Annotated in this window: 35 protein-coding genes (1 of these 35 only partly in view); 14 read left to right on the top strand and 21 right to left on the bottom strand. The window is 59.7% G+C overall.

Features of this window, described 5'->3' with window-relative positions; all coding sequences use genetic code 11:
* Window positions 1-119 precede the first annotated feature (119 nt).
* Complete coding sequence (locus KQI84_04620) at window positions 120-314, top strand: helix-turn-helix domain-containing protein (GenBank protein MCB2154146.1); 195 nt, start codon at window positions 120-122, stop codon at window positions 312-314.
* An 852-nt stretch (window positions 315-1,166) separates the two neighbouring features.
* Here KQI84_04620 and KQI84_04615 read toward each other — a convergent pair.
* On the bottom strand, window positions 1,167-7,250 hold the full coding sequence (locus tag KQI84_04615) for an RHS repeat-associated core domain-containing protein (GenBank protein MCB2154145.1): 6,084 nt from the start codon (window positions 7,248-7,250) through the stop codon (window positions 1,167-1,169).
* 926 nt (window positions 7,251-8,176) lie between these two features.
* On the opposite strand from KQI84_04615, the gene KQI84_04610 reads away from it, so the two are divergent.
* Window positions 8,177-12,859, top strand: coding sequence for a protein kinase (locus KQI84_04610; protein MCB2154144.1), 4,683 nt, complete (start codon window positions 8,177-8,179; stop codon window positions 12,857-12,859).
* A gap of 170 nt (window positions 12,860-13,029) precedes the next feature.
* Here KQI84_04610 and KQI84_04605 read toward each other — a convergent pair whose 3' ends face one another.
* The 3 genes from KQI84_04605 to KQI84_04595 form a co-directional block, all read right to left on the bottom strand.
* A complete protein-coding gene (locus KQI84_04605) occupies window positions 13,030-14,121 on the bottom strand; it encodes an ADP-ribosylglycohydrolase family protein (GenBank protein MCB2154143.1) in 1,092 nt (363 codons plus the stop codon).
* A gap of 162 nt (window positions 14,122-14,283) precedes the next feature.
* Window positions 14,284-15,726 (bottom strand): response regulator, encoded by a 1,443-nt coding sequence (locus tag KQI84_04600; protein ID MCB2154142.1) that lies wholly within the window; start codon window positions 15,724-15,726, stop codon window positions 14,284-14,286.
* A gap of 112 nt (window positions 15,727-15,838) precedes the next feature.
* Complete coding sequence (locus tag KQI84_04595; protein ID MCB2154141.1) at window positions 15,839-16,576, bottom strand: thrombospondin type 3 repeat-containing protein; 738 nt, start codon at window positions 16,574-16,576, stop codon at window positions 15,839-15,841.
* A gap of 243 nt (window positions 16,577-16,819) precedes the next feature.
* Between KQI84_04595 and KQI84_04590 the strand changes: the two genes are divergently transcribed.
* Genes KQI84_04590 through KQI84_04580 form a run of 3 tightly spaced genes read left to right on the top strand, consistent with a single transcriptional unit; the run spans window position 16,820 to window position 21,905 of the window.
* On the top strand, window positions 16,820-17,311 hold the full coding sequence (locus KQI84_04590) for a MarR family winged helix-turn-helix transcriptional regulator (GenBank protein ID MCB2154140.1): 492 nt from the start codon (window positions 16,820-16,822) through the stop codon (window positions 17,309-17,311).
* Complete coding sequence (locus KQI84_04585; GenBank protein MCB2154139.1) at window positions 17,308-18,666, top strand: biotin/lipoyl-binding protein; 1,359 nt, start codon at window positions 17,308-17,310, stop codon at window positions 18,664-18,666. Before KQI84_04590 ends, KQI84_04585 begins: the two co-directional genes overlap by 4 nt.
* On the top strand, window positions 18,663-21,905 hold the full coding sequence (locus tag KQI84_04580; GenBank protein MCB2154138.1) for an efflux RND transporter permease subunit: 3,243 nt from the start codon (window positions 18,663-18,665) through the stop codon (window positions 21,903-21,905). The genes KQI84_04585 and KQI84_04580 overlap by 4 nt, the downstream gene beginning before the upstream one ends.
* 134 nt (window positions 21,906-22,039) lie before the next feature.
* Here the strand turns inward: KQI84_04580 and KQI84_04575 are convergent, their stop codons facing one another.
* Both KQI84_04575 and KQI84_04570 read right to left on the bottom strand, forming a co-directional pair.
* A complete protein-coding gene (locus KQI84_04575; GenBank protein MCB2154137.1) occupies window positions 22,040-22,516 on the bottom strand; it encodes a DUF4149 domain-containing protein in 477 nt (158 codons plus the stop codon).
* 93 nt (window positions 22,517-22,609) lie between these two features.
* Window positions 22,610-23,917 (bottom strand): DUF4912 domain-containing protein, encoded by a 1,308-nt coding sequence (locus KQI84_04570; protein ID MCB2154136.1) that lies wholly within the window; start codon window positions 23,915-23,917, stop codon window positions 22,610-22,612.
* Window positions 23,918-24,487: 570 nt separating this feature from the next.
* On the opposite strand from KQI84_04570, the gene KQI84_04565 reads away from it, so the two are divergent.
* Together KQI84_04565 and KQI84_04560 are read left to right on the top strand one after the other, a co-directional pair.
* Window positions 24,488-25,966, top strand: coding sequence for a pyridoxal-phosphate dependent enzyme (locus KQI84_04565; GenBank protein ID MCB2154135.1), 1,479 nt, complete (start codon window positions 24,488-24,490; stop codon window positions 25,964-25,966).
* A gap of 468 nt (window positions 25,967-26,434) precedes the next feature.
* Complete coding sequence (locus KQI84_04560; GenBank protein ID MCB2154134.1) at window positions 26,435-27,202, top strand: glycosyltransferase; 768 nt, start codon at window positions 26,435-26,437, stop codon at window positions 27,200-27,202.
* A 22-nt stretch (window positions 27,203-27,224) separates the two neighbouring features.
* On the opposite strand, the gene KQI84_04555 is transcribed toward KQI84_04560, so the two are convergent.
* The 4 genes from KQI84_04555 to KQI84_04540 are packed head-to-tail and all read right to left on the bottom strand — an operon-like array spanning window position 27,225 to window position 30,267.
* The gene (locus KQI84_04555) at window positions 27,225-27,527 is read right to left on the bottom strand and encodes a hypothetical protein (GenBank protein MCB2154133.1); all 303 of its coding nucleotides are present in this window, start codon (window positions 27,525-27,527) and stop codon (window positions 27,225-27,227) included.
* 14 nt (window positions 27,528-27,541) lie between these two features.
* Window positions 27,542-27,835 (bottom strand): hypothetical protein, encoded by a 294-nt coding sequence (locus tag KQI84_04550; protein MCB2154132.1) that lies wholly within the window; start codon window positions 27,833-27,835, stop codon window positions 27,542-27,544.
* Complete coding sequence (locus KQI84_04545) at window positions 27,832-28,164, bottom strand: hypothetical protein (protein ID MCB2154131.1); 333 nt, start codon at window positions 28,162-28,164, stop codon at window positions 27,832-27,834. Before KQI84_04545 ends, KQI84_04550 begins: the two co-directional genes overlap by 4 nt.
* Before the next feature lie 57 nt (window positions 28,165-28,221).
* Window positions 28,222-30,267: a chloride channel protein gene (locus KQI84_04540; GenBank protein MCB2154130.1), complete on the bottom strand. Its 2,046-nt coding sequence runs from the start codon at window positions 30,265-30,267 to the stop codon at window positions 28,222-28,224.
* Between the two features lie 182 nt (window positions 30,268-30,449).
* Here KQI84_04540 and KQI84_04535 point away from each other — a divergent pair, with 182 nt between their 5' ends.
* A complete protein-coding gene (locus KQI84_04535; protein MCB2154129.1) occupies window positions 30,450-30,827 on the top strand; it encodes a hypothetical protein in 378 nt (125 codons plus the stop codon).
* 208 nt (window positions 30,828-31,035) lie between these two features.
* A complete protein-coding gene (locus KQI84_04530; protein MCB2154128.1) occupies window positions 31,036-31,458 on the top strand; it encodes a ferritin-like domain-containing protein in 423 nt (140 codons plus the stop codon).
* A gap of 75 nt (window positions 31,459-31,533) precedes the next feature.
* Here the strand turns inward: KQI84_04530 and KQI84_04525 are convergent, their stop codons facing one another.
* The 4 genes from KQI84_04525 to KQI84_04510 form a co-directional block, all read right to left on the bottom strand.
* Window positions 31,534-31,683, bottom strand: a complete 150-nt coding sequence (locus KQI84_04525; GenBank protein MCB2154127.1) for a hypothetical protein — start codon at window positions 31,681-31,683, stop codon at window positions 31,534-31,536.
* A 12-nt stretch (window positions 31,684-31,695) separates the two neighbouring features.
* Entirely contained in the window at window positions 31,696-33,105 is a 1,410-nt protein-coding gene (locus tag KQI84_04520) for an aspartate ammonia-lyase (protein ID MCB2154126.1), read from the bottom strand.
* 167 nt (window positions 33,106-33,272) lie between these two features.
* Window positions 33,273-34,298 (bottom strand): tryptophan--tRNA ligase, encoded by a 1,026-nt coding sequence (trpS, locus tag KQI84_04515; GenBank protein MCB2154125.1) that lies wholly within the window; start codon window positions 34,296-34,298, stop codon window positions 33,273-33,275.
* A 20-nt stretch (window positions 34,299-34,318) separates the two neighbouring features.
* A complete protein-coding gene (locus KQI84_04510; GenBank protein ID MCB2154124.1) occupies window positions 34,319-35,035 on the bottom strand; it encodes a site-2 protease family protein in 717 nt (238 codons plus the stop codon).
* A 177-nt stretch (window positions 35,036-35,212) separates the two neighbouring features.
* Here KQI84_04510 and KQI84_04505 point away from each other — a divergent pair, with 177 nt between their 5' ends.
* Together KQI84_04505 and KQI84_04500 are read left to right on the top strand one after the other, a co-directional pair.
* Window positions 35,213-36,148, top strand: coding sequence for an ABC transporter ATP-binding protein (locus tag KQI84_04505; GenBank protein ID MCB2154123.1), 936 nt, complete (start codon window positions 35,213-35,215; stop codon window positions 36,146-36,148).
* Between the two features lie 66 nt (window positions 36,149-36,214).
* Window positions 36,215-36,517 (top strand): hypothetical protein, encoded by a 303-nt coding sequence (locus tag KQI84_04500; protein ID MCB2154122.1) that lies wholly within the window; start codon window positions 36,215-36,217, stop codon window positions 36,515-36,517.
* Window positions 36,518-36,561: 44 nt separating this feature from the next.
* On the opposite strand, the gene KQI84_04495 is transcribed toward KQI84_04500, so the two are convergent.
* From KQI84_04495 to KQI84_04475, 5 genes are all read right to left on the bottom strand, one after another.
* Window positions 36,562-37,500, bottom strand: a complete 939-nt coding sequence (locus KQI84_04495) for a hypothetical protein (protein MCB2154121.1) — start codon at window positions 37,498-37,500, stop codon at window positions 36,562-36,564.
* A gap of 15 nt (window positions 37,501-37,515) precedes the next feature.
* Entirely contained in the window at window positions 37,516-38,151 is a 636-nt protein-coding gene (gene grpE / locus KQI84_04490; protein ID MCB2154120.1) for a nucleotide exchange factor GrpE, read from the bottom strand.
* A gap of 62 nt (window positions 38,152-38,213) precedes the next feature.
* Window positions 38,214-39,539 carry an HlyD family efflux transporter periplasmic adaptor subunit gene (locus KQI84_04485; protein ID MCB2154119.1) on the bottom strand — a complete coding sequence of 442 codons (1,326 nt, stop codon included), beginning with the start codon at window positions 39,537-39,539 and terminating at the stop codon, window positions 38,214-38,216.
* A gap of 5 nt (window positions 39,540-39,544) precedes the next feature.
* Window positions 39,545-43,906: a polysaccharide biosynthesis protein gene (locus KQI84_04480; protein ID MCB2154118.1), complete on the bottom strand. Its 4,362-nt coding sequence runs from the start codon at window positions 43,904-43,906 to the stop codon at window positions 39,545-39,547.
* 110 nt (window positions 43,907-44,016) lie between these two features.
* The gene (locus KQI84_04475) at window positions 44,017-44,700 is read right to left on the bottom strand and encodes a class I SAM-dependent methyltransferase (GenBank protein MCB2154117.1); all 684 of its coding nucleotides are present in this window, start codon (window positions 44,698-44,700) and stop codon (window positions 44,017-44,019) included.
* A gap of 676 nt (window positions 44,701-45,376) precedes the next feature.
* Here KQI84_04475 and KQI84_04470 point away from each other — a divergent pair.
* Both KQI84_04470 and KQI84_04465 read left to right on the top strand, forming a co-directional pair.
* Window positions 45,377-47,506, top strand: a complete 2,130-nt coding sequence (locus KQI84_04470; protein MCB2154116.1) for a serine/threonine protein kinase — start codon at window positions 45,377-45,379, stop codon at window positions 47,504-47,506.
* Between the two features lie 2 nt (window positions 47,507-47,508).
* Window positions 47,509-48,693: a hypothetical protein gene (locus KQI84_04465; protein ID MCB2154115.1), complete on the top strand. Its 1,185-nt coding sequence runs from the start codon at window positions 47,509-47,511 to the stop codon at window positions 48,691-48,693.
* A 7-nt stretch (window positions 48,694-48,700) separates the two neighbouring features.
* Here the strand turns inward: KQI84_04465 and bshC are convergent, their stop codons facing one another.
* Both bshC and KQI84_04455 read right to left on the bottom strand, forming a co-directional pair.
* Entirely contained in the window at window positions 48,701-50,368 is a 1,668-nt protein-coding gene (gene bshC, locus KQI84_04460; GenBank protein MCB2154114.1) for a bacillithiol biosynthesis cysteine-adding enzyme BshC, read from the bottom strand.
* Window positions 50,316-51,497 (bottom strand): DUF4340 domain-containing protein, encoded by a 1,182-nt coding sequence (locus KQI84_04455; GenBank protein ID MCB2154113.1) that lies wholly within the window; start codon window positions 51,495-51,497, stop codon window positions 50,316-50,318. The genes bshC and KQI84_04455 overlap by 53 nt, the downstream gene beginning before the upstream one ends.
* A 168-nt stretch (window positions 51,498-51,665) precedes the next feature.
* Between KQI84_04455 and KQI84_04450 the strand changes: the two genes are divergently transcribed.
* Window positions 51,666-52,620: the 5' portion of a DegT/DnrJ/EryC1/StrS family aminotransferase gene (locus KQI84_04450; GenBank protein MCB2154112.1), read on the top strand. The gene runs 185 nt beyond the window's last position; 955 of the gene's 1,140 nt are visible here — the first part of the coding sequence; its start codon is at window positions 51,666-51,668; its stop codon lies beyond the right edge, outside the window.

Genomic DNA, 52,620 nt, shown 5'->3' with positions numbered 1-52,620 from the left:
GCGCTCTCCACCGGCGCAAGCACTTCCAAGCGTGTGCCTCACAGGACGGTTACACAAGCTCTTCAGAGGGTGCCACAAGACCCTGCGGAGGGGGCGGCTCGTCAGAGAAGCATGAATCGTTGGTTGCGCTTGGCGAAGCTCTGCGGGCGCGTCGGGTCGAGCTGGGGATGACCCAGTATGAGTTGGCGAGGCGCTGTGGGATGCACCGGACCTATGTCGCTGCCGTTGAACGGGGGGAGCGGAATATCTCTATCCTGACGCTCCTGCGGATCACAGACGCATTGGAGAGTACTCCGGGTGATGTCCTTGCCTAGCGGGTAGAGTGTGCTGATGCATTCTGTTCCGGTGCGCCGAGACCTTCCTCCCCATGGCCGAAAAGCGCCAGCCGTACCGATGCCAACCCCCTTCAAGACCTGAAAGGTTTCTTTCTACGCCTGCTAAGCCACAGCATCAAACTCCTCGAAGAACTCCTGCCCGATCGTCAACAGTCTCCTTGATTGAGCCGGGACGACCCTCCGCCCAATCGCAATTGACCATTCGACTCTCTACGCATTCCTTCTTCGCCTATGGGATGAGCAACTTCCAGACGTGGGCAATGCAGGACGGCTATTCACTCACGAATCCGCGGAAGCGGTGTTTAAGCGGCACCGAGTATGTCTCCCGCTGCTGCCCCTTGGCCCGTGAAGATACTTGGGTAGACTAAGGTACCTCCACGCTGTCCTGAGACATGTGGAACGGCACAGTGGTCAAGGTGACTACGCGGCCATCGGGATCGTCGGACATGTCAAGTGCGAAAACTAACTCGCACGGATCGGACGATACAACTGAATCACCTCGCACCCATAGAATGGGCTCTTTGTTCTGAGTGAGTGGAATTACAATTCCATCGCCTGCCCTCACAGCCAGGGGTTCTGCCAGAGTAAATCTTCTCACCTCGATTTCTCCGCAGAGGAGCCTGCCACTGTGAATGTAATCAATCTCATTCTCATAATGGCTCCAGCCAGTCGGGGTCGTATGCTTGACTCTCCACTCAACGGCAGGACCGTATTCCGCCGAACTGAACGGCCTATATATCTCTAGTGGAGCACATCCGACTGCTGCGAGGCCGAGCGAAGTAATTAGCATGGCCTGAAGGAAGCGATGAGTTCGAGAAGTCCTCAGGATTCTCATACAGAACTCCCTCCTGTCTCGGAATCAATGAACCCCAGATTGAGACTGGGTTGCTTCTTTCTCCACGGCGGGGTCTCGGATCCCCATTCAATCATGACTTCTCTGGCTCTCCGATTCGCATCTTGCTCGAGCCATGTGCTGTTAGTACCATTCAGAGCATTGAGAAAGAACCCCGGGACCCCCGCCGGCAAGTACAGAGGCCCCAATTCCCTGCTCTGGGGGACGTGCGAATGCTCATGGACTTGAGTAGGGATTTCGCACCAACGTGCATCACCATATCCCCTCCGGATGTAACTATCTCGGGCAATCTCATCCTCGTACCAGATAAAGGGAGGCAGAGTGATGGCGCCGCCGCTCAAGGGAAGTCCCCCTCCAACTATCTCGATCGTCCCATCATAATCGATAATGTCGACCTTCGCCAATTCCCCATCTCCCAAAGCGAGATTGTAGAGGTTCCCGGCTGATAGGACGAGTCCAGCATAGATGGTCCCAAGCGCAGCCTGGGGGGCACCCCACGTATAGTCTCTCTCCCATTCCGAGAAGGATTCGAGTCCCCACGGATCTCGCCGCATCACCGGATTCCCGCGAACATACACATACTGATTCAGCCCCCCGCCGTATCCGATCGGGTCCCGACTCACAAACCGTCCCAACTGCGGGGCGTACCAGCGGTGGCGGTAATTGTAGAGCCGTGCCGCAGCGTCCCACTCCCGGCCCGTGTATAGCATCCGCCAGCCGACGCTGGATTGCGAGGCAAATCCTTCTCCGGCGGAAGGCTCGGGGCCGAAGCGGGGTTCGAGTTCAGTCTGAGTCGTCAGCGTTCCAGTGAGATCGTAGCCCGCGCCGGAGGTCACTTGCACCCATTGGTCGTTCGAGACAGCATGAACCATCGGCTCACCGTACGGGGAGTACTCGTAGCGCTCGACCGGCTCCAGCGCGAGGAACGGCGTTGTGATCCCGACCGGTGGCCGGACGAGTCTGGTCAGGGGAATGATGCCGCCGGAGAGGACTGAATCCTCGACGACGCGGTACATGGCGACCGGCGATCCGAGGTGATCTCGAATCACGACATAGTCTTCGGGACCTTCGGCGCCAATACGCGATCCGCCAACGGCACTGTCGAGGCCTCCTTCGTGGTAGTACAGCCAGCGCACTGCGGCCGGAACGGTTGGCGTTTCTCCTGTGCCGGGATCCAACTCCGCAGCCAGGTTCCAGCCGTTGTAGATGAACTCGGTGCGATTGAGAACCGTGATTTCGGGTATGGAGAGCGCGACAATACCCTCAGATTGTGCCACAAGCTCTTCAGATGGTGCCACAGCACCCTCAGGAGGGGGCGGCTCGGGCAGAGCCATACGAATTGTCTTCTCGGCGATTCGGCGTCCCGTTGCATCGTACATCCAGCGGTGGATCGCAGGGTCCCCGTTGTCTCGATTGGAGACGGCTGACAGAAACTCTTGCGATAATCCATGGTAGAATTCAGCGCCCGTGGCGGGAACTTGACCAGCGGCCCCGAGCAGATTGTACGAGTACCCGGCATTGGAAATCTGATCGAATGATGGCTCGTCGATCGTAAAGCTTGTATTCAGAGGCAGATACGAACTCGATCCAGTCCACCCGGCATCAGGCGATGCTGGGGCTTCTGAGATCTGTTCCAGATTGCCCTCTGTTCCGTACGTGTAGGTCCAGGTGCGTTTGATCCTATAGGTGGCCTGTGCGGGATCAGTGTATTGCTGGCCATAGCCTGTGCGGTAGTATGTGCGTGTTTCGCTGAGCAAGTGTCCGAATGTGTCGTATTCGAACTCGCGGAACATGCCGTTGATTCGCTCGTCTTCCGCGGTTGTCCCTGGAACCGAATCCGGGAACGTCTCAGTCAGGATGGCACGTCCGTTGGTCGCGTCCCAACCGACGGATGGACCGCCCTGCTGATTGACCGTGCTGATCATCCCCATGCTGTCGTAGGTGTATTCAAACGTGTAGAGGGGGACCTTCACTGTCGTGACAACCAGCCGATCTGAGACGAGCTTCCAAGAGAAATGCTCGACTTTCACGGGACGCCCCGCGCCATCATATTCCGTTTCAGTATTCAGAAGGCCATCCAGATCGCCAGTGACGCTGAAGGTCGGGGAACCTGCAAAGGCTGTCGTGTTGTACTTCTCCAGATGATGCGACTTCCCAGTGGTCTGACCGGCGGCGTTGTAGTGGTACTCTGTATCGCGACCGAATTCAGAGAGGTTCAAGACCGTGGGATCGCTAGGATAGAAGCCAATCTTCTCGAGACGCCCGGCATCATCATAATCGTGCGTTTGGAACAGCAATGTGTCCTCGCCTGCCATCGTCGCTGGCAAATTCGGGCGACGGATGATCTCTGTCGAGAGACGCTCATAGACATCGTAGAAGTAGGCCACAGTCCCAATCTTGCGGGGAGCAGTTGGAGAGCCCCAATCGGAGAGGAGATACGTGCCGACAGCCTCCAGAATGGGATTCGCGGTATTGTAAGTCTGTGCACTTGTCGGGGGCTCGATTCCTGCTGAAACCTTGCGATTCGTCTCAACTCTTGCATCATTGTAGTAGTAGTGCATCCGAACGGCACCTTGCGGTCCGCAGATGATGCGAGGCAGCAGACCGAACTGAGGAACGGTCTCGAATAGCGTCTCGATCAGCTCGACCGTCGATTCTGAATAGCTGGCTCCAAAACGCGTCACAGAGTTCATGGCGCTGTTCAGTCCCAGATTGCTTATCAAGGCCGTCGGAATCACCTCGGGCGTCACGACGCTGCCGGATTGGCAGGACTGAGGCATCGGGGTGAGCGAAATCGTAGAGCCATCCCGACGCTGGATCCAATGCGGCGATCCCAGGGTCGTCGGATGAACGACCGTGTCGACGACATTTGCGGGTGCCTGATAGGCCAACTGTTCCCGATCCTTCACTGCGCGAACAAGACGATCGGTGCGATCCTCGAAGACCGCCTCTTCATACGGGGTGTGGAGCAGTGGATCCGCGCCTGTCTGCGTCTCGCCGACTCCCCACGATTCAAGATTTCCATAGTCATCGTATTCCGCCTCGACGCCGAGTGTTCCCTGAGTCACAGTGCTCGTGAGTCCTTTCCTGAGAACCGACGAAACGCTCTTCAAGAAACCCATGTCGTCGTACTTGTACCGGGTTTCGCTGAGGAAATTCGCTGCGGGTTGGTCACTCGTGCGTACCTCGCGAATTCGTCCACGGCCATCTGCATCAAACTCCGTCAGGGTCGAAACGGCTGGCTGATCAGGGCTCAAGATCACCGTCAGTATGTTATCAAGCTGATCCAGGCCTTCGTAGCTGAAATTCGACGAGAATTGGGAAACATCAGGAATTATGGGGGAGTTCACAGAAACGATACGACCGAGGGAGTCATACGTTGTGACGGGTGATTTGTAGTAAACAGTGCTCTCCGCCTGGTTTGAAACCTGATAGGACTCCAAGCGACCGAGAGTGTCCCACGTCAGACGAATCCTCAGCGAGAAGTCGGTCGTGTTGTAGCCCATGATGTCGATGTCGTAGTAATCTGGAAGGATTGGAGTCCAGTAGTGCGTCTCCAACACGGCCCTGGTCTCTCCCATCTGGCTGACGGTGTATCTATTGGCATGGACTTCTGGTATTTCCGTTGAATCGATGACGACTTCGGTGGTCGAGGCGCCGATAGCGGGACCGCTCAAGAGCTGCTCAGGAGAGGTATCTATCTCGTAAGCCAGTGGGTAAGGCGCGGTGCCTTCCAGGTATGCTGTCCATTCGGTGATCGTGTCGGCATAGCTCTTTGGTACGTAGAGACTCCCCCAGTCTACATCGGCCTTCTGCCCAGTCCAGGTTTCGAACTGGGAGGTACCGATATACGGAAGGGTTCCCGTCACGTAGAGAGAACTCGGGGCAATCCGCCCCAGGGATGGGGAAACGAATTCCGGGTAGAATGTATCAGTCGCGACATCAGTGAGCATCCCACTCACAGTTTGTGTGAGACGGGGCTGATTGTCGGGGCCGCCCTCTGCATAGAGATAGCGTGTCACGAAGATCCTCGGGCGATCTTGCGCGGCCGAGATCGGGGGATTCACGTTGATCGTATCGGTGATATTGAGCGGCTCCGGGTCCACCACGGTGTACATGGCCTCAAGCCTGTCAGGATCATAATCACTGTAATCCAGGTATGTCGCGACCCCGACGGAGTCAGCCCATCCCGCCGCAGAGTCCCTCAGGACAACCTTGCAGAACATTCTGTTGTAGTTCGTATCGTAGTAGCGAATCTCGTTGAGTACGCCATTCTGCTGGCTTACCCGGACTTCAAGCAACTGATTCGGTTCCTCGCCAACAACTTGCCGATCTGCAGACCAGTAGTCCCGTGCATTTCCGGAGTTGGGACCGATCCAGGATTCCGTGTATTCCAGGCCGACACGAGTATCCAATGGACGATCCGTCGTGTCGATATCCTCAAGTTCAAACGACCATCCCATCTCAGACTGAGTCACATCCACATCTTCTTGCAGAGTCGTTTCGTTGTAGATGTAGCTGTAATCCAGCTCGGTCCTGTGGCTCAGGCCGGCGCCATAGGTGTAGTGAATTGACGAACGAAGAAGCCACTGGCCGTTGACGTAGTCTTCACGATAGACGTCATTGACGGGGATGTTTTCCGTGAAGAGCGGAGAGGAGCCGCCACCATTGTAGACCACTCGAGAGATCGGCAGGCCACTCTCATCATGCACCGTGATTCTGTCCACGTACTTGGCTCCGACAGGGCCCATCGGATCCACACCGGCATATTCGTAGTCCAAGTAGGGCCGTGAGTGGTCATTTGGATTGTCGCCAGCGTAATAGACCTGATCGATGTCGCCATTGCTATCGCGCTGAATCACGATGCCCTCAAGAACCGACGGCTCAGTTCCGGAAACCGGCGGAGAGAGCAGTTGGATGCTCGAAAGCCGTCCCCAATCGTCGAAGAGATAGCGGATATTCCCATTGGTTTGATAGGCGCCGCTCCCGACGCCATGGTACGGATTTGTCGAATCGTTGCGACTCTCGAAATTGTCCCAGTAGGGAACAAGGTCCCCGACTACGATACCTTCGCCTGAAGTGCTTACTGCCAGGAGCCCGGCATCCTCGTTGAATATGGAACACTCAACGTCATCGACTGTCTCCGTCCCAGTCTGCATCCCCAGGTTCTTGTTTCCTTGAAGACGGAAGTACTTCCAGCCTGCGGATTCGCCATAGCCAGGTGCTGGCTGGCGCAGAGCGAATGTGGACTCACCACGAAAACACGCACGATTGTAACCATCGTTGTCCTCATCGGGATCGTGCCAGAAGAGCGTTCCGGGAGCGTATAGCGTCGTTTCATAGAAGTCACCCCACCCTGCACCGAGACCCTCGCCACCAAGGCGAATGGGTACCATGTGCACTGGATCCTCGTCGGAGCGGATGTAGATCGGGTTCACATTATTGTCGCAGTCCTCCCCGACGAAGTATGTGCCGCACCATGAATCTGTCAAATCGTAGACACCTTGTGTGGGGCCTCCCACCTGATTGAGCGGCATTCCCATGTACTGGCAGAACGTGTACGAGTTGTAGACTTGGTTTATCGGGTCATATACGGTCGTGACGTGCGATTGGCAATAGGTGCTGGGGTCAAAACCGGCACCGAAGTCCGTTTCTGCCTCCATGCCTGCAGCAGAAGCGAATTCCGGATACATCCAGTTGGCGCTCTTCCGGAAGGGCATCTCTTTGATCGGTCCTGCCGAATATCTGCGAGAAACAATCAATGGAAGCAGCCCCGCGTCCACGTAGAGGTCCACTTCGTCATGATACATCGTACCAGTCACCGGATTGATCGGCTGCCCGATGTTGCAGGCGCCTGGCGAATCGCAGCGCTGAGTGAGATCCCAGAAGTGTTCGAGATTCCATGCACAGCCCATCTCTCGATAGCCGCCGCCGTGCGAATCATCCACGCCCCCGAGTGCGATTTCATTTGAGACGGTGTTGTATGGATCGAATGCATCATTCAGATTACTTACACCGCTGCCGGATCGAATGACTTCGTATGCGTATGCTTCATCCGTCATGCATGACCACTTAGGCCCGGTCGCCTCCCCCCGTTGCACTAAGGCGGTTAGAAACCCTAAAGACAAGCACACCAACGCGGCAGTGGTAAGTTGCTTCTTCATCGATCCCCTCCTGGAACGGCGCAGATTGCAGATGTAAACTGGACGAAATTGAGCGGTTGTTTATATTGAATGCTTGGAACAGCAGTAGATTTTGCTACGGGATGACGCAAGCGGAGAGTCGAGCCTGGGCCCAATTGGCATAAGTTGTGAATTATCAGTTGTTTGAGAAGATTGTTGGACAAGTGCCTATACTTCAAGCGTTGCCTGTATTCCGACTGTAACATGACAGACTTCAATGTCCCGCGCAGCCGTAAGCAGATTTCGATGATCTCTCGATCGTTTCTGAGATATTGGTTCTCTTTCTCTCGTCAGATGGGAGTCGGGGAGAATCTTGAATCGAGCATCTCAGGCCCGCATGTTCATCCCGCGACATTTTCCTGCAGAAATCTCCGTAGGAGGTTCATGGCATCAGGATCCGCCTCCCCTCTGAACGGTACCATTCTCTTGTCCGGAATATGTCCGGACTGCGGTGGGGAATGAGCAGAACTCGTGGGGCTCTGTGGGGTGAACCCAAGTGTCATTCCCGGATAAATGGGGCCCTCTGTGGCGCGTGGATCACTGCGTTTCGCCAATTGGGGGAATTCCAAATCCTGGGGTCGCAGGTTCGAGTCCTGCTGGGCGCGCCACTCAAGATTTACTCCTAGCAGTCTGATGCCGGTGATCGCAGGGGATTGGAACCATCCTGTGCTCGCCGCTTCTTCTTCGCCTACTAGCCCAATGTCTTCGTCGCAACCTCGCTTCGCCTTTCTGCGTGACAGATCGGAGCGGTTCGATGATGACTGTACGAGCCCCCGCAGGGGCGATTTGATGAAGGGGAAGAGCGTATGTCTCGTGAAGCCTTCGACATGTCCCAACTGCCCGAGGATGCGCTGACATCCTATGTTCCTCGCGCAACCGATCCAGACAGCACAGATTCAGATGCGATGACCGCTTCTCTCCTCGCATCCGTCTGGACGCTTGCGCCTGCCACAGCGATGCCTGCGGGCAGCGCCTTGCCCAGTGACGTCCCCCCTGGGGCAGTCCCACACCAGGGCCCTGCAGCGCCGGTCTACGAGCTCGAGTGCGTCATCGGGCGAGGTGGCATGGGAACGGTCTGGCGTGCAGAACAGCGCAGCCTCTCGCGGCCTGTCGCCATCAAGAGGATCACACCGCCCCCCGGGAGCTTGAAGGCAACCCCGATACAGCAGGACCTCTTCCGTCAAGAGGCTCTTGTGGCCGCGCGTCTGGAGCACCCCAACATCGTTCCGGTCCATGACTTCGGACTCGACGAAAATGGCGATGCCCTCATGGCGATGAAGCTCGTGACGGGAAAGCCTTGGCACAAAGTACTCGAAGACGATTTCGAGACGATGCCGGTGCCCGAGTTCCTCGCAAGGCACCTTCCCATTCTCGGCGATGTTGCGCAGGCGGTCGCTTTCGCCCACAATCACGGAATCGTCCACCGCGACCTCAAACCCTCCCAGGTCATGGTTGGAGATTTTGGTGAGACCCAACTCATGGACTGGGGGCTGGCACTCATCGCCCCTGATAACGCCTCTGAGCAGGAGGCGGGCAGGATCGCAAACCTTCACCTGTCTGGCCGCGATTCGGCCACGAACCCAGGCGGCACTCCGGCTCTGATGGCACCCGAGCAAACCGTGTCTGGGGCTCAGGGAATCGGACCTTGGACCGACGTTTATCTCCTGGGAGGCACGCTGTACTACCTTCTGACCGGCACTTATCCCCACCAGGCGGCGTCAGCGGCCAAGGCCTTTGCCAAGGCCGCCCGGGGTGAAATCGTGCCTCCTGAGATTCGGTGCCCGGAACGCCACCATCCACCGGAACTCGTGGAACTCTGTCTTCAGGCACTCAGCTACGAAAGAGAGAAGCGTGTTTCCTCAGCGAGGGAATTCGCCCGGCGCCTGGAAGACTACTTCTCGGGCGCATCGAAACGCCGTGAATCCCAACACCTCTGCGTCACGGCAAGAGAACGACTGGAGGAAGCCAACGGGTCCTACACAAGCCTCAGCCTTGCCCTGGCCGACCTCGGACGCGCCAGGGGTCTGTGGGATGACAACCCTGAGATCCCGCCCCTCTTACAGCGCGCCCTCTCCAACTACACCCAGGCTGCATTGGAAAACGGGGACCTTGTTCTCGCCCGTTTGTATGCGGAACGCATTGCTTCATCACCGGCAGCAGACAAACTTCTCTCGCGCGTCACCGCGGCAGAGAAGCATGCCATCTCTCAGGCAAGGCAGCGCCGCCTGGCGGTCCGTACATCCATCGGCGCATTGGCAGCCATCCTTCTGGGGGGAACGATTTTCTCCCTCCTTCTGTTCCAGGCGAATCGCTCCCTTGCGGACCAGCGCGACCTCCTCGTGCATGCACGAGGCGAGTCGGAGTCTCTCATTCAGTACATGATTTCGGATCTTCGCGCACGCATCGCTCCACTCGATCCAGAGCTGACCGCCCTCCAGGATCTCGCTGCACGCGCCACCGAGCATTATGCGGGGCTGGATATCTCCCTTCTGGCGACCGATGAACTTGAACAGGTTCACGATGGTATGCTCGATCTGGCGCTCGTCCTGCTCACGCAGAGCGCCCTGGACGACGCTCTCTCTGTGGCGGAGCAATCCCTGGAGCTCGCACGGCAGGAGGAGAACAACCAACCCGACGATCCGACGTGGCGCGGACGAGAAGCCAGAAGTCTGCTGATTCTCTCGCGCATTCATCTTGCCAAGGGCGCCGTCGATGCCTGCTGGAGCAATCTGAAGGCGAGCCTCGAAATATACGAGGCTCTCTCCAAACAGGAACCCGCAAATCTGACATGGACAGAAGGGCTCTACCGAACCTGGCGCCTTGCAGCTCAGGTCTCTCTCGACCATGGAGATGACTGGACCGGTATCACCCAGATTCACAACGCCGTTGAGCAGGTGGAGAAGCTGGTGGATGCTTCACCCGAAGACCAAGAACTCCAGAGGGAGTACGCCACGACGCTCTCCCTCGAGGGCTCCCTCCACGTGAGCCTGGATCAGGAGGAGGACGCACGCTCGGCCTATGACGACGCGAACGCGGTCCTGCAGGGGCTTGCCGAAACGCATCCGGAAAGCCCCGAGATTTGGGGCGCATTGGGTGATAACTCTTCGCAACGCAGTTGGTTCGAATGGGACGTAGCCGGTCCCCGCGTCGCGATGGATTTCGCAGAGGACGCTGCCGACCAGTACACCCACGCCCTGAATCTGGATCCATCCAATCTGCCGATTCGGGCCGAACTCGTTGGTGTCTACAGCAAGCTCTGCCGGATGCACACCCGTGTCGACGAGCTGGAAGAGGCAGTCGCCTCAGGAGAGACCGCACTTCAGTTGGCGGAGGAACTTCTGCAGCGCAGCCATGACAACGCTTCCTTCAACGAAAGGTATGCCGAGACTCTCACCAGTCTCAGCCTCGCCCTTGAAGAGAATGGCGATTGGGATCGCGCGGAAGACTTGCGTGAGAAGAGGATCGAAGTCGCAAAATTCCTGCTCGACCAGGATCGATCTGTGACCGATTGGGAGGAGTTGCTCGACCACGCCTACATCGAGCTCGCTCAGCATTTCTACGATCGCGAGATTACGGATCGCGTCGACGAATTCGATGCGCACCGTGCGCGCATCGCGGAGTGGAAGAGGAGAGCAGAGCTTTGGCCGGATGATCCTCGCAGCCGCTCTCGATTGTCGGACGCTTGCCAGAGACTTGGATTCTTGCTCCTCGATTGGGGAGAGATCGATGAAGGGACCAGGTACCTCGACGAATCAGTTTCCGCGTGGGATGGCTTCCAGGGGCAACTGAGCCCCTACGATCAGGTGCGCACGGGCCCAATCCGCGCGCGAAGAATGTGCGCGTGGACTTGGGAGAAGGTGGGTCGCCGAGACAAGAGCGATCCGCTCTGGGATCAATTGGACGTCGACCTCCAGCGGCACTTGGAAGAGGATGGTGAGAATTCTGCCTGGTGGATTGCCGAATACGATGTCCACGATGACCGGAGCGAACTGGCCTTTGAGCGGGGTGAGGATGAGACCGCATTCGATCATGGGAATCGAGCGCTGGCCGCTGCGGCGAAGCTCGTGGAGCTGACGAATTCCGTGCAATGGAAGGCCCTCCTCGCAGGAGAACAGCGACAGCTCGCAAAACGCTATCGTCTCGCGGGGCGAATGGAGGAGGCCCTCGAGCATCTGGAGGAAAGCTACGTCACGTACGACAAGCTCATCGAGGAGAACCCCGAGTTCACCGATTTCCGCCGTGGGCTGGTTGAAAGCTATACCGAGGAACTCCTGGTACGGATGGGGCAGGGAGACTTCGATCGAGTCCAGGAACTGATGGTCCTCTCAAGGGAGGTGCAAAGCACAATCCAGGTCGCCCCCGGGGAAGAAGAACTCGCCGCCTACAACACAGACCGCCTGACAGCCTTGATTCAAGGCGGGGTGGTCCTGGTGAACCAGGGCAACCTGGAAGGTGCGGGCAAAATCTTCGATGACCTGGTCCAGGAAATCCGTCCCCACGCCATCGGAGCCCGCCGCGCCGCGTCGGCCACGACATACCTGAAGGTTGCTGCCATGCGAGCCGGTGGCGTTCACCTTCTGATGGGTCAGACCGAACGTGCCGATGAGACTCTCGGGCTGCTCGACTCCCTATTGAACGACTATGGGGATGATGATCTGGCCCTCTACGAGTCCCTCATCCTGGCAGTCTACGTGCGGCGCACAATTGCGAAATGGCAGCTATCGAGGCTGGAACTGGATCAGGTTGTCCGAAGAGGGAAAGAAATCGAACAACTGCTGGAGGAATCCTCGTTTGCCGCAGCGGGCGATCCGGTTCTCGAACGCCCTCTGGCAGAGATCGCGGTCGACCGGGCTCATGCTCTCTTGCTCCAGGGAAGACTGGATGAGACTGGATCGCTGATCCGGGAAGCCACGGATCGCATCGATGCCGTCCTCGAGCGGTTCCCCGAATCGGCAAACCTGATTCGTCCGCGAGCCCAACTTCTCGCCCTCGATGCCCAGCGGTTGATCAGGCAGGGAGAAACGGACGAGGCAATCGCTGTGGCGCGCCGTGCCCTCGACGATCGCCACGGGATGGAGTCATTGCCAGGGGCCTCCACCCTGTGGCGGTCCGATCTGGCTGAAATCGGCACCGTGCTGGCCGAAGCGCTCCTTGTTTCCGGCGACTTGCAGGAAGCTCTCAAAGAAGCCTCCAAGGCCGCAGAGTTAGCACGAACCAATCTTGAGGAATACCCCTTCCTCGAACCGGCAGAAACCGCCTTGGCCGGCGCCCTCGAACTCACCGGACGAATCCAGTCGCAACTAGGCGATTCCGAAGCGGCGACGGCGACATGGAAAGAAGCTCTCGCATCGCTTCCCCCGCTCGATACCGACCGCCTTTCACTGCGCGATCCGCTTCGACTTCGCCTGCTCCGCCACCTCGGGAAGGATGGAGAAGCAGATACACTCGCGGAGCGTCTTCAGGATAGAGCAATCAGTGTCGAAGAGTGAGAACGAGGAAGCCGCCCTTTCACTGCTTGGAGTGCTGAAGCCATGCTTCAGCCTTCAGTCGTGGCAAGCCATGCTTGCCACGCAGCGCGGCATCGCACTCCAAATGGGTGCTTGTACCAGCAGAAACGAGGCGCTGAATAAGAATCTTCTTTGTGTCAGGGAGGACAAACTCAGATAACGCGCGGCGGTTCTTTTTGCGGGTCGCGGCGGCCGGCCTGAAAGTCGCGCTCTTCTTCCTGCATGGCGCGATCCAGCAGCAGTTCGCTGTCGGAGACGATGCGGGCGCGATCCTTTAACGGAGCCAGCCAGTAATTGGGGATCTGAGCCAAGCCGTGTCGTGCGCCCATCAGTGCACCGACGACGGCGCCCTGCGTATCCGAGTCCCCGCCCAGGCGGACGGCGCGGCTGACGCCCTCCTCGTAGCTGTCGGAGTTGAACAGCATCCACAACGCCATCTGCATCGTGTGTACGGCAAATCCGGTCGTACGCAGATCGGAGATGCGCATCTTCGCGATGCTCTTCAGCGCATTCACCGTCACCTCGGGCTCGTTGTCGTACGGCGCGAAGGGAGAGAAATTTGAGAATTCGTGCAAGGTTTCGGAACTATAGTTCAGCGCCATCTCCTTGAAGGTTGGAGACTGGCGGGTTGCCTCGGCAAACATAATGGCCTGGTCGAGCAGATTCGACGAGAAGCGCCTGTGCAGGCACTGCGCCATGACGAAGCACAACACGAGCGCCGACTCGACGGCTCGCGGATCGAAGTGTGTAATCTGGCTCGCCTTGATGACGTTCTGGACCATCTTCTCCAGGTCGTTCCAGAAGAAGAGGCCAACCATCAGGCAGCGACAGAGCGCCCCGTTGCCGGCCGCGACGCCGCTACTGCGATACCAGATATCGCGAGCGACAGTTTCCCACTTTTCGGGGTCGCGAGAGAGCCGCGCCAGGACTTCATCGGTGTGCGCCCCGAGACCTTTGGGCTTCGTGCGCCACCAGTCGATCAGGCCGCCTGTCAGGTCTGAACCGTCGAACCCACGGGTCGTGACCAGGGACTCGGCGGCGCGGAGGGCCTGCGCGGCATCGTCGGTCCATTCGCCCGGCGCCAGCTTCCAGCGTCCACCGCCCTCCATCCGAGTCGGCTTGTCGCCGAGGCTCATTTGGATGTACGTCGCCGTGCGCAACTCGAAGGGGGCACCGACGGCCTCGCCGACCACCAGTCCGAGCACGGTGCCGAGGAATCGATCGCGAATCTGTTCTGCCAGCACTTGCTACCCCTTCGCCCGCGGCGCGATAGTTGTTCGTTCTCTGAGCAGAGTGGCTTTAGACAGAAGCAGGTCTGCTCACACCTGCAACGAAAAAACGACTGTCTGCATCCTCAATAGACCGCTGCAATCCTGCCGACGGCCCTTCCCGACCCACCATTTATGCTACATATAGTATTCTTGGGCCTCTTTCGGCCCGACGTCCACCTCTTTTGGAGGCTGGTAGTCTTTCAATTCTCCGGCCATGAACGCTGCCAGGGAGGCCGCGCGGCGCTCGTAGGCTCGTTTCTCCTTTTCGCGACGCTCGACTTCCAGTTCTTCGCGCGCTTTCCGAAGAACTTCATCCACATAAACGCCATAGGACAATTTCTTCTCACGCACCTCGAAGTTCGGCTTCTGAGTGATCGCTTTGACGACTTTGTGAACCATGTCGCCTTTGGTTACAGCCGGAATGATCGGATTTCGAGTCATTCGCTGTGCGGCGCGCAATTGCGATTCCGGCTCATTCCGATGGGAGATGAAGACGACTTCCGTATGGGCCAGGCGCGCATTGCCCTGGAGCAGCGAGGCAATCTGCACGCCGCTGTATGTCTTGCCCTGAATCCGCATGATTACGATGTCGGGCTGGAAGCGTGCGATGATCTCGACGGCCTCGACCGGATCCTCCAACGGAAGGTACTCGGCGATACCCTTCAGCCCCTCGGAGAAATGCGCGAGTTCCGGCCGCTCGTCGATCATGCACAGCGTTCGGGGTCGCTGCCCCGATGACGCACTCTTCTTCAGGGCCTCCGCCGGGATCGGCCGGGGAGGACGAAGCCGGGGCGCGGGCTCTGGCTTCTTGGGCTCCTTCGCCTTTGGAGTGGGAATCGGTTCCTCGCGCGGCGGCATCACCCGCGGCGGGGGAGAGGCGGGTCGCTCCGCATCGAGCAGCGGCTTGATCTTCTTTGTGGGGGCGACGTCTTCCAGTTCCTCACCCGAAGACGGCTGAATCCTTCGCTCCTTCTCGGCGCTGCCGGCGCCGAAGACCCGGCGTTTCTTCGATTCTTCGGTCTTTGGCTTTGGCGGCTCGGGCGATGGAGTCGGCTCACGGCGCTTCTCCTCCTCGTGCCGTGCGCGTTCTTCCTTCAGGCGATCCTGAGCGCCCGCGCCGATGGTGATCGGTCGAGAAGCTCGCAGCGGCGTCGAGTCGATCCGTTTCAGCTCCCGCATGTTGAACGTCTTGAGCCTCGGGACGCGGCGGTGGTCGGTGAAGAAGCTGCGAATCTCCTCGACCAGTTCCTGGGTCTCGAAGGGCTTCTCTACGAAGCCCTCGGTGTTCATGTCCGAGGCTTGCTCGCGGACATCGTCGGTCGTCATTCCGGTCAGGAAAAAAACCGGGGTATCGCTGAACTGGCTGTGTCGCCGGATGGCTTTCAGCGTCGCGAACCCGTCCATCACCGGCATACGGACATCCAGCAGGATCAGATCGGGTTCATAGCGCTCGATCTTCTCGAGGGCGTCCAGGCCGCTTTTTGCCTGGACCATCTCGAAATCGAGCTGCAGCAGCCCGCAGATCACGAACCGAATGTCTGGATCGTCGTCGACAACCATGATGCGGTACTTCGACATGAAACGCGCTCACCTGCGGAATCGGCCCGGGCGCGTGCTCTCTCCCGGGCGGTGCTCAGTTCTCGGAACGCATTGATGAAACCCTGAAATCGCGAGAGCCTGCAAGCGTTGATTAGCGCACCAGCGTCCCAGCCGCATTGCGCAGCAGTTTCATGGCGCGATTCATGACGCCGGGCTCTTTCTGGGGCAGCGGGGTGGGGGTGGTTTCCGGACGACGTCGATTTGCCGGAGCAGTCTCATCGCGGGACCAGCGTGGATCCTGAGCCCGAGCGTCTGTTCTCACAGAACTCGGCTCGGCGCCGGCCCGAATGGTCAGACCTGTGTAGTTGACCCCCAGGCGACCGCCCGTGCCGGGAATCAGCTCGTTGGCGGCGTCGGCAGGCAGCGCATCGAAGGCATTCCGGATGCCGTCGCCGTCGATATCCTCATCGCAGACGTCGCCGATCCCATCTCCATCTGTATCGGCCTGATCGGGATTCGCTCTCCGGAGACAATTGTCCAACCCATTCTCAACTCCGTCGCCGTCGATGTCGTGATCGACCACGTCGCCCTTGCCGTCTCCATCCAGATCTTCCTGACCGGGATTCGGAACGTATGGCGCGTTGTCTTCCCAGTTCGGGACATTGTCGCCGTCGATGTCGTTGTCACAGGCATCGCCCGTGCCGTCGAGGTCGAAATCTTCCTGGTCCGGATTGAAGATTTCGGGGCAATTATCAAGGCTATCGACGACCGTATCGGCGTCGCGATCCTGTTTCACTCGCTCAAGCATATCCACCGTTTCGGGCTCGCCGAGGGAAGCGGCGGCCCAAAAGACCAGCAGAATCAGTAATGGTAATCTTTTCAACAACATAGCTAGGACGCTTCTACTTCTCTTCGTGGTCCACTGCAACTGCCAAAGCCGCCCGCCGCACGGCCTTGGCTCGCCCGTTTGTCTCTCACGTTCTTATACGCAATGTGGGGGGTGTTATTCACGCCAATTCTGAGTTTTTGCGATAAATCGCAAAACAAATTATTAGGATACCTAATTGTTCGCTTGACGAGGCCTGCCTGATGTCCGAAAGCTGCCCGCGAAAGCGATCGCGAGGAGCGAAAGATGGCTCGAAAGAAACCACAGGATGAATTGCTCGGAAAGGCACGCGTCGTGCAAGTCAGCACGCAGCGAATTCGCACGTTCTTGCTGCGCGGCTCGCACATGGATCGCGCCTGGAAGGGGCTCCCCAAAGAACCCACATTCGGGCAAATCCGGGCCATGCTCGCGCTGCACACCGTGGGCCCTTGCACGTTGAAAGTCTTCGCCGAGGCCATCGGTGTGAGCGGACCGACCGCCTCGGAGAAAGTCGAGCGGCTCGTCGAAAAGGGGCTCGTGAAGCGCTGGCGGAATCCGGACAACCGCCGCGAAGTCCTGATCGAGCTGGGAGATGAAGGGCGGAAGCGAATCGCGGAGCACGAGAAGATCGTGCTCGGACACATCTGCCAATTGCTGGAAGCGATTGGGCCGGAGGATGCGAACTTGATGGTAGAATTGACCGAACGGATTGCTGCGGCGATCGATCGACTTCCTTCTCGCGGAGGTAAGAAGGCATGAGTAGCGAAGAACCCCGCACGAACGGGACGCAGCATCCCGTGGAGGAAGTGCCCCATCACCCCCTCTGGGCTCGAATGGGGCTTGTCGTCATCGTCCTGATTTTCGGGATTGGGGCGATGGCCGGTCTTTCGGCTCTGCGACAGGAGCCGGAGTCGAGTCAGCCGCCGGAGCATCGTCTCGCCGCCAAGGCCTTCCAGGCCATGCCGCAGAATGTACAAACAGAGATTTCCGGATTTGGAACGGCCCGGCCGATCCGGACCGTTGCAATCAGTGCCGAAGTCTCCGGCAGGATCGAAAGCGTGCATCCGAATTTGGACGTCGGCAATGTCATCCCGGCGGGCGAAGAGCTCTTCACGATCGATCCGCACGACTACAAGCAGGCGCTCGAACAGGCAGAAGCGGAAGTCGAACGGCTTGAGGCCGAGTTGGATCGCCTGGGCCGGGCGCAGGTGAATGACGAGCGCCAACTCAAGATCGCCAACGAAATGGAAGAGTTCTCTCGCAACGAATACGATCGAATCAAGGATCTCGTTGCGCAGGGCGGCGTGGAGAGCAAATCGCGCCTGGATACCGCCGCGCTTTCGTTGAACCGGCAAATTCAGGAAGTTGTGCGGCTGGAGAATTCCCTGGCGATGTATCCGTTCCAGGAACGGCAGACGAAGGCACAGCTTCGGCGCGCCGTCGCGCAGAAGGAAAACGCCGCGCGAAACCTTGAACGCAGCCACGTCACCGTGCCGTTCAACGCGCGCATCGTCAGCCAGTCGATCGAGAAGGACCAGTACGTGATGCCTGGACAGCAGGCGCTTGTGCTGGCGGACGACTCGGCTCTTGAGATACCCGCATCCCTCGACAGCCGCGACGTCAGCGGCTGGCTCGGGCTGGAGATTGCGCCGGACGATGCGCACTGGTTCGGCGACGTCCCGGATCGCGAAGTGGAAGTCCGCTGGAACGATGATGCCCGAGGCGAGGTCCACACCGGACGCCTGGCGCGCGTTGAGAAGTTCAATCCGCAGACTCGGACGTTCACCGTTGTCGTGCGAGTGGATAAACGTAGCGACGCGGAGTTGGCCTTCCCGCTGGCGGACGGAATGTTCTGTTCGCTCACCATCCCCGGAATCGAAGTCAAGAACGTGTACGTGGTGCCGCGCGAAGTCGTCGACTACGACGGCACTTTATTGCTCGCCAACGATGGTCACCTGGAAACGCACAAGGTGCATGTGTTGCGCTATCAGGGCGATTATGCGCTGGTGGACAAAGGCCTGAAAGAAGGCGATATTGTCCTCACAACACGTCCGCCGCGCGTGATCGACGGATTGGCCGTGGACGTTGAACTGCAAGAGGCGCCTGCTCTATGAGAAAGATCATCAGCCTCTTCGTCACGAACTCGGTCTTCGCGAACGCGTTGCTCTTCCTGATTATGGCCTCCGGCATTTTCTCGGTGGTGACGATGCGCCGCGAGATCCTGCCGAACTTCGCCGTCGATACGATCCAGGTCAGCGTCCCCTATCCCAGCGCCGGCCCGGAAGAAGTTGAGGAAGGCATCTGCCTGAAGATCGAAGATGCGATCGAGGGCCTCGACGGCATTAAGGAATACAACACGATCGCCTCCGAAGGGATGGGCTCCGCGACCATCGAGGTCAAAGAGGGCGAAGACGTTCAAACTGTAAAGGATCGCGTGGCGGATCGCATCAATGCGATCAATACATTCCCCGAAGAGGCCGAAAAGCCGACGGTTTCCGAGGTGCTGGTCGAGCGCACGACGTTGCTGATTTCAATCGCCAGCGACGAGATGACCGAGCGGCAGTTGAAGGAGCTTGCAGAGGAGATCAAAGACGAACTCGTCGCCTTACCGGAGATCTCGCAGGCCAACGTGGGTGGCACCCGGCCGTATGAGATCTCGATCGAGGTTTCCGAGGAACAACTCCGCAAGTACGGCATCACCTTTGCCGATATCGATCGAGCCGTTGCGTCTGCCAGCATGAATCTGCCCGGTGGCGACTTGCGGGGCGAGAAGGAACGCGTGAAGGTCCGTACGCTTGGGCGGCGCTACACCGGTAAGGAATACGCTGACATTGTCGTGCTCGCACAGCCGGATGGTACGGTGATTCGACTCGGGCAGATCGCCGACATCAAGGACGCGTTCACCGAGGACGAAGTCGTCACGCGCTTCAATGGTCGGCGTGCCGTTTCGGTTTTCGTCGTAAATGGTGAGGATGAAGACGCAATTCTGATCGCCGAGGCCGCGCAGAAGTACGTCGCGCAGAAACAGAAAGAACTGCCCCCGTCCGTCACGATGACCATTTGGGGCGATAGCTCGAATTTCATCCGAGATCGTATCGATCTGCTCGTCCGCAATGGTCGCATCGGCCTCGTTCTCGTGTTCATTCTTCTATGGCTCTTCCTCGATCTGCGACTGGCGTTCTGGGTGTCGATGGGCATTCCAATCTCATTCGCGGGCGGCATCGCCGTCATGTATGGATTGGATGTGACCATCAACATGATCAGCCTGTTCGCGCTCATCATGGTATTGGGTATTGTCGTGGATGATGCGATCGTTGTGGGTGAGGCGATCTACGTCCAACGAAGAAATGGCGTGGGACCACTGCGTTCTGCTGTCGATGGCACCGTCGAGGTCTTCTGGCCCGTTGTCGCAGCGGTTATCACGACGATCGTTGCATTCATTCCGCTGCTCTTCATCAAGGGCGTCATGGGCAACTTCATCGGTGTGATTCCCACGGTGGTGATCGCGACGCTCTCCGTTTCCCTGGTCGAGGCATTGATCATTTTGCCCGCTCACCTGAATCATCTGCCCGACATGTCCCGTGGCGCGGAGAAGACGTTGCATGGCGTTCGGGCTATCCCTGTGCGCATTCGGAAGTTCTTCTCCGATGGCATCGAGTGGGTAATCCTGCATGTCTATCGTCCCTCGATGAAGCACGTTCTGTCGTGGCGCTACCTGTCGTTGGCCGGCGCGATTGCAACACTCTTCCTGACCGTCGGACTCGTACGGGGCGGTTTCATCAAGTTCATCTTCTTCCCGCAAATCGACTCCGACTTCATCACGGCGAACGTGGAGTTCCCAGAAGGCACACCGCTGGACGTGACGGGCGACGCAGTTCTTCGCCTCGAAGAAGCACTGAAGCGTGTCGACGAGCGCTTCGATACCGAGACGGGCGATTCGCTGATACTGGCGATGGAGTCGTCGATTGGTTCCAGCCGAGGTTTTGAGTTTGAGAACATCCGCACGGACGGCTCGCACAAAGGGGAGATCCGCGTGGAACTGCTCGGTTCCGAACAGCGTGGCATCTTCTTTCAAGACATTACGCGCGCCTGGGAGGAAGAAGTCGGTCCGATCACCGGGGCCACATCCCTGACGATCAAGGGCATGAACGGCGGACCGGGCGGAAAGCCTATCGAAATCTGGTTGCTTGGCGACGACATGGAGACGCTGCAGGCTGCGTCGGAAGCGCTGAAGAACAAGCTTGAGCAGATCGCCGGCGTTTATCAGATCGAGGACGATTTCCGCCCCGGCAAACGAGAGCTTCGTGCCCGTCTGAAGCCAGAGGCGCACACGCTCGGACTGACGACAGCATCGCTGGCAAGCCAATTGCGCTCCGGCTACTACGGCGCGGAGAGCGTTCGCGTTCAGCGCGGGCGTGACGAAGTGAAGGTCTACGTGCGCTATCCTGGCGATGAGCGCCGCAATCTTGGAGATGTCGATCAGATTCGCATCCGGACGCCATCGGGCGATGAAGTTCCGATTGCTTCGGTTGCAGACTTGAGCGTCGAGCCAGGCTACACGACCATTCGACGCAAGGATGGTGAGCGTCGTATCACCGTTTCGACGGAGGTCGACACGGCGCAGGTTACTCCCGGTGACGTGTTGGATCGTGTGCGGCGGGAGTACTTGAGCCAACTACCGAAGAACTTCCCAGGTGTCAGCGCCAGCCTCGAAGGCCAGCGCCGCGAGCAGGCGGAGTCCTTCGGCAGTCTGAAGCTTGGCGGCCCGCTGACGATTCTGGCGATCTACCTGATTCTCGCGACGATCTTCCGTTCGTATTTGCAACCATTGATCATTCTGTTCACCATTCCGTTTGGGATCATCGGCGCCGTGTTCGGCCATATGGCCTTGGGCTACGACCTGACCATCATGAGCGTCTTCGGTATGGTGGCGCTTGCCGGAGTTGTTGTGAACGATGCGATTATCTTGATCGAGGCAATCAACCATCGACTGTCGGAAGGGGTCCCATTCTTCACGGCGTTGCTGGATGGTGGTTGCCGGCGATTCCGTCCGATTATTCTGACCTCGACGACGACGGTTGGTGGACTGATGCCGCTGCTGCTCGAGCGCAGCATGCAGGCACAGTTCCTCATTCCTATGGGTCTGACGATCGCCGCGGGCGTGATGTTCGCCACGTTCCTGACGCTCGGCGTGATTCCGTGTTTGCTGTTTATCCTGAACGACATGCGGCGGTTCTGGGTCTATCTGAACACAGGCCGTTGGCCCGAATGCGAAGATGTCGAACCCGCCGCCGGCCGCAAGGCGATTGAAGAGGAACTCCACGAAGGCGAGATCACCGCGCATACGGTGTAGTTCTCTTCGCTCTCTGGCAATTCAAAGAACGGCGCGCCTCTGATTGGGGCGCGCCGTTTCAACTCACACCAGGTGGGCATGTGCCTCTGGGGCTTGAGCACGGAAGCTCAAGTCACCTCGCGATCAGTCTTACGTCATCTGCTCTTCAACGATTCAATCACAAAGGCCGCCATTGCCGTGGCGAGAACTCCCAGTCCACGCAGCATGGAGATGGCGTGGAGAGCTCCGAACCGGCCGCGTTCTGCATCCGGCGCAGCGGAAACGGAGCCGAACTGGGCAGCCAATTCACTCCGAAGATTATGAATGGCCGGCGTGATCAAGGCCATCTCGACAATCGTCAGAATCAGGGCCACAACCAGGAAGGCGAAAATCAACTTCGCCGCCCGGGGCCACGGCTTCCCCCGACGAATCAGGATTTCCAGTACAATCAGTACAATCGCCGAAATCAGAACGACCCAATCGAGAATACCAAGCATCTGGCCCGCTATGGTTCCCGCCATGGAAGAACCGATTTCCTCCGCGTGCGCAAAGACGCTGGTTGTGCCGATGAAGAATACGCCGATCAGGCAACCGACCAGGCAACCGAGGATCAAACGCCAGAGTGTTCTCATGCCGATTCCTTCCCGCGGGAGTTCCGCTTAACGACACTGGCCTCCGTTGCCGGAGGCCAGTGCCGCAATGAGGATTTGGTTCGGGGATAGTCTTTAGACGGTCTTGCGGTTTACGATCGGGCAGACGTTGCGCGTTTCGATCTCGTCGGCGCTGGTGGCTTCGACCGGGAATTCAATCGTGCCATCGGGCAGCGCCATCCGGATGCGGAACGTTCCGTCGCTGCTCAACTGAATCGGGCGGCCCATCAGCTTGACCTTCGCATCCGGCTCGGTTGCGCCGTAGACGATGACGTCCACGCCGACTTCCAGCCAGAAGTCGCGGCCACGCTGGCCAACGCGGTGGACGACGCCTTCGGAGTAGTTCTCGCTCGACCCGATGCCCATGGCAGCAAGCTGGCCGCTGAAGCTCGAATCGCCGACGTTTTCCATCAGCTTCTTCTGCAGCACGTGGACGAACTCTTCGCTGCCCATGTGCGTGGTGATTTCGGTGCCGCCGGACAGCTTCAGAATCTGGCGGTAGACGTCGCCACTCTGCGGCGCCCAAACGGAATCTTCTTCCTCCGAGATGCGCGGTTCTGGAATGTCCACGCCCTGCGAGCGCGTGATCGTCTGGAACGTGCCTTCCTCGGTGATTGTGCCGAGGTCGACGACCAGGCGACGGCCGGCGCGCGGCACGCGCACGTACCAAGACGACGTGTAGTCATTCACGGGCACATCGAGCGTCGACACGGCGTTGTTGCCGGAGAAGTCGACGCCGGTTACATCGTACAGACGGAGCAGCAGTGGCCGATTGTGGCGGCCGCGCTGCAGACCCAGTTCGGCGCGGGTCGCATTCGAGATTTCCCAGAACACATAGATCCATTCCGGATCGCGAACCAGGACGGAAATCTTGGTCTCGCCGTACTCGAAGGGAAGTTCGACTTCGTAGTCGGCGGGGCCGGTCTGCTCGATCTGAAGGCTGGCGCGGCGGGCATCGTCGCGCTGCTGCAGATACCAACTGCTGCCGGTGACGGGAGGAGCAACGGCGTTGCGCTTGGGTGTCGGCAGGATGGAGCCGCCATCGAGCTTCGGGGCGACCGGGGACGCCGCGGAGGCTTTCTTGGCAGCAGCCTTCTTCACCGGAGCAGCCTTGCGGGCCGGCGCGGCGGTCGGCGCCTTCGCGGTCTTCTTCACGGTGGCCTTCTTCGCAGCCGCCTTCTTGGTAGCTTTCTTGGCCGCAGCCTTCTTGGCAGTCGGCTTCGCCGCCGCCTTCTTGGCCGGGGCGGCCTTCTTCGCCGCTGTCTTCTTTGCTGCTGTCTTCTTGGCGGTCGGCTTCTTGGTTTCCTTCTCCGACGCCGTCACCTTGGCCTTGGTCTCGTCGGCCTTTGCCTTGCTCGTCTTCGAAGTGTTTTTCTTAGCCATGATCTTTCGATTATCTCCTTGGACTTGCCGAGGCGGGCCCGAGGGCCGCACCTCCCGTTACGTTTCTCTCTGACACGGTCCTTCGATCCGGATGTTTCGGAGCTGGGCATCGAAGGTGCCGGCGACGTTTTGTCCCGGATTCGTGCCCAGGAAGTAGCAAACGCCCGGCCCGGTACAGGCAAATTCGACTTAGGACAGAAACACCGGCCGGATTTGGCCGATTGAAGCCCTTTATCGTGCCTTGCATGTCTCAATCGCCATGTTTTCGTGAGGTCCGAAGTCGCCACTCTGACCCCAAAAGGGGCATCGCAGTGGCAGAAAAGTGCCCATCCGGTGCCGGAATGCATCAGAAAAGCACCCTGTTGGGAAAAGGTTTTACCGGCTTTTATAGCACGTCGATAAAGTTTTTATCATCCGCCGGAGACACCCCTTTCCCCCCGGATATCCCCAACAATCCGGGCACCCACGGGTCTTGACACGAGGCCTTAAGTCTTGCTAGCCATCCTCGTTTACCCCGGTGGGAGAGGGCCACGCCCCGACGGCCGGAATTCTTGGAAAAGAGTGGAACCCATGGATTTGACCATTCGTGAAGATCAATTCGAGGCGACGGTTCGTCGCGCTCGCGAGCGCAGCATTATTATCCCCACCTTCGAGCAGATGATCGATCCGGGCAAGATCCCGGCAGTGATCAAGGAACGCTTGAAGGGCGCGGGACTCTGGGATGTCGATCCGCTGAACCTGTTCCGGGTGACGTGGAAGAACGAACCGACGGAAACGGGCGGCGGCTACGGCGGCGTCAACTTCATGGAGATTCCGCGCGAGATCACGGGCGTAAAGGCCCGTATCTTCGGATTGGTCGGCAAGTGGTTCCCGACCGGCGCGCACAAGGTTGGTGCGACGACCGCGTGCCTTGTCCCCCGACTGATCACCGGCCAGTTCAATCCCGAGACGATGAAGGCCGTCTGGCCGTCGACCGGCAACTACTGCCGCGGCGGCGCCTACATCGCCGCGCTGCTTGCCTGCGAATCGATCGCGATCCTGCCCGAAGAGATGAGCCAGGAGCGCTTCCAGTGGCTGAAGAAGGTTGCCGGCGAAGTGATCGCCACCCCCGGTTGCGAATCGAACGTGAAGGAAATCTACGACAAGTGCTGGGAACTGCGGAAGACTCGTGACAATATCACGATCTTCAACCAGTTCGACGAGTTCGGCAACTACCTGTGGCACCACGAGGTCACCGGTCGCGCGATTCAGGAAGTGTTCGAGCAGATGGGCAATTCGCGCAGTCGTCTGGCGGGCATCGCCTCCAGCACCGGCTCGGCCGGCACCATCGCCTGCGGCGATTACCTGAAGAAGCTGCACCCGCACATCAAGATCATCGCCGGCGAAGCCCTGCAGTGCCCGACGCTGTTGAACAACGGCTTCGGCGGTCACCGCATCGAAGGCATCGGCGACAAGCACGTTCCCTGGATCCACAACGTGCGCAACACGGACTTCGTGGCCGCGATCGACGATAACGCGACGATCAACCTCATGCGCCTGTTCAACCACGAAGTCGGTCACGAGTATCTGAAGAAGCAGGGAGTTTCGCAGGATGTCATCTCCGACCTGAATCTTCTTGGCATCAGCGGCATCGGTAACCTGCTGTCCGCTATCAAGTTCGCGAAGTACCACGAACTCAACGAGGACGACATCGTCGCCACCATCTTCACGGACTCGATGGAACTGTACGGCTCGCGCATGGAAGAGCTCTCGCACATCGAGTACACCGAGGCCGGCGCGGCCGCCGATTACCATCGTTGGTTGATGGGCGAACGCATCGACAACCTGCTCGAACTGACGTACGAAGATCGCAAGCGCATCCACAACCTGAAGTACTACACGTGGATCGAGCAGCAGGCGAGCGACCTGGACGAGCTGAACGCGCAGTGGTACGACCGCGACTACTGGGATAACGTCGTGGCGCAGCGCGGCGACATCGACCGCCTGATCACGCAGTTCAACGAGACTGTTGGTCTGCTGTCCGAAATGGAAGCCGGCGCAAACGCGTAATCCAAGATCCGAGATATCTCTCCTCGGGCGGGGCCATCGGTCCCGCCCGTTTTCTCTTGTCGGGTACATCGGGCAATCTTCGCCCCCTTCGGGGACGAGTCGCCTCAGCATCCCAACCCCAGATTCGCTCCCATCCACCTGCGCGCTTTGCGCTTCGGCGGACAAGCGCGTCGGTCACCTGGGGCCCCAGAACTTCGCCCCCCAGTCGGGGGACCTCCTCAAAGAAGGGGAGTTTCTCTGCAATGTACCGGGCCGCAGAATCCTCCGAAGGAGGATCAGTTGAATGGCCCCGGGCGACCTTCGGGAGCCCGGGGATGCAGACGAGGTTCTCTCGGTCCCCGTAGGGGGCCAAGGCAGGGCCAAGATGAGCGTCCCGCCCCCAGCCCACACTAAATCACTTGCCCGAGGCCGTTGATCCTGCTTCCCTCTGAGCCCTGTGCTTGAACCGATTGGAGAATCTGCCAGCCCATGTCTCGCGTTTTTGTCGCCCTGCCCGCTTACAATGAGGAAGAATGCCTTCCTCCGTTGCTGGATTCGTTTGCGGAGCTGTTCAAGGAGTTCCCCGAGAACGCCGAGCCGTGGATCGTGATCGTTGATGACGGCAGCAAGGACCGCACGGCAGAGGTCGTTCGCGAGGCCATCGCCAAGGGAATGCCCGTCGAGCTTGTTCAGCACGAGAAGAACAAAGGGCTCGGCGAGGCGATCAAAACGGGCCTGCGGCGCGTGGCGGAGCTTTCCGAGAACGACAAGGACGTCGTCATCTGCATGGACGCGGACAACACGCACCCGCCCAGCCACGTGCTGACCATGCTGGATCGCATGAACAAGACGAACGCGGACATCGTGATCGCGTCGCGCTATCGCCGCGGCAGCAAGCAGATCGGCGTGCCGCTCAATCGCCAGCTCATGAGCTTCGGCGCGCGCTTCCTCTTTTGGCTCTTCCTTGGCCTGGAAGGCGTTCGCGATTACACATGCGGCTATCGCGCCTATCGCATGCGCATTGTGCAGCGTTCGTTGAAGGAATACGGCGACGACCTGATTACGCGCGCCGGCTTTGCATGCACTGACCAGTTGCTTGTCAACATGGCCGCGCTGGGCGCGAAGATTCGCGAGGTATCGTTCATCCTTCGCTACGATCGCAAGGTGGGGGAGAGCAAGCTGGAGCTCGGTACAACGATCCTTGAAACGTTCCGCCTCCTGGCCGCCGGCCGTCGCAAGTTGAAGGGCAAAGAATAGCCGGCAAGTTTCGCCCTACGAACTACTCTTTCTTTCCCGCCTTCCAGAGTCCGAGGCCGGCTCCGACGCCGACTGCGGCACCAACTCCCGCCGCACAGCCGAAGATCACGAGGATGTGCTCGAATGTCAGTGTCTCGCTGACATCGGTTCCCCACGTCAGGTCCCAATCGAAGATGAAGAAGACGCCGAGAATGGCCAGTGTGGCCCCGAGCAGGGCCATGAAGGCCAACACCATCACGAAGGTCCCCATGCCGCCCTCCGGGCGTTCATCGCGACGTGCTTTGAACCCCGCCCAGGGATCGCCGTTTCCAAGATCGTTCGGCATCGTGCTCTCCTTCTTCAGGATTCGTCCTTCGTGCGCCACTCCCAGATGATGAACGCGCTCAGAAAACCCAGCGCTGCTCCGATCGCAGCCACGCGTCCGATGGGTTCCAGATCGCCGGGGTGGTCGAAAACAAGAGAATCGAACAACACTGGCAGGAGATCGACGACCAGAACAAACATACCGATCGGCGCCAGGAGAATCCCGAGCAGAAACGCGCCGCGGATTCCTGCTTTCGGCAGCTTCGGCCGAGCGGTCCGGAAATCCGTCCACGGATTGCCATTATCGGAATAACGAGGGCGGCCTCTCACGATTTATCCTCCTTCTCCAGCAGGTCCAGTGTTCGCCTCCAGTCCCAGTTTCTCACGACCAGCAGCATTCCCACCAGGGCTCCGCCGCCGGCAAACCCGCCCAAGAGCCAATATGCCTCCCGGAGCGTCATTATCTCGCCAGTGTGTAACGAGGGGGCTCCGAGCAGTCTTCCTAAGGTGAAGAAGAGGACAAGCGCACCAGCGATTGCCCCAAGAATCGCCATGAAAATCAGGAGAAGGATAAACGTCTCGATGCCACCGTCGGGGATCCGCTCCCGCTCGGATCGATAGTTCGCCCAAGTCTCTTGTCCCTGCGGATAGTCCGCCACCGTCGGCCTCCTGTTCCTACAGGTATTTACGGCCGTCTCGGGCTTGTATTCAAGCAGTTATCCGACTTCGAGCGATTTCAGTCCTTCGGAGGATCCTACGGCAATCAATGCTTCGCCGGGGCGGAAGACGTGATTGGGCATTGCCGCGATGGTCGGGGCGGGTTCCGTGGAACTCGGATCGGCCTGCATTCGGATCAGCACGATGGTGACGCCAAAGCGCACGCGAACATCGAGATCGCGGAGGGATTTGTTGAGAAACGAATCCGGCACCGGGACCTCCGCCAGGCCGAGGTCCTCGACGCCCGGAATCGGGTGCATCGTGGACTGGCGAGTGATTGCCGCGGCCATTGTCGGCGCCGTCTCTCGCTTGAAGAGCGCCTCGTTATATTGGCGAATCACATCGTCGGGGCGAATGGCGCCGCGCAACTTACCGTCTTTGACGACGGGAGCTTCGTAGCGATAGTCGCCCATGGCCTGCATGACCGAATCGAGCGAATCATCCGGCGAGATTACTGGAAGGCTGCCCGATACCATCAGGTCCTCGGCGATAATGAGATGCTCGAAGCTCGAAGGATCGGACATGATGGGTCGAATCTCATCGATCGTGATCGCGCCCAGGAACCTGTCCTCTTCTCCAACGACGAAGATGCTATCGCCGGGATGATCGATGAACTTCCCAATCACGGCGGTCAGCGGATCGGAGGGCTTCACCTTGGCCTCGGCCTTTCGCATGGCCCGCTCGGTCTTTACGTTCTTCAGCAGATTTGCGGACGGTTCTTCGGTCACATCGATGCCGCGACGGAGCAGTTTCAGCGTGTAGATTGAGGCCTTCTGCAACTGCGATGAAAGCAGCGTCGCGATGATGCAGCTAATCATCAGTGGCAAAATGATTTTGTAGTCGTTGGTCAGTTCGAAGATGATCAGGATGGCTGTAATCGGCGCATGCGTCGCGGCGGCAACCATGGCGCCCATCCCGACAAGCGCATAGGCACCGGGAGACGCAACGGCACCGGGGGCAATCACCCCCATCACTGTACCAATCGCGCCGCCTAACATTGCTCCAATAAAGAGGGACGGAGCAAAGATGCCGCCCGAACCGCCCGATCCGATTGTGATGGAAACGCCGACGATCTTGACCAGCGCCAGCATCAACAACATTGTCCAGGCCGTGTTGCCACCGAGGGCATCGTCGATCGCCTCGTAGCCAACGCCGAGCACCTGAGGAAAACGAATCGCGATGAGCCCCACAAGCAGACCGCCCACCGTCGTCTTGACGGCCAGCGGAACCTTGATCTTCTCGAACGAGTCTTCACTCCAGTAGAGAATCCGAATAAAGGCCAAAGCCCCCAGGCCGGCGAGGATGCCCAAGGCTCCATAACCAAACAATTCCCACGGCGTTTCCAGGGAGTACTTCGGAACCGGGAAAGCCGGGAAGTCTCCGTGGAAGTGCCGGCTAACCACCGTTGCGGAAACGGACGCGAGAACGATGGGGGAGAACTGGGTGACGGCGAAGTCACCGAGGATGATCTCAACGGCAAACAGAGCGCCGGCGACGGGTGCGTTGAAGGCGGCGGCAATGCCTGCGCCCGCGCCACATCCGACAAGCGTTCGCATCCTGCGCTCGCCCAGGCCCAGCCACTGCCCGGCGGTCGAGCCAAGCGATGCGCCCACTTGCACGATGGGGCCTTCGCGTCCCACCGATCCGCCGGTGCCGATACACAATGCCGATGCGATCATCTTTCCGATCACGACGCGGGGACGAATTCGGCTGTTGCGCAGGATGACGGCTTCCATGACTTCGGGAACGCCGTGGCCCTTCGCCTCGGAGGCGAAGAACTGGACGATCAGGCCGACAATCAACATACCGACCGTCGGGACGACGAGTTTCCACCAGACTGGGAGATCGCGGATGTGATCCAGTGTGTATTTCGATTCTTTCCAGGCGACCCCTTGAACGAGATGAATCATCTCGCGGAATCCCACGGCGCACAGGCCGGCGAGCAGACCGACGGCCACCGCAACGATGACCATGTAGAGGTGCTCGGTTCGGCGCAGCCGGGAGTTGACCCGGCGCAGGCCGTTGGCAAGGACCGTCATCGACATGAGGCGAAGTGCTCTCCCCGTGGGACTTACTGCAGGCCCTCGACGGTGGGCCGTGACTGCGAGGGGCGGCAAGGGGAGTCTTTGCGCGAGACAAGGGGCGATTCCCCGAAAAGCCTTGAATAAAGGGCCATCTGGGCCGATATAGCTTGGGGAAGGCAAACAAACGAAGGGACCGAAGACCGATGATTCCATACGCAGCCGCCGCAGCAATTCATGCATCCGCCGATCGCATTCTGAATGCGCCGAAACAGATCGATACGCAGGCACGCGGCGGCATCGAAGAGATGAGACTGCTGCTCGAACGGCAGAACCTGCTCATCCAGACCTTGCTCATGATCTTGCTGGAGAAGAAGGTCATTCAAGAAGATGAGTTCCGTGAGTGGATGGTCTATGTCGATGAGCTCGATGGGGCTCGCGACGGACGTGTTCGCGAAGACAAGACACCACGGGCTTGTCCCAAGTGTCACCGCAACAGCCCGCGCACTGCGTCGAAGTGCATCTTCTGCGGACAGGAATTCGAAGTGGAATTCCTCGCTCGTCGACCGGAGCAACCGGAGTAATCTTTGCGTGATCTCGGCACGATTGGGTCAACGAGACACAACCTCTATTGACCTTCTAGTATAGACCTTTTTGGGCATGTTTATAAGTATCGGAATGGAGGAAAAAGAGCGGGTTCCCATTGCCACCTTCGGCAGGGAATTCGCTTAGTAACACGGGGAATAAACGAACCCCGAGGCATGATTGCTCGGAACACTTAAGGAGGAAAACATGGCAACAAAAGAGGAACTGATTAAGGGACTGAACGATGATCTGGCAGCGGAACTGGGGACGGTGATCCGCTACAGCTATCAGGCCAGCAAGTGCGTTGGACTCGTCGGCCGCGAAGCCGCTGAAATCTTCAGCAGCGAAGTGCCCGATGAACTCGGACATGCGACTTTCCTGATGAACGTCATCGTCGACATGGGCGGAGAGCCGACAACGACACCGAAGCCCTTCGAGAAGCCCGAAACGTTGAAGGAGATGATCGAATTGGATCGCAAGATGGAGCTCGAAGACGTCGAGAACTATCGCGCGCACGCTGCATTGGCAGGCGAACTTGGCCTGATTGAACTGCAGCTTCGCCTTGAAGACATGGCCGCGGACGAAGCCGGCCATGCTCGTGAACTGGGACGCGTGTTGCGCGGCCTGTAAGTTCCGATACGTGCCGAAAAAGGAGCCCGCCGACGCGATGTCGGCGGGCATTTTCTTTCTCTCGATTCTGTCACTTCACCACTCTTCGTCGTTCTTCTCGCCATCGGGCTTCTCTGCCGACACGCGGCCAATCATGAAGCCCAGGAAGAATACCAGCCCGATCGCAAAGACGTGCAGGATCCACCAGAAGAGACCGAGAAATTGCCATTTTTCCGGGAGATCCATGCTGCCGCTCCATTACTTTCCGGGAATACCTGGCTTCGTCATCGCGTGAAGATCGAGAACCTTGCGAAGCTCTTCTTCCTTCATCAGGCCCTTGTCGACGGTGACCTCGATCAGCGTCTTGCCACTCTTCAGCGATTCCTTTGCCACCATCGAGGCATTCTTGTAGCCGACGTATACGTTCAGCGCCGTCGCCAGGCCCATCGAGCCTTCGACGTAGCGCTGGCAGCGGTCCGGGTTGGCCTTGATGCCCTTCACGCACAGATCAGTCAACTGACGGACCAGCGACCCCATCACGTGGATGGACGAGATGACCTTGTGCTGCATCAGCGGCATCATGACGTTCAACTCGAGCTGTCCCGCGCCAACGGCCCAGGAAACAGCCGTGTCGTTCCCGATCACCTCGAAGCACACCATGTTCGCGCACTCGAGCATCGACGGATTCACCTTGCCAGGCATGATCGAGCTTCCGGGTGCGATCGACGGCAACTGGATTTCAAACAGGCCCGTCGTCGGTCCGCTGGAGAGCAGACGCAGGTCATTGCAGATGCGGCTGACTTCGATCGCCAGGTTGCGCAGTGCCGCACTGATCTCGGTGATCGGGCGCTGGCTCTGCATGGCCTCGCACATATTCGGGCTCAGCTTCAGGTCATTGATCTTCGAGATCTTCTTCAAGTGGACGAGCAGGGCCTCGCGATAGCCCTTTGCCGTATTCAGGCCTGTTCCGGCAGCCGAACCGCCGATGCCCAGTTCCTTGACCCAATCGCGGGCGGAAGCGATGGACTTATGGCAGCGCTTGATCGCTTCGCCGTACGCGGCGAATTCCTGGCCCAGGCGAATGGGCACGGCGTCTTGCAGGTGCGTGCGTGCGCTCTTGACGATCTTATCGAATTCTTTGCCCTTCTTGGCAAAGGCGGCTTCCAGATCGATCAGCGGCTTGTGCAGGTGATCGCGCAGCATCAGCAGAATGCCGAGCCGCATCGCCGTCGGGAAGGTGTCGTTCGTCGACTGGCCAAAGTTCACATGATCGTTCGCGGTCACGGGCGAGTTATCGCCGATCTTGCCACCGAGGATCTCATTCGCGCGGTTGGCAATCACTTCGTTGACGTTCATGTGAAAACTGGTGCCGGCGCCCATCTGAAACACGTCGACAACAAATTGTTCGCGCAACTCGCCGTTCAGGATCTCCTTGCACGCCTTGATGATCGCGTTTGCGATCTTCGGCTTCAATGCCTTGGAGTCCTTGTTCGCCATCGCGGCGGCTTGCTTCAGCATGACGTAGGCGTCGATGAACTTCGGGTGATGAGTCAGCCCGGAGATGGGGTAGCACTCCAGGGCGCGTTGGGTCGTCGTTCCCCAGTATGCCTGAGCGGGAATCCGGACCTCACCCAGGGAATCTTTTTCGATACGAATCTTGTCAGCCATGACTTGTCCTTCCGTAGAGGAGAGGTGTGGCGGCACGGGAGCGCTCCCCTCCGCCGAACGCCTTGACGCGTAGCGAATCGCAAGGCGGGGGAGCAAGGAATAGTGCGCCCCGCCGCAACTTCTTTCAGTCGGGGCGGGGCGGGATTCTGCAGGCGGGGCCGCGAGGCCTATTCTTCGACGTACAGGTTCAGCTTCTCGCGAATCTGTTCCATGTTCTGCTGGGCGCGTTTACGAGCCTTCGTGTTGCCCTCGTGCAAGACGTCTTTCCACAGATTCGGGTTGGCCTCCAGTTCCGCGCGCTTCTCGCGGGCGGGGGCGAACTTGGCGTTGATCTCGTCGGCCAGCAACTTCTTGCAGTCGCGACAGCCGATTCCCGCGGAGCGACAGCCTTCCGTGATCCAGTCGTAGTGCTTCTCGTCCGTGAAGACCTTGTGATAGGACCACACGCTGCACTTCTCCGGATCGCCCGGGTCCTTGCGGCGAATGCGCGCCGGATCGGTCACCATTACGCTGACCTTCTGCTCTACCTCTTCCGGCGGATCGGCGATATAGATGCAATTATCGTAAGACTTGCTCATCTTCCGGCCGTCGTTGCCGAGCAGCACCGGCGAGACGGACAGTTTCCACTGCGGCACCCGGAAGACGGGATTCTCCTCGCCGCCGTACCAGTGATTCACCTTCTGAGCCAGGTCCTGCGTCTTTTCGACGTGCTCGACCTGGTCGCGCCCGACGGGGACGACGTGCGCCTGATAGATCAGAATGTCGGCGCTCTGCAGACATGGATAGCCGAGGAAACCATAGGTGCGCAGTACCTCGTTTCCTTGCTCGATGACGTTATCCTTCCAACTCGTGCAACGCTCCATCAAGCCCAGCGGCGCAAACATGCCGAGCAGCAGCGACAGCTCCGCGTGCTCCTTGACGGCGGACTGCACGAAGATCGTCGCGCGCTCCGGGTCCAATCCCACCGACAGCCAGTCGATGGTCTGCTGACGAATGTTGTCCTGCAACGAGGCCGTATCGCGATAGGTGCTGGTCAGCGCGTGCCAATCGGCGATCATGAAGAAGCACTCGAGTTCATCCTGCAGAGGAACCCACTGGGCCAGGGCGCCCACGTAATTGCCGAGGTGCTGGCGGCCCGTCGGGCGGCTTCCGCTCAGGAGGATTTTCTTTTCCGGTTCGTGCAGTGCAGACATGATCGGTCCTTAGAGGTTGGTCAGGTTGCCAGGCGCAGGGCCTGGTCCAGTGCGGCATTCAAGCCGAGAGATTGCAGAGTGAGTTCGGACAATCCAAAGACGGCCACCGACAACAGCCTGATCACCGGCGTGGCCCAAAGTAGCATCAGGAGGATGAAAATCCCGAAGCGCCGATAGGAGTCCCACGCTCCATAGCGAGCGGCGTGGCCGCGAATGAAGAAATGATAAACGACATGCGAACCATCGAGCGGCGGAACAGGGATAAGGTTGAACAGGCAGAGTAGCCAGTTGATTGAAACGTAGAAGATCGCTCCCATCCAGAAGCTATGGACCACGCTCGCCGAGAACGACCACCACCCATGAATTCCCCCGATCACCATGACCCGAGCGATGAGCGAAAACAGGAGTGTTCCGGCCAGTGCCAGCAGCAGGTTCGAGAACGGCCCGGCCATCGCGACCACGATATTCCATGTCTTGTCGCGGAAGTGAGCTTCATCGACCGGAACCGGCTTCGCCCATCCAAACATCGGGATATTGCTGATGATCGAGAGGATCGGGACCAGAACGGTTCCGACCGGGTCCATATGAACCAGCGGGTTCAACGAGAGACGGTTCTGGTACGTCGCCGTCAAATCCCCACCCCAATTCGCCGTCAGGGCGTGGGCAATCTCGTGGACCGTGAGGGCCAGGAGAAAGATGGGAACCATCAGAACGACGTATGCAGCATTGAATTCCAACAGAGAGCCTTCTTCCGTGGGGCGTGGGGGCCCGAAGCTTCCGGGAAGGGTGCGGATTGGAGGCGAGGTCGGTCAACGGCGAAGTGGCCTTTTCCCGTTGGCGCCGCATCTCTGATCGGCCAGTGTATTGCTAAGCGGATTGGTGGCGTTTGACCGTTGACAGTGGAGGTTCGAGCCATGAGCGACAAATTGATCGAAGTTCAGGACCTCGTGGTCGAATACGGCAAGGGTGCCAAGAAGGTTCGCGCCGTTGACGGGATTTCATTCGACGTCGAGCGCGGCGAAGTCGTCGGTTTCGTCGGCCCGAACGGCGCCGGCAAGTCCACGACCATCAAGACACTGATGGGGTTCATCTTCCCGCTCAGTGGAACCGTGAAGATCTTTGGCAGCCAGGCCGGCACCGTGGAATCGCGCCGCCGCCTGGGGTACCTGCCGGAAGTTGCGCTTTACTACCCGTTCATGAAGGCCCGCGAGCTCCTCGCGCTCTACGGTGGACTGCAAGGGCTGTCGCGGGCGGAGCTCAAGTCGCGCATCCCGGAATTGCTGGAGGAAGTCGGGCTGGGCGGCAAAGGCAACGTCCTGCTCCGCAATTTCTCCAAGGGCATGCAGCAGCGGCTCGGAATCGCGCAGGCCATCATCGCCAGGCCGGAATTGCTGGTCTTCGACGAGATGTCCTCCGGCCTCGACCCGGTTGGGCGTCACGACCTTCGAGAGGTGCTTCTGAAGCTGCGCCAACAAGGCACAACGATCTTCTTCAGTTCGCACGAGCTCGTCGAAGTCGAGGAATTATGCGACCGCGTGATCATGGTCAATCGCGGCAAGATTGTGACCTCGGACACCGTCGCGAACCTGATGAAGCCGATGAATTGCTTCGAGATCGTGTTCGAGTTAGACGGCGATATGCCGACGGAACTGGGAAAACACTCCGTCGAGGAGCGCGGAAACCAGCGCGTTGTTTCTATCGCCGGCGTGGAGGACTACACGAAGGCACTGAGCGCTCTTTCGTCCGCAGGCGCGCGGCTGATCAGCACGGAAAGCAAGACCCAATCGCTGGAAGAGTATTTCATCTCCCTGATCCGGCACGAGCCCGAGAAGGTTGCGGCGACTGCCTGAGTTTCCCTTGGCGAAACCGGCCTTGGACAGTACACTCTCAATGACCCCCCACCGGAGGATTCATCCATGGCAGACGAGTCGAAGAAAAACAACGAAGAGAAGACCGAAGAGGAACCGTTCCAGACATATTACGAAGAGGACGAGGGCAAGACAGGCTTTCGCGTGCGGATGCGGCCGGAGGAAGTCAAGGAGGCCGTGCAGCACATTTGCGATTCCGTCCTGCGCACCGTTCCCGTCGATGTGACCGAGCATCTGGCCAACAGCCAAAAGGAATTCCTGAAGGCCGGTGTTGCGTTCGCTGAGAGCGTCATGAAGCGAACTGACGATCGAGTGAAGCGCGCGAAGGACTTGCACGAGAAGAAGGACTGACAATAAGAACCGCCCGCTGAACAGGCGGGCGGTGATGATCGTTCTCAGCGCCGTTCCAGTCGAATCTCGACGGGCGGCGCTTCTTTGTCTTTTGGACCGATGTGGGCCACCCCCGGCGCATATCCCGGCGAAAGCACGATGACTTCGAACTGATCGTAGTCCGGAATAATCGGTATCTGGAACTCGCCGGCATCACTGGGGCGTACCCACCACGTGCGGCCAACCCAGGCGAGCAACTGTCCTGGCAATTCGCCGGCCGTGGATATCCTGACTGAGACGGCGTCGATCCCTTCCGGAAGCTCCGCCGGAAGCCATGGCGCATCGAGCCCCTGCGGCATAGCCACGAGCGAAATCGTTGGCGATGTCCTTGGGTCGAATGGTTGCGCGACGTGCCCCGGACCCCAGGCCCAGTGAGGATCCGGTGTGCTGCGTTTCGGCGCATCCAGAAGAGCAATGCCCGCACGGTTCGTTAGCGTGAACAGATCGCGAATGCGCTGGCCGAAGACGCGAGCCTGTGCGATCGGCAACTGCGATTCCCTATCGAGAACGCGAACGCGTGGGAAGCCCTCCGCCATTCTATCCGTCGGCTCGGTGCCCGGGACGTCCAACTCATCGCCCGCGCTGAAAGACTCACCATCGAGCGTCTTGCCCGCGAACACCAACGTTCCTGTTTGGGTCGTTAGCGGGTCGGTCGGGTGGACGAACATCAGGGCGAATGCCGGCGTTGGATAATACACCATCGTCGGCAGCAGATCGCCGTTCCAGGTGGCCTGGATCGAAACCGGGTCGAGCAGCTTTCCTTCGCCCGGCTGAATCAGCGCCTGGACATTCTCTCCGGCGCCGAGTTGGCGTGCGTAGAATTCGGCCGCCGGCTCATTCTGCGGCACGCCGAGCGGCTGAATCCGAGCAGCAAGCTGTGCCGCTGCGAAGCACGGCAGCAGTAGACTGAGACACAGAAACAGGCGTGTGGCGATGGTCCTCATGAAGTTGGAGCGCGCTTAGCCCTCCGGCGTCGGTGTGGGGCCGTCGATCTTGTTTACACTGACCATGGCGGGACGAATGACGCGGCCCTTCAAGGCCCAGCCCGGACGCATCGTCTCGAGAACGACTCCTTCCGGCTGATCCGGTTGAGTCTCCGTGGCGGCGGCCTCGTGCAGGTTCGGATCGAATTGCTGGCCAGTCGGCTGAATCAGTTCGAGACCGGCGCCTTGAAGCACCGAGACGATCTCGCGGTGGATCATCTCGACGCCCTGGCGGACAGAATCGACGTTGCTGGCGGTCTCAAGCGACAGCATCGCGAGGCCGAAGTGATCCATCGGGGCGACCAGCGAACGCATCAGGTCCTCGGTGGCGTACTTGCGGAGCTCTTCCTTGTCCTTCTGGTGACGGCGACGCTGATTTTCGACGTCGGCCCGCGCGCGAAGTGCGTTGTCCTGCGCTTCCTTCATTTGTGTTTCCAATTGATGCACGAGGTCCCGCAGGCGTTCCAGTTCAGCCTGGCGTTCCGAATCGTCTGCAGCCAGCGTAACGGGCTGGCTGGCATAGCTGCGGCGCCTGAGCTGGTACTTCTTGCGCCGCCGCAGGGATGCCAACGGCGGCACGGGAAGGGGACCGGGATTTCCTCTCATGCTCATCTCAAGTCGTTCCTCTTTATTATTGTGACCGGCGAAGGGCCGTTCGCCTCAGATTGCAGCATTTACGACCGGCGTCCGTGCGATGCTTCCAGGGCGAGTCCGCTTTTGGCAATCGTCTCCCCAGCCCGCAAGCCGGAAGTGACGACGACTTCCTTGCCGTTGCTCGTTCCCAGCTCGACTGGGCGGATTTCCGGCTTCCCATTCGACCCAATCACCGTGACCGTCGGACGCCCTTCGCGCCTGACGATCGAATCCAACGGAATCGTCAGCACGTCCTCCTGCCGATCAAGCACGATGCGGACCTGAGCCGTCATGCTTGGGCGTAGGCGGGGATCCTCGACATGGAATCCGACTTCGACCTCGAAGACCTTCTGGCCGGAGTAGCCCTCGGTCTGCATCATGGCGCCGCCCGCGCTGGTTTCGCGCTCCACGGCCACCTTGCCGATTCTCTTGATAATGCCTTCGACGACCTTCCCATCCAGGGCATCGAAGCTCAACTGTACGGGATGGCCTTCAGATACGCGGGTCAGGTAATTCTCTGCGATCTGTGTGCGCACAATCATCGATTCCAGATCGGGGATCTCGCCGACGACTTGGCCGTGGCGCATCGAATCGCCCGCCTTGGCCTCCACCATCGAGTGCTTCTGCCAGTTCCAGTTCTTGGTGCGCAGGAACATCCCCGTGATCGGCGCCTTGATCTGTGCCGAGTCGATCCGTTCCTGGGCTTCATCAAGTTCCCGGCGGGCGCGATTGCTTTGCAGTTCCTTGCGACGGATCTGAGATTGGCTGGAGGACTGCTCGCTGACCTGCGAAGTCACCTCCGAGCGGAAGCCAAGATCCTGATTCCATGTGCTGAGCTTGGTGCTCTGCGCATTGCTGCGGGCTTCGCGCAAGTCGTCTTCCGGCACGACGGCTTTCTGCAGCAGAACTTCTGTTTCGCCGAGTCGCTGGGTTACATCCTTCAAGCGCAGACGATTGTACTCGAGTTCCGACTCGGCCAGGTCGCGATCCAAAGTACTCGATCGCAACTCAATCTTGAGGCTTTCGATCGTCGCTTCGAGTTCGGATTTCAGGTTCTTCAGGTCATTCAGTCGTTCTTTGACGTCGTCGGCGGCGTCCTGATTCTCCATGACCGCAACAACGTCGCCTTTGTGTACAGGAGTGCCGGACTCGATCAACTCGATCAAGCGTCCGCGGAATGGAATCAAGATCGGAACCACGCGGGTTGACTCAACGACGCCGATTTCTTCGATGGCCTCGCTGTACTCGCCGGCGCGCACAGTCATTGTCGAGCCCGCAGGCAGGCTCGTGGACTTCGTGTCGTTGCAACTGCCCAACAGCAGAGCCGCGGCGATTATCGATCCCGCAAGGATTCGCGCACCCCTCATCCCATTCACCTCTCTTCGTTCATCCTCATGCGTCGGCGCAGAGCCATCTGGCGCGCCCGGTTCTTGTTCACATACTTCGTCTTTGGATCGCGCGTCATGTCCGTGTTCCCGGAATGGCGGCGATAATGATACAGCACCTCGCTGACACGATCTACATCGTAACGCTCCGAAACCTTCAGGACCATATCATAGTCCTCGCCGAAGTTTCCGTAGTGCTCCTCGTCGTACAGCCCCATTTCCTCGAGCACCGTCTTCGGGAAGACGCGAACTGCTCCGGCGCCGTCACGTCGCACGATCTGGTTCCGCGAGTAACCCGTGTGTGTGACCGGCGGAACATCCTCAATGACGTTTCCCTCCTCATCGATCAGGCGATAGTAGCTGATCGCGAGGCCGCACTTCGGGTTGGATTCCAACTGCTCGATCATGCGTTCCAGGGTCTCCGGGACGTACTCGTCATCGCTGTCCAACTGGCAGATGTATCGGCCGCGGGCGACGCGGATTCCGTCGTTCAGCGCGGAGGCGATCGAATCGCCCATGCCATCTATCAGGCGCACGCGATGGTCCTCTTCAATTAACTCGGCAACAGCATCGCAGGTTTGATCGGTCGAACCGTTGTCGACCACGATGATCTCGAAGTCCTGGTAGGTTCCTTCCAGCACACTCCGAATGGCGTTGCCGATCGTATCCTCACGATTCAGGACCGGAACCACGATCGACGCGGTGACTTCGGGCTCCTCATCAGGCGTGGGCACGCGATGGGTCGGCTGATCGATCCAGGCTCCGATCTGGCGCAGTGCCTTCTCGAACACCTGGGTCACTTCGGCTTCCACCTCCGGCGGATAGAAAACGTATGAGAACCCGCCAAGAGGACCCCGCCCGGGCGAGTGCAGCGCCGTTACCTGGTCAGATGCGGCCGCCGGCACGACTGCGATGGGCTCGGTCATCCGAACGAACAGACCTTCCTGCATCAGGCGCAGGTGCAGATCGTACTGGAAGGCGAACTCCAACTCCTCGTCCAGTTTTCCGACGGCTTGAACCATGCCCGCGCGATAGGCAATCACCGGTCCGAAATCGAATCGTTCGTGCGGACAGCCGGCGTGATCCTGCAGTTCGACCAGTGACTCGTTCCCTTCGGCATCGCGTTCGATGTAGTCGCCATACGCGACGGCCACTTCTTCGCGGGAAAATGCCTCTGCGAGCCGTGGTGCCAGTGTGGGCAGGATGCGCGCCTCAGGAGAGGCCGCGACAAAGATCGCTCCGATCGGGCAACTATCGATGGCGTTGTTCCAATCGGCCGCGCCGGGCGAACCACTTTCGCCGATGAGCGTTACGCGGTCGGCATAGTCGGGGGGGATATCGTGCTGCGCAACCGGGCCGGCAAGCAGCAGCATGTCGTCCGGGCCGAGAATATCCAGGTAATGCGCCAACGTCGATGCCAGGCCGGGACCCGCCTCGACGGCGAGGAAGTAGGCGAGCGGCGGCATGTCAAATTCGTGCTCGATTGCAGCATCCGGTTCCTCTCGGGTTGGTTCTTCGTCAACGATTTCGTCGTGGACTTCCTCTTCGTGGACTTCCTCTGGGACGAGACTCTCCGGCTGCTCTTCCTCTATCTCATCTTCCCAGAGCTCTTCCTGGGCATCTGCCTCGGGCTCCGGTTCTTCATCGGGGAGCGGCGGGGCGGTGTCTTCGTCGAGGAGGTCTTTCTCGAGATCGAGTGATGAAACCTCTTCCGTCTTGTACTCTTCGCCGCGCTCGCCACCCATCTCCTCCAGGACTTGCTCTGAGATGGGGGGAGGCGTGCGCATCACATCCGAATCGGTCAATTCCCGATCGTCATTCGCAGCCGGATGTTCGAGTCCTTCGCCATCCGAGCGAACATCCGGAACGGGAGCGATCAACTCATCGACCATCTCGTCCGATTCGGGCTCTTCATCGAAGTTCGGCTTCTCGATCTCGACCGTCTTCGGATTGATGTCTTCTGCGTTGGCGCCTTCCAGATCCGCCAATGTATCCGCCGTCAGTGGCGGGGGAGTCCGAAGGCTCTCGTATCCCAGCTTATCGTCGTCCTCGTCCACGTCCGGGGCGCTCTCGGTCTTCGTGTCTGGGGCTGCATCCGATTCCAGTGTTTCGATATCATCAGCCGGGACGGTGCGATCTTCGACTTCCTCGTCACGATCCAGAAGCTCCGACTGGTGGCGCGCCACAACACCCGGCCGAGTCGGTGGGGCTGTGTCTTCGCCCTCGGGGAACATGTCCGGCGTTTCCGGAACCTCCTCCGGAATCTCGGGCCCATCGAAGGTCTCGGGCTCGTCGTCCTGGTCGGGCGCCACTTCATCTACCGCGGGCTCTTCGACTTCAACGCCCTCAAGGCCAAGCTCTGATCGCATATTCGTTGCGAGACCCTCGAGCTCCTGCATCGCCCGGTCCTTCAAGCGTAGCAGCGCCTCGCGATCAGTGAGGTCCGGCAGCGTCGTCGGATGGAAATCCGGAACGGTGTCACGGAGCAGTTCCACAATGCCGCGATCGTCCATGGCATCGGCCATATCGCGGAATTCGGTCACAAGCCCTTGGACTTCCTTCCACGTGGGGATGAACTTGGGCTTTGTTGCCCACACTTTGCCGATGTCGGTCGCCTGGGCGCCTTCTTCCTTGGTCAGCAAGTCTTCGCGCAACTTCTCGCCGGGGCGCAGGCCGGTGTACTTGATTTCGATGTCCGCGCCGGGCTTCAGGCCGGAGAGCGTGATCATGTTGCGCGCAAGATCCGCGATCTTCACGGGCTCGCCCATGTCGAGCAGGAAAAGCGAGCGCGACTCCGACTTCGATCCGGCCTGCAGCAGCAGACTCACCGCCTCCGGGATTGTCATGAAGAAGCGCGTGACTTCCGGATGCGTGACCGTCACTGGTCCGCCGGCTTCAATCTGCCGCTGGAACAGCGGGATTACCGATCCTCGACTGCCCAGCACGTTTCCGAATCGAACCGCCTGAAAAGTCGTTCGCGAACGTTCGCCGAGGCTGAACACAATCGTCTCCGCGATGCGCTTTGTCGCCCCCATGACGCTCGTCGGGCGAACGGCCTTGTCGGTCGAGATCAGCACGAACTTCTTCGTGTTCACCAGGTGCGCGAGGAACGCCACCGTGGCCGTGCCGAGAATATTGTTCTTCACCGCTTCGCCCGGCTGTACCTCCATCAGCGGCACATGCTTGTGCGCCGCCGCGTGGAAGACGATCGTCGGGCGGTGCAGTTCGAAAATACCTGTCATCGCGGCCTGATCGCGCACATCGGCAACAAGCGCGTGGAATTCGATCTCGGGATGCTTGGGGGCAAGCTCCGAGTGAATATCGTAAATGGAGTTCTCGCCCTTGCCGAGCAGGAGCATTGCCTTCGGGCGTGCCCACGCGACCTGGCGTGAGAGTTCCGACCCGATCGAACCACCGGCGCCGGTGATCAGAACCGTTTCGCCGCGCAGGTAGTTGCGATCCTCGGCCAGCGTCAGATTCACCGGTTCGCGGCCGAGCAAATCCTCGATGCCGACGCGCCGCACGGGGCTCACATCGACCTTGCCGCTCGTGATGTCGCGCATCGTCGGGATGATATGGAACGCCACCTGGGCGTCCTGACATTCCTGGACGACCTTGCGGAGAACCTTCGGATCGTCTTCTTCGAGCGCGATCAGCACCGCCTTGATTTCGTAGTGATCCAGCACTTCGGGAATTCGATCGACGGTGCCGACGACTTTCACGCCCTGAATCGATGAGCCGACTCGCGGCGAGGTGGTCGTGACTGCGCATACCGGCCGATAGGGTGAGGCTTCTGAACGCATGATGTCGCGAAGAGCATTCTCGGCGAGATCGCCTGCACCGACGATCAGTGTAGCCGGGGCGTCCTCGTCGAAATGGCCGCCTATGCTCTCGACCCAGATGCGTCGCAAGAATCTCAGCCCGCCCACGAAGATAATCGAGATGAAGAAATAGATGCCCAGGATTCCGTAGGGAATGCGCAGCACCGTGCTGGCATCCATCGTAAGCGGCATCTGGAGAAACTGCTCCCGATGCTGAACCCACATATTGAAGGCCGACCAGACGCCCACATTGATTACAGTGGCGATGATGATCGTACGCAATTCGGCGGTGCTGACGTACTTGACGATGCCTCGGTAGAGATGGAAGACCGCGAATAAAACGAGCTGCAGGCCGACGACCCACGGGATCATCACCAGCATCTGGCCGGCGTATGGATCTTCCGGCAGGCTGGGGATCGAGAACTCGAACCGCAGCGAGTAGGAGAGTATCCAGGCTAAGGCCAATAGAATCAGATCGATCGCGAAGAGCAACGAGCGGCGGAATACACGGGAATCAAGAAGAGCCATCGAGTCTCAGACCTCGGTACGCGGAGCATCATTTTCAAACCATAGAATCATGGGTGGGTCAGGCCCGGGACACAACCATAGATGAAGACCGGCGAGCGGTTGGGGTCGGGTTACTTACGAGCAAGGACCTCCAGCGCATTGCCCAGCCGCAGAGGCCGGAGCAGGGCGCCTTTGCCCGCTTCGGCAAGCCGTCTGAAACCGTCGGTTTTTCCCGTGCCACTGGTCGTGGAGAGGGCTTCCAGGCGCAGTCCTGCCTTCTCAAGAGCCGCCTCGATCCCGGCCGGCGTCGCCAGGTGGAAGTGGTACTCCGGAATCCGCATGTTCCAGTGCTCCCGATGGAGGCGCGCCCGGATGGACCGAGCGTTCGGCGTATGGAGAAGGACGGCGCCGCCGGGCTGGAGGAGACGCGCCACTCGCTGGAGCATCGCGACCGGATCCAGGACGTGCTCGATCACGTCGAGACCGACGACCGCGGCGCACTCTCCCCAAGGGAGATCCTCGACTTCGAGCACGTCGCCGACGGGGATGCTCGCGCCGGGATTCAAGGCGCGCGCTTGATCGGCCAGGGCCGCCGAAAGTTCGATGCCCGCGACCTGCCAGCCCGTCTCGCGCGCCATCTCCAGGACTCGACCCGTGCCGCAGCCAATCTCGAAGAGCAGACCATTCGCCGCGCCCAAACGTTCGAGCCGAGCGCGAAGAAAATCCCGCCGTGCGCAGTCTGCCTCATCCATTCGCGCGACCGCTTCCGGGCCTTCGAAATAGTCGTTGGTCTCCACTGCGGGCAGGGGTCGCATATTCAATGAACCGCAACAAGGGCAGGGCTGATAGGCCGGCGAGTTTCCATCAGATTCAGGCAGATCAGATTGGCAATACCCACAAAGCATCGGAGGTCCGTTCCCCTCAATTCGTCCCACAACATGAGGGTAGATTGTTTCACCTTGTTGCGTTGCGCAACCGAGTTCCGTTGCGTGAATGCAACAGGACCCAAATGGGTTTCCTGTGAGGAATTCATTTGCAGTCGGCGACTGCAGGAGCCCGTGTGAAGGATCGTGAGGAGTATTCAGAGGATCCACGGAGGGATTGACGTCGGAATAATTGACAGCCCTTTGAAATCGGCTACCATATTCCTTTATGGGCCTAAAAAGAAGGCACTCCAGAACCAGCCCCGGATTCTGGAGTGCTCGAGTGCCCCCTGCTCAGAGGTAGTGCCTTTGCCCTCTGACGACCTGACCGAGCGTGATTTGTGCCGGTTTGGAGAATGCAAAAAAAAAGTTCTCGACCCCTTGATTTTCCTCCCTTTGGCGTAGCCAGCGAAGAAAATTGTACGAGTGTCTCTTTTGTGCCATCGCGAATCCACGGCGCAGCGCCGAAAGACCGCGGTTCCGCGACGCGCCGGTTTTCACTTGGCCTGCCGGGATTCCTGTGGTCGAAATCGTTAGTCAGCAGCGAACTCACGACTTGGGCCAGGCCATGGCGACGCCAGACCGTTCGGAAAATGAAGCCTTATTGCAGGCGGCCATCACGCATGGGCTGATCACACAGGATCAGCTCGTGGATCTGGCGCGCGAGGCCCTCCATCACGACAGCGATTACGATGTCGGGCAGATTCTGGTCGAGCAGGGCTACATCTCCGAGGATCAGCTCCGCGTTCTTCGCAAGAGCCTGGATGGCGAGATCGGCGAAGATCTGGAACTGCAGCGAACCGTACAGGTCGAACCGGAAAGAACAGTGCGCGTCGAGGAAGGTGAAGAGACGCTGCTCCTTGATCCCGGCGAGGCGGGGCTTCTGGCCGAAGAAACCGTCCCGGAGAGCCCCGCCGAGGGGCAGCCGGATCAGCAAAGCTCGGCCTCCGTGGAGCTCTGGAAGGCAGACTCGAGCGAGCTTTCACCGCGCGAGGCTCCTCCGGCTGAGCCGGCTCTGACCGAAGAATCCCCCATTTCCTCAAACGTGTCCCAGGGCGCATCGAGATCGGCGGCCGCCCAGCGTGTTTCCAGCGCGCGGCAGATGACCGATGCGGATCGAGACAGGATTCGTCGCGCCGCGGCGGGGGAGAACCTGGACCTTGTCGGCGTAAACCTCGGCGGCTATCGGATCGAAGGACGACTGGGTTCCGGCGGCATGGGCGATGTCTACGAGGCGACGCAGATCGCCCTGGATCGCCGCGTGGCGCTGAAGGTCCTGCCAACCCACATGGCGAAGCATGAGAATTACATTAACAAGTTTTTCGAAGAGGCTCGCACGCTCGCCTCCTTCACGCACGCGAACATCGTTCAAGTCTACGATGTCGGAGAGGCGGAAGGACTCCACTACTTCACGATGGAGAAGGTGGAGGGACACACGCTGCGCGACTTGATCTCCGAGGATGAAACGGTCCCCGTCGAGGTCTGCACGAATCTTATGAAGCAGTGTCTTCGCGGACTGCACCGGGCGAAGAAGGCCGGCGTGATCCACCGCGATATCAAGCCGGGGAATATCCTGATCAGCGACCAGGGCGATCTCAAGCTCGTGGACTTTGGCCTGGCGGCGATCATTTCCGATTCGGGCGCTTTCGAAAGCGACGAGATTGTCGGAACGCCGCTGTACATCTCGCCGGAACAGGCCGCCGGCCTGCCGCAGACGTTCAAGACCGACATGTATTCGCTCGGTGCGACCTTCTACCACCTTTGCACAGGCGAGCCGCCCTACCGCGGCAAGAGCTCCTACGAGACGACGCAACTCCATATCGAGGCCCCCATTCCGAACGCCAGCGATCGGAAGTCGGAGATTCCCCCGACGTTCAGCGCGATTCTCCAGAAGATGATGGCGAAGCAGCCGGAGGAGCGCTTCAAGGACTACAACGATCTGTTCCAGATGATCGAGGCGTTCGAACTTGCCGAAGGAATCATCAAGTCGCCGACAGACTTCCTGGCCGAGTCGCTGCTGAACATCGGCGACCGCGGTGTCCGGCACATCTGGAGAAAGATCGGCCTGATGTCGGCGGTGGGGCTAGCACTGACGGTGCTGGCGATCGCCGTTCACAACCTGCTGCGCAGTTGGGGGCACCATAGTTGGCTGTCGCTGACCGGCGACGTGGGCACGGCGTTCTTCGCGATGGCGGTTCTCTTCATTGCCTATGTGGCAATGGCGCGCCGACGAATGATTCCAGTCTTCGGGCAAATCCGCGTCTGGATGTACGCGCACATCTTCTGCGCGCTGATTTCATTCTTTCTCGTAACGATCCACAGCGGAAACTTCTTCCAATGGTTTTATACCAAGGATGGCGGGTTTCTATCTAAAGGCCAAGTGACTTACCAATACGCCGATCGTAACATCTACGATTTCGTGCCGATCATTCCGTTCCTGAACAGTCTGATCTTCCTTGTCGTGATTGTCAGCGGCCTGGTTGGCGCAACGATCTGGCGCGATATCTCGAAACAAGTCACGCTCGAGCGCATTCAGGCCGGAAAGAATCCGCCGCCGAAGGACACGCGCATGACCATGTCCGTGTTCTCGCAAACGGTGTTCAAATTCTGGCGCATTATTCACTACCCGCTGGCCGTGGCGTTGGGGCTGCTGACGTTGCTCCATGTGCTCAGTATCCTCTGGTATCGGGGGATGTGACGATGGCCAGAGACCTGCACCCAAGCAGCGGAATGCTGATCGCGAATTACCTCGTTACATTGGGAATTCTCGGCGCCATCATCTACCTGTCGATTGGCAAGCCAAAGGAATATTACTACGCAACGCCGTACAACGATCACGAAGGCAGTTCCGTCGGCTACGCTTCAGTGGCTTGCGTGAAGTGCCACGGCGAGCCCTTCACGCCGGTTGTTAATACGGGCTGCGCGACGACGGAATGTCACTCCAACTACATGGAAGCCTACCAGGCCGACTTTGCGCCTCCCATCTACGAGCCAGGCTGGATGCAGTTGAAGATCGACAACCCGCGCGAACTGGCGAAGAAGCGCGCCCATGTGGCGTCGTTGGAATATCACAAGTTGCCGCAAGTGGCGGAGATGAACTGTGCGGATTGCCATGTGACGCATCTCCCGCCTCCGGCCGGCGTGCCGAAGGTCTTCCCTCACAGCGATCCGAACGTGCTGCCCGAAGGTGTGAGCATCACCAACTGCGCGGCCTGCCATGGGTTGAAGCAAGCGCCGCCAATCGGCGCCCATCACGCGATGATTCAAAGCGGTATCGCGGAGTGCTGGAACTGCCATCACTCGACGCAATCATGGGCGGAGGACGTGACGACTCCGGAAGGGTTAACCGAACGCCAGGCGGCCGATCCGTATGATGGCGAGCCGTCGGCATACGAGTCCCTGCCAACGCCGGTGCCGACGCCCGAGCCCACTCCATTGCCCACCGGGTTCGCTCTCAATCCGTTCGCAGATGCGCCGCCGGTTGAGCCGGAGAATACTCTGCCTCCCCCGACGCCCACTCCGGCGCCCGTTGCCGATGTCGATCTGAACTGGCTGACGCTCTGGTACGATTATAAGCCGGGCCTGGATCTCGCCGCGCCCGAGAAGCCCGTGCTGCTGATGTTCACGAACAAGCAGTTGCTGGACAGCAATCGATTCGAGATTTACTTCGAGCGCGCTCGAGAAGCGCTGCGATACGCTGCGGGGAACATGGTGCTTGTCCGGGTGGACACGGCGGAGTTCCCCGACATGCCGTTGCAGTATCGCCTGCCCGGCGCGCCCGGCCTTGTGCGGCTGGACGGCAACGGTCAGTTCCACTCGCGATTCTTTGCGGGCGACGGGCGCGTCCCAGAAGAACGCTTGCTGGAGTTCCTGAAGGCGAACTGAGGGCCGATTACTTCCCCATGATTGCGGACACATCGAGCATCTGCATGCCTTGGGCATGCGGATCGAGCGCTTCGCCAATGGCAATCGGCGCATCGGGACCGTAATTGCGCACGAGAGGGGACAGCATTCCCACGACACGTTCCTGCGGAGCGCCATTCGGCCACAGAGCTTCGATCAAACGGTCCGCCTGCTGAACGCGCTCCTGGTCACGCCGGATCAGGAAGTCATCCAGGCGCCCGATGAACTTCTCCGTCCCCTTTTCCACACCACCCGCAATCTTGTCGACGGCCTGGCGCAAGCCCGTGTCCTTGGTTTCCGATTCGACCAGCGTACCCAGTTGCTCGAGTGCACGCTGGACTTCGCGAACCTGCTCATCGACTCGCCCCCGCAAGCCTTCCGGATCGGCCTGGCGGACAGCCGCTTCGTGAACCTCAGTCGAGCCGCCTTGCAGAGCTTCTGCGATGCTCAAGTCCAGCTTCTTCGCAAGGCGATTCAGGCGACCTTCGATCAGGACACCCGAAGGGCGCGGAACGAGCGCCGGGCGAAACGCGTCGAAGTGCTCGTACAGCGCCCCGATCTGCGCGTGGTAGAGCACCTCTGCTGGGCCGCCGACATACGCGACGGTCGGCAGTGCAACGTCCTGCACGACAGGACGCAAAGCTGCGTTCGGGCTAAAATCTTCAGGCGTGGAATCCAGTCGCCCCAGCAGTTCGTCGCGCGTCAGTTGCGCAAGCTCTTCTCCGCCAACCGGGTGAAGGACCTTCGCCGTATCGGCATCCCAAACGACCTTTGCGCGAACGCCCTTCCAGTCGAGGAAGAAACTCGCTTCGTTGCCGCGACGATGAATCGTGGCCCCTTCCGCGCCGAGCCCCTGCAACCTCTCGCCGGCTTCCAGAAGCAGGCGGCTGGAATCCGTCGCCATCTCGATTTCGCGCTTCATTACGGGAGCCGCGCGTCGGCGCAACCAACCGAGGCGCGGTGCGACCGGCACAAGCCCCGTTGTGCCGAGGTATTTGAGGATCGTTGCCACGAACTGGCTTTCCCACGTTGCAGTAGGGTCTTCAATCTGAGTGCGAATGAATGCCTCGATGTCAGGGCGGAAATCCGTTTCGGGAGTGCTTTCCAGAAACTCCTCGAGGAACGCGCGCAATTGCTCCTTCGGAAGCGTGCGTGCGTACACCGGGAAACCAGCTTGTGCGGGATCTTCCTCGACGCGCCACGTGCGCAGTGATCCGTCCGCGGCAGCCCATTCGTGGACGGCGATCTCGGCGAAATCATGATCGTCCGAGGCGACCCAGAAAATGGGGACGGTGGGACGGCCGGTCGCCGTTTCGATCTCGCGCGCCAGCTTCACCGCGGCGATCGCTTTGAATAGCACCATCATCGGCCCGCCAAACAGGCCGGCCTGCTGCCCAGTGACGACCGCAAGGGTCCCCGCCTCGGTCAGCTTCCTGAGATTTGAAAGGACGGATTCCGGGGGATCGAATGGCGCGAGCCAATCCAGCCATTCCTGAAGTTCGTTGTCGGTCAGAGGATCCGGCATGCGATCGATGCGTCGCCGGGCATGTTCAGCGAGATCCTGGGGGCCTGCGGCGTACCACGCGAGGACCTCGGGATCGGCGTTACGCAGACGCTCCTGCCATTGGATCGGAAAGGACGGGCTGGGGGGAGTCAACGGGCTCTCCTTGGTCGAGTTCAACGGATTCGGTAGAGGCGGCGTCGCTCGCTGTCGGCTCGCTTTCCGTGACGGCGGTTTCAGGCAAGAAGTAGGAATCCGCTGCGCGCAGCAGACAGAACGGCCGGCCGATCATGACGATCTCATCGGTGTCCTGCAGACGCGCGGGCAGCAGCCCATACTTCGACGCTTCCTCGAGTCCAATGGCCACGCTCCGCGAGGTCTCCTCCCCGCGGACCTTCAGCGAGACCCGGATCGCCTGACTCGCATAGAACGGGCCGGAACCCTCCGGCGGGTAATCCAGGATTCGCATTCGAGACAATTCCTGCAAGGTGTGATCGACCGCGTGGGCCAGGGCTGGGCGCGCGCCGTCTTCCAGGCGAATGCTCCATCCGGAATCGCCTTTCTCCAGGAAATAGACCGGGCGACCGGATTCCAGTTCCGTGATCTCGACCGCTGCAATCTGACCCACATCGACATCTTCGAAGACCCAGCGACGCCGCCAGTCCAGCAGCCGTTCGCCCGCGAAATTATCTCGCAGGTTCGCATCCACCAGATACACGGACAGGCTGTTTGGGGAGCGGATGTAATTCGACGCTTCGTCACGCGGCGACTTCAGGCTGACCATCCAATCCCGCACCATGTCGCCATCGGCGAAGAACTGCACCCGAAGCCCGGAACCGCTCGTCACACCGAAAGCGTGCTCGTGATTCGCGGGGTTGTTTCCCTGATAGGCTCCGAGCATCGGCCGGAGTAACTCCGGCTCGCCTTCGGCGGATTCCATCAGCAGCCGTTGCCTCTCGCTGGAGATCGGAAGCCAGGTGCCGCCGCTGCGGATTTGCCAGCGGCCATCCCGCAGAGACAACTCGTGCTCTTTGCCGCTCGGATAGCGAATCTTGATCGCGTCTATGCCTTCCCCCTGGTCGGCCAGGGTGAACATCCGAGGACCGGTCGTATTTTCCTCGGTCAGGAACTCCCAATCGCCGCGCCCGCCAATCAGCAGCCACGAGCCGACGATCAGCACGACGCCCACGGCCACCAGCAGCAGCATCGTGCGCCGGCGCCCTTTCCGGCGGCGCGGGGGGGCGCTCGGAGCGTCCAGATAGGGTTTTTCCTTCTCGGAAGACATGCCTCAACCTCTCGGCGCGATTGCCTCGCGTCAGTCTTTCGTATCCCACAGCGGGGCGGGGGGTCAACGCCACGCTTGATTTGGTGGCGTCCAGGGCGCTAGCCTCATTGGCTCGTGCCGCGGGTTTTTCCCGCGATTGGCGCCAACGTCCCCCACCAGAGACCCCACATGGCCACGCCCTGGCTCGTACCGCTCACAGATACTACGCTCGACGAGGCAGAATTTGACGCCGTCGCCGAAGTTTTGCGCTCCGGGTGGTTGACCATGGGGCGCGAAGTCGCCGCTTTCGAGCGCGAATTCGCCGACGCGATGGGGATGAAGCATGGCATCGCGGTTTCCAACGGCACCGCGGCGCTGCACCTGGCCTACGAGGCCGCCGGACTCGGCCCGGAGGACGAATTCTGTGTCCCGGCGCTGACGTTTGTCGCCACCATGAATGCCGGGCTCTACCTGGGGGCAAAGCCGGTCCTGATCGATTGCACCAGCGAGGACGACCTGACGACCTCCGTGGCGGACCTGGAAAGCAAGATCACACCGCGCACCCGCCTGATCGCAACGATTCCGTACGGCGGATTCCCGCCGGACATGGAAGCCATCGAGGCCCTCGTGCGCGACCGCAACATCCCGCTTGTCGAGGACGCCTGCCACGCACCGCTGGCGCTGCTGGGCGACCGGCACATCGGCTCGTTCGGCCTCGCGTCCACCTGGTCGTTCTATGGGAATAAGAACATGACGACGGGCGAGGGCGGGATGGTTCTGACCGACGACGAGGCCACGGCCGATCGCATTCGCCTGCTGCGCAGCCACGGCATGAGCACCGGCACCTGGCAGCGCCATCACGGCGACGCGTCCCGCTACGATGTCGAAGCGATGGGCTACAACTATCGGCTGGACGAGGTCCGTGCCGCGATGGGCCGCCAGCAGTTGCGCAAGCTCCCGGAGTACACCCAGCGCCGCACGCACGCCGCGGCGATGCTGCGCGACCGCCTGCAGCCGCTCACCGAACGCGGCCTGCAGATCCCCTTCGCGACGCCTCGCGGCACGCCGGTGCATCACCTGTTTGTCGTGCTGCTGCCACCCGGGACGGATCGCTGGAAATTCCGCGAATCCCTCAAGTCGCAAG

The organism is bacterium, assembly GCA_020444065.1.
Classification (GTDB): domain Bacteria; phylum Sumerlaeota; class Sumerlaeia; order SLMS01; family JAHLLQ01; genus JAHLLQ01.
This window is presented reverse-complemented; position numbering and strand designations above follow the sequence as displayed.

Coding starts and splice junctions, on each gene's coding strand:
- KQI84_04615 (MCB2154145.1), bottom strand. CDS start 7,250: ATGACGGATGAAGCATACGCATACGAAGTCATTCGATCCGGCAGCGGT.
- KQI84_04610 (MCB2154144.1), top strand. CDS start 8,177: ATGTCTCGTGAAGCCTTCGACATGTCCCAACTGCCCGAGGATGCGCTG.
- KQI84_04600 (MCB2154142.1), bottom strand. CDS start 15,726: ATGTCGAAGTACCGCATCATGGTTGTCGACGACGATCCAGACATTCGG.
- KQI84_04595 (MCB2154141.1), bottom strand. CDS start 16,576: ATGTTGTTGAAAAGATTACCATTACTGATTCTGCTGGTCTTTTGGGCC.
- KQI84_04590 (MCB2154140.1), top strand. CDS start 16,820: ATGGCTCGAAAGAAACCACAGGATGAATTGCTCGGAAAGGCACGCGTC.
- KQI84_04585 (MCB2154139.1), top strand. CDS start 17,308: ATGAGTAGCGAAGAACCCCGCACGAACGGGACGCAGCATCCCGTGGAG.
- KQI84_04580 (MCB2154138.1), top strand. CDS start 18,663: ATGAGAAAGATCATCAGCCTCTTCGTCACGAACTCGGTCTTCGCGAAC.
- KQI84_04575 (MCB2154137.1), bottom strand. CDS start 22,516: ATGAGAACACTCTGGCGTTTGATCCTCGGTTGCCTGGTCGGTTGCCTG.
- KQI84_04570 (MCB2154136.1), bottom strand. CDS start 23,917: ATGGCTAAGAAAAACACTTCGAAGACGAGCAAGGCAAAGGCCGACGAG.
- KQI84_04565 (MCB2154135.1), top strand. CDS start 24,488: ATGGATTTGACCATTCGTGAAGATCAATTCGAGGCGACGGTTCGTCGC.
- KQI84_04560 (MCB2154134.1), top strand. CDS start 26,435: ATGTCTCGCGTTTTTGTCGCCCTGCCCGCTTACAATGAGGAAGAATGC.
- KQI84_04555 (MCB2154133.1), bottom strand. CDS start 27,527: ATGCCGAACGATCTTGGAAACGGCGATCCCTGGGCGGGGTTCAAAGCA.
- KQI84_04540 (MCB2154130.1), bottom strand. CDS start 30,267: ATGTCGATGACGGTCCTTGCCAACGGCCTGCGCCGGGTCAACTCCCGG.
- KQI84_04535 (MCB2154129.1), top strand. CDS start 30,450: ATGATTCCATACGCAGCCGCCGCAGCAATTCATGCATCCGCCGATCGC.
- KQI84_04530 (MCB2154128.1), top strand. CDS start 31,036: ATGGCAACAAAAGAGGAACTGATTAAGGGACTGAACGATGATCTGGCA.
- KQI84_04525 (MCB2154127.1), bottom strand. CDS start 31,683: ATGGATCTCCCGGAAAAATGGCAATTTCTCGGTCTCTTCTGGTGGATC.
- KQI84_04520 (MCB2154126.1), bottom strand. CDS start 33,105: ATGGCTGACAAGATTCGTATCGAAAAAGATTCCCTGGGTGAGGTCCGG.
- trpS (MCB2154125.1), bottom strand. CDS start 34,298: ATGTCTGCACTGCACGAACCGGAAAAGAAAATCCTCCTGAGCGGAAGC.
- KQI84_04505 (MCB2154123.1), top strand. CDS start 35,213: ATGAGCGACAAATTGATCGAAGTTCAGGACCTCGTGGTCGAATACGGC.
- KQI84_04500 (MCB2154122.1), top strand. CDS start 36,215: ATGGCAGACGAGTCGAAGAAAAACAACGAAGAGAAGACCGAAGAGGAA.
- KQI84_04495 (MCB2154121.1), bottom strand. CDS start 37,500: ATGAGGACCATCGCCACACGCCTGTTTCTGTGTCTCAGTCTACTGCTG.
- grpE (MCB2154120.1), bottom strand. CDS start 38,151: ATGAGCATGAGAGGAAATCCCGGTCCCCTTCCCGTGCCGCCGTTGGCA.
- KQI84_04485 (MCB2154119.1), bottom strand. CDS start 39,539: ATGAGGGGTGCGCGAATCCTTGCGGGATCGATAATCGCCGCGGCTCTG.
- KQI84_04480 (MCB2154118.1), bottom strand. CDS start 43,906: ATGGCTCTTCTTGATTCCCGTGTATTCCGCCGCTCGTTGCTCTTCGCG.
- KQI84_04475 (MCB2154117.1), bottom strand. CDS start 44,700: ATGCGACCCCTGCCCGCAGTGGAGACCAACGACTATTTCGAAGGCCCG.
- KQI84_04470 (MCB2154116.1), top strand. CDS start 45,377: ATGGCGACGCCAGACCGTTCGGAAAATGAAGCCTTATTGCAGGCGGCC.
- KQI84_04465 (MCB2154115.1), top strand. CDS start 47,509: ATGGCCAGAGACCTGCACCCAAGCAGCGGAATGCTGATCGCGAATTAC.
- KQI84_04455 (MCB2154113.1), bottom strand. CDS start 51,497: ATGTCTTCCGAGAAGGAAAAACCCTATCTGGACGCTCCGAGCGCCCCC.